At 40.1% G+C, this 57,671-nt stretch carries 51 protein-coding genes and 1 pseudogene (2 of these 52 only partly in view); 42 read left to right on the forward strand and 10 right to left on the reverse strand.

The annotated features are described in order from the left end of the window. From HXT25_RS06235 to nusB, 14 genes are all read left to right on the forward strand, one after another. Positions 1–733 carry the 3' portion of a tRNA (adenine-N1)-methyltransferase gene (locus HXT25_RS06235; RefSeq protein WP_048730251.1) on the forward strand. 368 nt of this gene lie to the left of the window's left edge, so the window shows 733 of its 1,101 coding nt (coding positions 369–1,101); the start codon falls outside the window, past its left edge; its stop codon occupies positions 731–733. A gap of 21 nt (positions 734–754) precedes the next feature. After that, positions 755–1,312 carry a SixA phosphatase family protein gene (locus HXT25_RS06240; RefSeq protein ID WP_004117220.1) on the forward strand — a complete coding sequence of 186 codons (558 nt, stop codon included), beginning with the start codon at positions 755–757 and terminating at the stop codon, positions 1,310–1,312. Between the two features lie 176 nt (positions 1,313–1,488). Next, the gene (gene metE / locus HXT25_RS06245) at positions 1,489–3,825 is read left to right on the forward strand and encodes a 5-methyltetrahydropteroyltriglutamate--homocysteine S-methyltransferase (protein ID WP_422118813.1); all 2,337 of its coding nucleotides are present in this window, start codon (positions 1,489–1,491) and stop codon (positions 3,823–3,825) included. After that, complete coding sequence (gene metF, locus HXT25_RS06250) at positions 3,822–4,676, forward strand: methylenetetrahydrofolate reductase [NAD(P)H] (RefSeq protein ID WP_101890198.1); 855 nt, start codon at positions 3,822–3,824, stop codon at positions 4,674–4,676. Before metE ends, metF begins: the two co-directional genes overlap by 4 nt. Before the next feature lie 49 nt (positions 4,677–4,725). Then, a complete protein-coding gene (locus HXT25_RS06255) occupies positions 4,726–7,998 on the forward strand; it encodes a bifunctional [glutamine synthetase] adenylyltransferase/[glutamine synthetase]-adenylyl-L-tyrosine phosphorylase (protein ID WP_004111778.1) in 3,273 nt (1,090 codons plus the stop codon). A gap of 111 nt (positions 7,999–8,109) precedes the next feature. Beyond that, positions 8,110–9,339 carry an aspartate carbamoyltransferase gene (pyrB, locus tag HXT25_RS06260; RefSeq protein WP_004117214.1) on the forward strand — a complete coding sequence of 410 codons (1,230 nt, stop codon included), beginning with the start codon at positions 8,110–8,112 and terminating at the stop codon, positions 9,337–9,339. Positions 9,340–9,426: 87 nt separating this feature from the next. Then, positions 9,427–10,839 carry a dihydroorotase gene (locus HXT25_RS06265; protein ID WP_004111776.1) on the forward strand — a complete coding sequence of 471 codons (1,413 nt, stop codon included), beginning with the start codon at positions 9,427–9,429 and terminating at the stop codon, positions 10,837–10,839. A gap of 84 nt (positions 10,840–10,923) precedes the next feature. Next, complete coding sequence (gene pyrF, locus HXT25_RS06270; protein ID WP_004138240.1) at positions 10,924–11,958, forward strand: orotidine-5'-phosphate decarboxylase; 1,035 nt, start codon at positions 10,924–10,926, stop codon at positions 11,956–11,958. A gap of 188 nt (positions 11,959–12,146) precedes the next feature. After that, a complete protein-coding gene (locus HXT25_RS06275; RefSeq protein WP_004138030.1) occupies positions 12,147–13,055 on the forward strand; it encodes a dihydroorotate dehydrogenase electron transfer subunit in 909 nt (302 codons plus the stop codon). 6 nt (positions 13,056–13,061) lie between these two features. Further along, positions 13,062–14,057, forward strand: a complete 996-nt coding sequence (locus HXT25_RS06280; protein ID WP_004111773.1) for a dihydroorotate dehydrogenase — start codon at positions 13,062–13,064, stop codon at positions 14,055–14,057. Between the two features lie 62 nt (positions 14,058–14,119). Beyond that, positions 14,120–14,812 carry an orotate phosphoribosyltransferase gene (gene pyrE / locus HXT25_RS06285; RefSeq protein ID WP_004111772.1) on the forward strand — a complete coding sequence of 231 codons (693 nt, stop codon included), beginning with the start codon at positions 14,120–14,122 and terminating at the stop codon, positions 14,810–14,812. A 127-nt stretch (positions 14,813–14,939) separates the two neighbouring features. Continuing rightward, positions 14,940–15,881 carry a hypothetical protein gene (locus tag HXT25_RS06290; RefSeq protein ID WP_422118814.1) on the forward strand — a complete coding sequence of 314 codons (942 nt, stop codon included), beginning with the start codon at positions 14,940–14,942 and terminating at the stop codon, positions 15,879–15,881. Positions 15,882–16,016: 135 nt separating this feature from the next. Continuing rightward, entirely contained in the window at positions 16,017–16,580 is a 564-nt protein-coding gene (gene efp, locus HXT25_RS06295) for an elongation factor P (protein WP_004111770.1), read from the forward strand. Between the two features lie 163 nt (positions 16,581–16,743). After that, positions 16,744–17,247 (forward strand): transcription antitermination factor NusB, encoded by a 504-nt coding sequence (nusB, locus tag HXT25_RS06300; RefSeq protein ID WP_020760286.1) that lies wholly within the window; start codon positions 16,744–16,746, stop codon positions 17,245–17,247. Positions 17,248–17,376: 129 nt separating this feature from the next. Here nusB and HXT25_RS06305 read toward each other — a convergent pair whose 3' ends face one another. Continuing rightward, entirely contained in the window at positions 17,377–18,936 is a 1,560-nt protein-coding gene (locus HXT25_RS06305; RefSeq protein ID WP_422118815.1) for an InlB B-repeat-containing protein, read from the reverse strand. A gap of 841 nt (positions 18,937–19,777) precedes the next feature. Here HXT25_RS06305 and dcm point away from each other — a divergent pair. The 16 genes from dcm to HXT25_RS06385 all read left to right on the forward strand — a co-directional run bounded on the left by dcm (position 19,778) and on the right by HXT25_RS06385 (position 39,851). Next, entirely contained in the window at positions 19,778–21,124 is a 1,347-nt protein-coding gene (gene dcm / locus HXT25_RS06310; RefSeq protein ID WP_116439847.1) for a DNA (cytosine-5-)-methyltransferase, read from the forward strand. Between the two features lie 56 nt (positions 21,125–21,180). After that, a complete protein-coding gene (locus HXT25_RS06315; protein ID WP_020760290.1) occupies positions 21,181–22,599 on the forward strand; it encodes an MvaI/BcnI family restriction endonuclease in 1,419 nt (472 codons plus the stop codon). 78 nt (positions 22,600–22,677) lie between these two features. Then, complete coding sequence (gene carA / locus HXT25_RS06320; protein ID WP_004111767.1) at positions 22,678–23,892, forward strand: glutamine-hydrolyzing carbamoyl-phosphate synthase small subunit; 1,215 nt, start codon at positions 22,678–22,680, stop codon at positions 23,890–23,892. A gap of 29 nt (positions 23,893–23,921) precedes the next feature. Beyond that, positions 23,922–27,317: a carbamoyl-phosphate synthase large subunit gene (carB, locus tag HXT25_RS06325; RefSeq protein ID WP_116437790.1), complete on the forward strand. Its 3,396-nt coding sequence runs from the start codon at positions 23,922–23,924 to the stop codon at positions 27,315–27,317. A gap of 3 nt (positions 27,318–27,320) precedes the next feature. After that, positions 27,321–28,220, forward strand: coding sequence for an orotidine-5'-phosphate decarboxylase (gene pyrF, locus HXT25_RS06330; RefSeq protein ID WP_004111765.1), 900 nt, complete (start codon positions 27,321–27,323; stop codon positions 28,218–28,220). A 22-nt stretch (positions 28,221–28,242) separates the two neighbouring features. Beyond that, the gene (gmk, locus tag HXT25_RS06335; protein WP_004111764.1) at positions 28,243–28,860 is read left to right on the forward strand and encodes a guanylate kinase; all 618 of its coding nucleotides are present in this window, start codon (positions 28,243–28,245) and stop codon (positions 28,858–28,860) included. Positions 28,861–28,969: 109 nt separating this feature from the next. Then, a complete protein-coding gene (rpoZ, locus tag HXT25_RS06340; protein ID WP_004111763.1) occupies positions 28,970–29,254 on the forward strand; it encodes a DNA-directed RNA polymerase subunit omega in 285 nt (94 codons plus the stop codon). A 113-nt stretch (positions 29,255–29,367) separates the two neighbouring features. Next, positions 29,368–30,594 (forward strand): methionine adenosyltransferase, encoded by a 1,227-nt coding sequence (gene metK, locus HXT25_RS06345; protein WP_004138151.1) that lies wholly within the window; start codon positions 29,368–29,370, stop codon positions 30,592–30,594. A 25-nt stretch (positions 30,595–30,619) separates the two neighbouring features. Beyond that, positions 30,620–33,070, forward strand: a complete 2,451-nt coding sequence (locus tag HXT25_RS06350) for a primosomal protein N' (RefSeq protein ID WP_422118816.1) — start codon at positions 30,620–30,622, stop codon at positions 33,068–33,070. A 46-nt stretch (positions 33,071–33,116) separates the two neighbouring features. After that, positions 33,117–34,241 carry a shikimate dehydrogenase gene (locus tag HXT25_RS06355; RefSeq protein WP_075038647.1) on the forward strand — a complete coding sequence of 375 codons (1,125 nt, stop codon included), beginning with the start codon at positions 33,117–33,119 and terminating at the stop codon, positions 34,239–34,241. Next, a complete protein-coding gene (gene rapZ / locus HXT25_RS06360; RefSeq protein WP_009994741.1) occupies positions 34,238–35,137 on the forward strand; it encodes an RNase adapter RapZ in 900 nt (299 codons plus the stop codon). The genes HXT25_RS06355 and rapZ overlap by 4 nt, the downstream gene beginning before the upstream one ends. A 175-nt stretch (positions 35,138–35,312) precedes the next feature. Beyond that, positions 35,313–36,251: a DNA-binding protein WhiA gene (whiA, locus tag HXT25_RS06365; protein WP_004111755.1), complete on the forward strand. Its 939-nt coding sequence runs from the start codon at positions 35,313–35,315 to the stop codon at positions 36,249–36,251. 215 nt (positions 36,252–36,466) lie between these two features. Beyond that, positions 36,467–37,672 carry a phosphoglycerate kinase gene (locus HXT25_RS06370; protein ID WP_020760293.1) on the forward strand — a complete coding sequence of 402 codons (1,206 nt, stop codon included), beginning with the start codon at positions 36,467–36,469 and terminating at the stop codon, positions 37,670–37,672. A gap of 105 nt (positions 37,673–37,777) precedes the next feature. After that, positions 37,778–38,575 carry a triose-phosphate isomerase gene (tpiA, locus tag HXT25_RS06375; RefSeq protein WP_020759502.1) on the forward strand — a complete coding sequence of 266 codons (798 nt, stop codon included), beginning with the start codon at positions 37,778–37,780 and terminating at the stop codon, positions 38,573–38,575. Between the two features lie 59 nt (positions 38,576–38,634). Beyond that, positions 38,635–38,883: a preprotein translocase subunit SecG gene (secG, locus tag HXT25_RS06380; protein WP_004115170.1), complete on the forward strand. Its 249-nt coding sequence runs from the start codon at positions 38,635–38,637 to the stop codon at positions 38,881–38,883. Positions 38,884–39,014: 131 nt separating this feature from the next. Beyond that, positions 39,015–39,851: an HAD hydrolase family protein gene (locus HXT25_RS06385; RefSeq protein WP_004138036.1), complete on the forward strand. Its 837-nt coding sequence runs from the start codon at positions 39,015–39,017 to the stop codon at positions 39,849–39,851. Between the two features lie 590 nt (positions 39,852–40,441). Here the strand turns inward: HXT25_RS06385 and HXT25_RS06390 are convergent. Continuing rightward, the gene (locus HXT25_RS06390; RefSeq protein ID WP_004111746.1) at positions 40,442–40,891 is read right to left on the reverse strand and encodes a hypothetical protein; all 450 of its coding nucleotides are present in this window, start codon (positions 40,889–40,891) and stop codon (positions 40,442–40,444) included. 1 nt (position 40,892) lies between these two features. After that, positions 40,893–41,093, reverse strand: a complete 201-nt coding sequence (locus tag HXT25_RS06395; RefSeq protein ID WP_004133084.1) for a helix-turn-helix transcriptional regulator — start codon at positions 41,091–41,093, stop codon at positions 40,893–40,895. A gap of 311 nt (positions 41,094–41,404) precedes the next feature. On the opposite strand from HXT25_RS06395, the gene HXT25_RS06400 reads away from it, so the two are divergent. From HXT25_RS06400 to HXT25_RS06410, 3 genes are all read left to right on the forward strand, one after another. Next, the gene (locus HXT25_RS06400; RefSeq protein ID WP_257994157.1) at positions 41,405–41,497 is read left to right on the forward strand and encodes a recombinase family protein; all 93 of its coding nucleotides are present in this window, start codon (positions 41,405–41,407) and stop codon (positions 41,495–41,497) included. Next, positions 41,457–42,359, forward strand: a complete 903-nt coding sequence (locus HXT25_RS06405; protein ID WP_415702028.1) for a recombinase zinc beta ribbon domain-containing protein — start codon at positions 41,457–41,459, stop codon at positions 42,357–42,359. The genes HXT25_RS06400 and HXT25_RS06405 overlap by 41 nt, the downstream gene beginning before the upstream one ends. 648 nt (positions 42,360–43,007) lie before the next feature. Next, a complete protein-coding gene (locus HXT25_RS06410; RefSeq protein WP_004111719.1) occupies positions 43,008–43,478 on the forward strand; it encodes a GNAT family N-acetyltransferase in 471 nt (156 codons plus the stop codon). 111 nt (positions 43,479–43,589) lie between these two features. On the opposite strand, the pseudogene HXT25_RS06415 reads toward HXT25_RS06410, so the two are convergent. Continuing rightward, positions 43,590–43,700, reverse strand: a pseudogene (locus HXT25_RS06415) (conjugal transfer protein TraG); the annotation flags it as partial. A gap of 128 nt (positions 43,701–43,828) precedes the next feature. On the opposite strand from HXT25_RS06415, the gene HXT25_RS06420 reads away from it, so the two are divergent. Continuing rightward, positions 43,829–44,440, forward strand: coding sequence for a CadD family cadmium resistance transporter (locus tag HXT25_RS06420; protein ID WP_422118563.1), 612 nt, complete (start codon positions 43,829–43,831; stop codon positions 44,438–44,440). A gap of 620 nt (positions 44,441–45,060) precedes the next feature. Here HXT25_RS06420 and HXT25_RS06425 read toward each other — a convergent pair. After that, positions 45,061–45,303 carry a prevent-host-death protein gene (locus tag HXT25_RS06425; protein WP_004115145.1) on the reverse strand — a complete coding sequence of 81 codons (243 nt, stop codon included), beginning with the start codon at positions 45,301–45,303 and terminating at the stop codon, positions 45,061–45,063. Between the two features lie 253 nt (positions 45,304–45,556). Here HXT25_RS06425 and HXT25_RS06430 point away from each other — a divergent pair, with 253 nt between their 5' ends. The 3 genes from HXT25_RS06430 to HXT25_RS06440 all read left to right on the forward strand — a co-directional run bounded on the left by HXT25_RS06430 (position 45,557) and on the right by HXT25_RS06440 (position 48,964). Next, positions 45,557–46,282 carry a MerR family transcriptional regulator gene (locus tag HXT25_RS06430; protein ID WP_004115140.1) on the forward strand — a complete coding sequence of 242 codons (726 nt, stop codon included), beginning with the start codon at positions 45,557–45,559 and terminating at the stop codon, positions 46,280–46,282. 502 nt (positions 46,283–46,784) lie between these two features. Then, positions 46,785–47,819, forward strand: coding sequence for an alpha/beta fold hydrolase (locus tag HXT25_RS06435; protein WP_004111708.1), 1,035 nt, complete (start codon positions 46,785–46,787; stop codon positions 47,817–47,819). A gap of 569 nt (positions 47,820–48,388) precedes the next feature. Continuing rightward, positions 48,389–48,964 (forward strand): metal ABC transporter permease, encoded by a 576-nt coding sequence (locus HXT25_RS06440; protein WP_075038747.1) that lies wholly within the window; start codon positions 48,389–48,391, stop codon positions 48,962–48,964. 114 nt (positions 48,965–49,078) lie between these two features. Here HXT25_RS06440 and HXT25_RS06445 read toward each other — a convergent pair whose 3' ends face one another. Continuing rightward, complete coding sequence (locus HXT25_RS06445; RefSeq protein ID WP_075038746.1) at positions 49,079–49,882, reverse strand: sulfite exporter TauE/SafE family protein; 804 nt, start codon at positions 49,880–49,882, stop codon at positions 49,079–49,081. A gap of 129 nt (positions 49,883–50,011) precedes the next feature. On the opposite strand from HXT25_RS06445, the gene HXT25_RS06450 reads away from it, so the two are divergent. Continuing rightward, complete coding sequence (locus HXT25_RS06450) at positions 50,012–50,350, forward strand: hypothetical protein (RefSeq protein ID WP_004111700.1); 339 nt, start codon at positions 50,012–50,014, stop codon at positions 50,348–50,350. 46 nt (positions 50,351–50,396) lie between these two features. After that, a complete protein-coding gene (locus HXT25_RS06455) occupies positions 50,397–50,888 on the forward strand; it encodes an NUDIX hydrolase (protein ID WP_004111698.1) in 492 nt (163 codons plus the stop codon). On the opposite strand, the gene HXT25_RS06460 is transcribed toward HXT25_RS06455, so the two are convergent. Next, a complete protein-coding gene (locus HXT25_RS06460; protein ID WP_307810186.1) occupies positions 50,850–51,050 on the reverse strand; it encodes a hypothetical protein in 201 nt (66 codons plus the stop codon). The two genes, HXT25_RS06455 and HXT25_RS06460, sit on opposite strands and share 39 nt — an antisense overlap. Before the next feature lie 111 nt (positions 51,051–51,161). Between HXT25_RS06460 and HXT25_RS06465 the strand changes: the two genes are divergently transcribed. Next, on the forward strand, positions 51,162–51,437 hold the full coding sequence (locus HXT25_RS06465; RefSeq protein WP_004111697.1) for a recombinase family protein: 276 nt from the start codon (positions 51,162–51,164) through the stop codon (positions 51,435–51,437). Positions 51,438–51,515: 78 nt separating this feature from the next. On the opposite strand, the gene HXT25_RS06470 is transcribed toward HXT25_RS06465, so the two are convergent. The 3 genes from HXT25_RS06470 to tkt all read right to left on the reverse strand — a co-directional run bounded on the left by HXT25_RS06470 (position 51,516) and on the right by tkt (position 55,444). Further along, positions 51,516–51,737 (reverse strand): hypothetical protein, encoded by a 222-nt coding sequence (locus HXT25_RS06470; protein ID WP_422118817.1) that lies wholly within the window; start codon positions 51,735–51,737, stop codon positions 51,516–51,518. Positions 51,738–52,028: 291 nt separating this feature from the next. Further along, complete coding sequence (gene tal / locus HXT25_RS06475) at positions 52,029–53,132, reverse strand: transaldolase (RefSeq protein ID WP_014554592.1); 1,104 nt, start codon at positions 53,130–53,132, stop codon at positions 52,029–52,031. A 212-nt stretch (positions 53,133–53,344) separates the two neighbouring features. Beyond that, positions 53,345–55,444, reverse strand: a complete 2,100-nt coding sequence (gene tkt / locus HXT25_RS06480) for a transketolase (protein WP_004111692.1) — start codon at positions 55,442–55,444, stop codon at positions 53,345–53,347. Between the two features lie 261 nt (positions 55,445–55,705). Here tkt and hrcA point away from each other — a divergent pair, with 261 nt between their 5' ends. Next, positions 55,706–56,722: a heat-inducible transcriptional repressor HrcA gene (gene hrcA, locus HXT25_RS06485; protein WP_020759703.1), complete on the forward strand. Its 1,017-nt coding sequence runs from the start codon at positions 55,706–55,708 to the stop codon at positions 56,720–56,722. A 59-nt stretch (positions 56,723–56,781) separates the two neighbouring features. After that, positions 56,782–57,671: the 5' portion of a DnaJ C-terminal domain-containing protein gene (locus tag HXT25_RS06490; RefSeq protein ID WP_004138365.1), read on the forward strand. 268 nt of this gene lie beyond the right edge of the window; only the first 890 of its 1,158 coding nucleotides appear in the window; it begins with the start codon at positions 56,782–56,784; its stop codon lies beyond the right edge, outside the window.

A 57,671-nucleotide genomic window follows, 5' to 3' on the forward strand; every position in this document is an offset into this window, starting at 1 on the left:
AGTGATTTCTTTAGGAGATATTCGCTCTGGAATGCGTGTTTTAGAGTCGGGAGCAGGATCTGGCGCGATGAGCTTAAGTCTTTTAGACGCTGTTGGTCAAATTGGTGAGCTTACAACAATAGAGCTTAGACCTGATTTTGCTAGAATCGCGCAACTAAACGCAACAATTTACTATGGCGAAAAACCAGAATGGTGGAATCTTTTAACTGGAGATTTTGACTCAGTAGCAAAGTCTCTTCCAGAAGGCTATTTTGATCGCATTATGCTAGATATGCTTGACCCTTGGAACAGGCTTGAACAGGCTTATAGAGTTATTGCTCCAGGTGGAGTATTGGTTGCGTACGTAACAACTACAACGCAAATGTCTAGAATGGCACAAAGTTTGCGAGCTTCGGGAGTTTGGACAGAACCAGAGATTCAAGAAACTTTAGAAAGAACTTGGAAAGCACAAGATTTAGCAGTTAGACCAGATCACGCAATGATAGGTCATACTGGTTTTCTGGTTATTTCGCGCGCAATGGCGCAAGGATTTAATGCGTTAAAAAAGCGCGATCGTGCTACAAAAGATACTGTTAGCGATATTGATGACTTAACTCCCGAAGAGCGCGCAGAACAGTTAGAAGACTTGTCTCTTAGAGATATATCCGATAGAAAGCTTAGAAAAGTCCTTAGAGATTTAGATTTGCAAATCGCACAATTACCTAACTCAAATCCAAAGCCTGATAAGGCTTAACTGAAGACTGAGGAGATTAAAATGGCGGCGTCAATCAAAAAAATCGTTAAAAAAGTAAAGCACGCAAAATATGTGCTGCTACTAATGCGCCACGCAAAAGCACAGCCGCCAACAATGGGAGACGATTGGGGAAGGGACCTTAGCGATAAAGGTTTAAAACAAGCAAAAATAATGGCAAAAGGTTTGCAATCTCTAAAGCTTGTTCCAGACTACATTATTTGTTCAAGTGCAAATCGCACCGAACAAACGATGCACAAAATGCTTAAAAAGTTCGGAGATTCTCCAATAGTAGCGTCAAGAAAAAGCTTATATGATGGCGGAATGCAGTCTGTAATGGATGAGCTTTGTGCGATTAGGAGCGATTCTAGAATAACAATGATTATTGGTCATGAGCCAACAATGTCGATGGCTGCGCAATGGCTTTCTTCTCCAGATTCAGATCCTGATATATTAGGAACAATGCGACTCGGGTTAGCTAATGCTTCGATTATTGTTTTAGTATCCGACGTACCTTTTGCATCTTGCGGTTTGCGAGGAGCTAAAGCGTTGGGAATTATAACCCCAAAGGATTTTGAATAGTAAAATACGCATAAATTTGCATAAAATCCTTATAAAATTTGCATAAAATCCACACGAATCATCTGCATAAATCTGCATATAAGTTTAGGTTATAACGACACCCCCAAATAGCTAATGACCTCATTAAGCCAAATGTTTGCTAGGCTGAATCAGGTTGTTAATTATTTGGAGGATATATGCATACTGTTCTTACGTCCGTACAGGGATTCCCACGAATCGGCGCAAATCGCGAGCTTAAAAAAGTTATTGAACGCTATTGGAAAAAAGACACAACTCTAGAAGAAGTAAGACAAGTTGCAAAAGATTTGCGCAAAAAGCATTGGAAAATCCAAACAGAATCTGGAATAGAACTTATACCAAGTAATGATTTTAGCTATTACGATCAAATGCTAGACACAGCAATCTTGCTTGGTGCAGTGCCAGAACGGTACAAGAATCTAGAGTTTGAAAATGCAGAAGATACGCTTTTTGCAATCGCACGCGGATATCAAGGTGAACGCGGAGACGTAACAGCGCTTCCAATGAAAAAGTGGTTCACAACCAACTACCACTACATTGTTCCCGAAGTAGAAAATCCGCAAGATTTGCATTTAGCTGGCACAAAACCATTCGACGAGTTCAATGAAGCAAAAGCACTCGGAATTGAAACAAAACCAGTGTTGATTGGACCATACACCTTCTTAAAACTAGCGCGCACCCCGCAAGCACAAGAATTAGAAGCAAACAAAGAGACGATTGAAGCATTAGCAAACGCGTATTGCGATATTGTAAAACGATTTGCAAGTCTTGGAGCAAAATGGTTGCAATTCGACGAACCATACTTGTGCTTAGATAAAGAAGATGGAGATTTAAGGATTTTTAGCGACTTATATAATCCGATTCTTCAAAGCAGATTTGAAAGCGCGGATAATGCTGAAAACGTTAAAATTTTGCTTAACACTTATTTTGGCAATATTTTAGACTCGTACAAAACACTAAACGATTTGGCATTTGATGCAATTGGCTTAGATTTTGTAGAAGGCAAAGAAGAAAACCTTGAAGCTTTGCAAAAATATGGAGTAAACGAGAAAACAACTATTTTTGCAGGAGTTGTAAACGGCAGAAACATTTGGAAAAATGATTACGCGCAAAGCCTTGGCTTGCTAGATGCTTTGCAAAAAAACGTTACTAATCGCATAGCTGTTTCCACTGCATGCTCGCTTTTGCATGTTCCATTTAGTACGGATGGAGAAGAGCTTGGCGAAGACGTATTAAAGCATTTTGCGTTTGCTGTAGAAAAGCTGAAGGAAGTAAGCGAAATCGCTAAGCTTTGCGTTTTGAATGATGATGAGCTTAAAAACAGCGAGGAATTAGCGCAAAATCAGGCATTATTCGATGGGTCTAGAGTAAAAGTAGACGAAAATGTTAAAGCGCGAATCGCAAGCCTTAAGCCAGAAGATTTTGAGCGAAAGCCATCTCGCGCGGAGCGTCAAAAATTACAAAAAGAAGCATTAGGATTGTCTGATTTGCCTACAACAACTATCGGATCCTTCCCTCAAACAAAAGAAATAAGATCGATTCGAGCGCTTTATAGAAAAGGCGAAATTAGCAAAGAAGAATACAACGCGTTTATTGCCAAGCAAATAGACGAGTGCATAGAACACCAGGAGCGCATTGGCTTAGACGTTCTTGTACATGGCGAATTTGAGCGAAACGACATGGTTGAATACTTTGGCCAGCATTTGCACGGATTTAAGTTTACAAAAAACGCTTGGGTGCAGTCTTATGGAACTCGATGCGTAAAGCCTCCAATCGTTTGGAGCGACGTTTCTAGAGCGCAGCCAATCACAGTAGAGTGGAGTGCGTATGCTCAAAGCCGCACAAACCATGTTATGAAAGGCATGCTAACGGGGCCTGTTACGATTCTTAACTGGTCTTGGCCTCGCGAAGATATTACGCACGAAGAGCAAACTCAGCAGCTTGCTCTTGCTATTCGAGATGAAGTCTTGGACTTGGAGCGTGCTGGAATTCGCGTAATTCAAATCGATGAGGCAGCGCTACGAGAAAAGCTTCCGCTTAGACGCTCGGATTGGCATAAGAAGTATTTGGACTGGGCGATTGCAGCTTTCCGTCTTGTGCACTCTGCTGTAGCTGCTACTACGCAAATCCACACTCATATGTGCTATTCGGAATTCAACGACATTATTCGAGACATTGATGCAATGGATGCGGACGTGATATCGTTTGAAGCTTCGCGCGGAGATCTAGTTGTTTTGGACGCTATTCATAACGCGAACTTTGAAACAGAAGCTGGCCCTGGTGTTTATGATATTCACTCTCCTCGCGTTCCTAGCGAAGATGAGATTGTTAACAGGATTCACGAGATTTTGCACAAAATGCCAGCAGACAAGCTGTGGATTAATCCAGATTGTGGCTTGAAAACTCGCGGAAATGCAGAAACTTGGGTTAGCTTGCAAAATCTTGTTTCGGCAGCTAAAACAGTTAGAAGCGAATTGGGCGGTAGTCTAAAATGACGTACAAACCAAAGTTTTCGCTAGAGGTGTTTCCGCCTAAAAGAACATCTCCAATAGGTACGATTTACGACACTTTAGATGGCTTAAGGGGATTGGATCCAGATTTTATATCTGTAACTTATGGAACTGGAAAATCTTCGGATCGAACTGCTACTGCTAGAATCGCCAACACTATTCGATCGGAGTATGGCATTAAAACTGTTGCTCACTTAACAGCAAGATACTTGGATCATGAGGATGTTGACGAAGCTTTAGATATGTTTGATAAGGCAGGCGTTAGTGGCGTTTTAGCTTTGCGCGGAGACGTTATTGAAAATCAGAATGCTGCTGGAGTATTTAATCACGCAAGCGATTTAGTATCATATATTCACTCAAAGCGCCCAGATTTGCCTATTTTGGGTGCATGCTACCCAGAAAAACATCCAGAAGCTGCTACTTTGCAAGAAGACATCGATAATCTAAAGCGAAAAGTTGATGCTGGAGTAACTCACTTGATTTCGCAACTTTTTTACAATAATGATGACTTTTTGCACTTTAGGGATTTAGCTAGAAAAGCTGGCATTAACGTTCCAATTGAAGCTGGAGTTATGCCTGTTGTAAATGCTAATCAAGTTAAGCGAATGACAAAAATGTGCTCTTCTAAAATAAGTGAACCAGTTTTAGCAATGATTGAGCGATGGGGAAGTAACCCAGAAGTCTTGCAAGACGCTGGAAGCATATTTGCGTCTCAACAGATTAACGATTTAGTTGCGGAAGGCGTAGATGGAATACACTTGTACACAATGAATCGTCCTGGCGTTACCAGAAGCATTTGGTCAAACGTTAAGCCACTTTTTACTAAGATAGTGTAAATTTCTAGATTTGTGGTGCAGTGCAAGGATTATGTTGTACTGCACCACAATGTACAGTGGCGTTATGAGCAGTCAAAAAAGCAGTAATAGCGATCTAGATCATAATTTAGGCACTGATTTAAAACAGCATGCGGATTTTAATTTAAGTTTTGCTAAAGAAACTGACTTATCATACAGAACTCTAGTTAAAGCTGGATTTGCTCGTCCAGAATCTGCTCGTAAAACCATAGAAGATATTTGCAAAAATTGTGAGAATAACTCAATTAATGTGCTCAAAATCTTAGAAAGCATAAATAGAGTAGAAGATCCAGATTACGCAATTTTAGCGTTTAAAGATATATATCAATCTCAGAAAAAAACTGTTGAAAATATTGCGGAGAACTCGAATAATTCATTAATAACAAGCACGCTTGCGTCTTTAATGCAAGTTCTTGGAGCATCTAAATCATTTGCGATGCTAATGAGAACGCACACCGATTTAATAAACGCTGCAGCAAATGACCCAAATCACTTACTACACATGACTTTAGAAGAACGTGTTTCGGATTTACTTCAAGCTATTCAATCTTATAGTGCAACAGTAGTAAACGAAGAAAAAGATGACGAAAAGAATTGCAATTCGTGCACTGTTCCAATAAGCTCTATGCCTTTTGCACAAGCTGTTTGTGCTCTTAGAGCGAGATATCGCCAGCATATTGCCGCAATTATGGCATATGATTTGGCGAGCGCAGACCCTGTAGAATTACAGCCAGACATAAGTCGTAAACTTTCGGATGCTGCGGATGCGGCTCTTGAAGCTGCGCTTGCGATTGCGCGCGGGCAAGTTTCTGGATCTTGTTGCTGCAGGTTTGCAATAATAGCAATGGGAAAATTGGGAGCGCAAGAAATAAACTACGTTTCAGACATTGACTTAATATATGTAGTAGAACCAACTAATGGCGTTAAACAAGATGAAGCTTTGCGAGTTGGGTCTTCTATTGCACTTGTTTTGCAAAAAGTGTGTCAATCGGTTGTTATGGGTTGTGCGGAGCCACCATTATGGCAAATTGATACAGCGCTAAGACCAGAAGGCAAAGATGGACCTCTTGTTAGGCGCTTGGAATCACATCACGAATACTACGAAAAGTGGGCAAGTAGCTGGGAGTTTCAAGCATTGCTGAAGTCGAGGCCAGCTGCAGGAGATGCGCAGCTAGGTAAAGATTATAGACAAATGGCAGATTCGCTTATTTGGAAAGCGTCTGGTAGAGAACACTTTGTTGCAGATTGCCAACATATGCGACAGCGAGTAGAGTCTTTGATCCCTGTGTCTCAGCGAGATTTAGACATGAAGCTTGGGCGCGGAGGATTGCGAGATGTTGAGTTTACAGTTCAAATGCTGCAACTTGTGCACGGAAGTGAAGATAAGTCTTTGCGAGTTAGAGATACTTTAGGCGCGCTTAATGCACTATCTGCTGGAGGATACGTTTCTAGGTCGCAAGCTGCAATTTTGGCAGAACACTACCGTTTTGAGCGTGTTCTTGAACATCGCCAGCAAATGTGGAGTATGCAACGCACTCATTTATTCCCAGATTTAGGTGCCCAAGGAAATGGTGGATTAGATCGCGCTAGAAGCATTAGTGCGGAAGAGCTTAACAATAACGAACAAATCAGGCGTCTTGCTAGATCTGTTAGACTTAAGCCAGAAGAGCTTGTTGCACGATTCGACAAAGCGCGCCGAGAAATTAGGCACTTGCATAAAGATATTTACTACCGCCCAATGCTGCCAATCAATGCGCAAACGGATGCGGATCCTATTGTGTTGTCTGCAGAAGCTGCTCGCGCTCGCTTTGCATCGATCGGTTTTGCTGATGCAAAAGCTGCACAAATGCATGTTGAAGCGCTTACTGATGGACTTTCACGCGCTGCTAAAATCCACAGAATTTTGCTCCCAGCAGTGTTGAAATGGCTTGGAGAAGGGCAAAATCCCGACATGGGTTTGCTTGCTTTTAGGCGACTTTCCGAGCGTTTTGGTGGAAAAAACACATATCTTGGATTTTTGCGTGATTCTCCTAGCGCAGCTCGCAGGCTTTGTCATGTTTTGTCTGATTCGCGTTATTTAGGCGATGCAATGATGAAGTCTATACAGTCAATAACTTGGCTTGGAGACGATTCGGCTCTTACACCTAGAGGCAGAGAAAGTCTAGATATGCAAACGCGAGCAATGGTTGCAAGATATTCAAGCAGTATTGCGGATTTTGCACAATTTTTGCGCGCTTTAAGAAGGCAAGAAATTGAGCGAGTAGCACTTGCTTGGATGTGCGGGATTATCGACGATGATACTTCTATGCAAGCGATGAGTGATGTGTTTGATGCTGTACTTGATGCTGCTCTGCAATGGTCTATGAAAGATGCGTCTTTAAAAATGGGCTTAGACGAGAGTAAAGCTTCGATTGCCATTATTGCCCTAGGACGTTATGGCGGAAGGGAAGTTAACTTCTGCTCGGATGCGGATATGATGGTTGTTTATAAGCCGACGTCTAATGGTGATGATTGCAAGATTGAATATGATTCCGTATCTGATCTTGCTCACCGTTTCGCGCAGACTACTGTAGACATATTGCGCAATATTCTGCAAGGTCCTCTTACTTTAGAACCAAAAATCATGGTCGATTTAGATTTGCGACCAGAAGGTAAAGATGGTCCGCTTGTGCGTTCTCTAGAATCGTGTGAGCATTATTACCAAAAGTGGGCTAGTACGTGGGAAAATCAAGCACTTTTGCGCGCGCGTTTTGCTGCAGGGTCGAAAGATTTGGCAGATGATCTGCTAAGCGGAGTAGTAAACGACTTGCGCTATTCACCAGATGCTCTTAGCGAATCTCAATTGGCGGAAATTCGTAAGCTTAAAGCGCGTATGGAAGCGGAACGCTTACCAAGAGGCGTTAGTAGAGACAGACATTTGAAGCTTGGCCGCGGTGGTTTAAGCGATGTTGAGTGGACTGTTCAGCTTCTGCAATTGCAATATGCTGGGAAACACGAGTCCTTGCGCGTAGTTGGCACAATGCAAGCATTGAAAGCGCTTAAAGAATTGAATTTGATTGAAGATGAAGACGCAAATGTGTTAGAAAAATGCTGGCATATGTGTTCTGCAGTGCGAAATGCGAACTTCTTGTGGTCTGGTTCCTTGGAGCGCGCGGATGTTCTTCCAACAGACTCTTATTCTTTGGGTGGAATCGCCACTTATCTTGGATACGATCCAAACCAGGGTCGCGTTTTTGAAAACGATTTAATGGCTGTTATGCGTCAATGCCGCGAAGTCATGTCTCGTATTTTCTACTGTCGCTAATATTTAGAAACATTTTTATTGTGTCGCTAAGTCTGACAAATCGTGTACAATCTACAAGGTCGCGTGTGGTCGCGGTCGTTTGCCAACTAGCGAAAGGTAAGCGGTTCTATTATGACGAATGTATTTTCTGATTCTTCTAATCAAGTTTTTTCTCGTTGCGCAATTGCTCAATCGTTAGCAAACAAAAGCGTTGTTACTTTAGACGATATTTCCACGGCGCAAATACGAATGCTTTTAGACAAAGCCAGATATATTGACGAGCACAGAAAAGAAGTGGCCCACACTTGCGATGGCAGAGTGTTGGCCACTCTTTTTTATGAGCCGAGCACGAGAACGCGACTAAGCTTTGAAACTGCAATGCTTCGCTTAGGTGGAAAGGTGATTGGTTTTGCAGGCGCTCAGCTTTCTAGTGCAAGTAAAGGCGAAACTGTTAGCGACACTTTAAAAGTGGTGTCAAATTATGTAGATGTTGTAGCTATGCGTCATCCTAAAGAAGGTGCTGCATTTGTGGCGTCGCATGCAGGAAGTGTTCCTGTTGTTAACGCAGGAGATGGTGGTCATATGCACCCTACTCAAACTCTTGCAGATTTAGCTACAATTCTTGCACGATTTGGCAGGCTGAATAATTTAACAGTTGGTTTATGTGGAGATTTAACATACGGCCGCACTGTTCACTCGCTTATTGAAACTTTATGCCGCTTTGGAAACGTTCACTTTGTGCTAATTAGCCCAGATGAGCTTAAAACTCCTCAGTACGTAATCGACCGCATTAATGATACACCTTCGTGCTCTTACGAAGAAACGCACAATTTGATGGAAGTTATTGGCAGTCTAGACGTTCTTTACATGACTCGCGTGCAAGAAGAGCGTTTTACAGATAGCGAGCAATACTTGCGACTTCGTGACACTTACATTTTGACAGAAGAAAAATTGCAAAAAGCAAAATCTTATATGCCAGTGCTTCATCCACTTCCTAGAATTAACGAAATCGCTGTTGATGTTGATGACGATCCTCGTGCAGCATATTTTGAACAGGTTAAGAATGGCATGCTTATGCGAATGGCATTAGAAAGCTCTGTTCTTGGAGATGAGCTTCCAGGATATGAACCGACTGATTTTGTCAATGTTCCTAAAGATGAGTTGGAAGCTTACGATGCTCATGGAATTTCGTTGGCTAATCCTCGCGTTCACATATCTGACGAGAATGCTCCAGAAAATCTTATATGTCCTAACTCTCGTTGCATAACAAATAGTGAGTTGACTCTTAAGCGTAGATTCTATAAAGCTGAGTCAGATAAACATGAGTATCATTGCTTGTATTGTGATGAAGAATTGCAGTGAATCCAAGTAGAATATACGTGAATAATATAATTCAAAATTAAAAATAAAACTGAATAAAAAATAGAAATAAGCAAAACTAGGAGCAATATGAACGACTCACGCATGTTAACCTTGCGAAATATTGCCGTTTGGGATACTGGCGAGCGAATCGATTTGGTTGTAGATGGCGTTAGACAAGACGCTTTAATTGAGCAAAATGCCCGAATTTACGGGGAAATTGATGCAAGCGATTGGATTGTTGCTCCTGGTTTTGCAGATCCGCACGTGCATTTTAGGGATCCTGGTCAAACTGATAAAGAGACAATGATGACTGGGGGCAATGCTGCGGCTGCTGGAGGATATACGAATGTGTTGATTATGCCAAACACAATTCCAGCTGTTGACGGTGAGCCTTGGAATGATGCTCCTTTTGATGTAGAAAACGTTATAGATTTTTTGCAAAGATACGGGTGTATTTATGGCGTAAAATTGCCAGTCCACTACGATTTAAGTGTTTGTGCTTCAATAAGTAGGCAAGGTTTAAAACCAAGCAATATTGAACTTTGGAAAAAATATGTTCATGGTGTTGATGATAATCAAAAAACTTCGCCTATGAAAAAGCATCCAATTACTGCCATAAGTGATGATGGTTCTGCTGTTACAAATTCGATTTTGCTAGACGTTCTTAAAATGGCGAAAGAAACAGGATTACCGCTTCTTGAGCATTGTGAGCACCATGATTATGGCTCGGTAAACGAAGGACCAGTTGCTAAAATTCTAGGTGTTGGCGGAATTCCTGCGTCTACGGAGCTTGCGATTGTTAATAGGGATATAGAAGCAGTTCGCAAAACAGGTGTTCACGTGCACTTCCAGCATGTTAGTACGGCTGCTGCTTTTGAAGCTATTCGCAAAGCCAAGAAGGAAGGTTTGCCGATTACTTGCGAAACAGCCCCACATTACGTTGCTCTTTGCGATGAGGATGTGCTTAAGTATGGGTCAATGGCAAAGATGAATCCACCACTAAGATCTAAAGCGGATCGACAGGCAACTCTTGCTGCTATTGCAGATGGCACTATAGATATGATTGCCACAGATCATGCTCCTCACACAGCAGGTGATAAAGCTGGCGATTTTGCTAATACTCCAAATGGGATTATTGGTTTGGAATGTGCTTATGGTGTATGCCGTAAAGTTCTTGTTGATGCAGGATATACGGATGATAAGCACTTAATTGAACTTATGTCGATTAATCCTATGCAATTTATGAGTAGAAGGCCTACAGATGTTGCAGCTTTGCTTAACGTGTCTTCGCGTTGTGCCGTGAGACGAACATTAAAATTAAGTGAAACTGAACATCCAGAAAATATTGATTTAGTGCTTATTAATATGCGTGAAAAATGGAGCGTTGATGCGAATTCATTCCATTCAAAGGCTCGTAATACTCCATTTGAAGGATGGCAGTTACAGGGAAGACCAGTGGCTACTATTGTTGGCTCAGAGATCGCCTTTTCTCGTATGTAATTTGTGTATTTTATAAGTCGTGTTTTATAAGTAAAGACAAAGACTAAAAACTAAAAAATAGTTTGCGGCTAGTAGAGGAACAATATGGACGAACTGATAGAAGAAATAGCAGCGAAGCAAAACCCTACTGTTGTTGGATTAGATCCAAAGCCTGGGATTTTGCCTGCGCAAATTTTAAGTGGATTATCTGATGAAGTTTTGCAAGAAGTCGAAGATGAAGAGGCTTTGCCAACCTTGCTTGCTGCATCGTACTTTGAGTTTAATCGTGCGATTATTGATGCGATTTATGACATTGTTCCAGCTGTTAAGCCGCAAATTGCAATGTATGAGGCGCTTGGTTCAGCTGGAATAGACACTTATGCTATGACTTGTGATTATGCAAAATCACGTGGGTTATTTGTTATTGGTGACGCAAAACGAGGCGATATTGGTTCCACTGCAGCTCAGTATGCAGCACATTTGCGAGGATTCGCTAATCTTGATTCGTATTTCAAAGATGATTCTTACGATTTTAACGAATCTTTAGTTAATCTTCTTAAAAGCGCTAGTACAAAAGATGTGTGGCACGAGGATTCGTTTACTGTAAACCCGTATATGGGTTCAGATGGTGTTAAGCCATTTATAGATGAGGCAGTAGCGCGTAATAAAAATATTTTTGTTCTTCTACGCACATCTAATCCTTCTAGCAAAGAGCTTCAAGAACTTGTTGTTGAAGATGGCAAACCAGTTTATGAGCATATGGCAGGTTTGATAGAAAAATGGGGTGAATCAAATATTGGGACTAGAGGGTATTCGCGAGTAGGAGCAGTAGTGGGAGCAACTCATCCAGAAGAAGGTAAGCGTTTGCGCGAGATTATGCCGCACACTTTCTTCCTTGTTCCAGGTTATGGTGCACAAGGTGGAACGGCACAAGATGTTGCTGGAATGTTTGATGAAAATGGTCGAGGTGCAATAGTGAATTCTTCTCGCGGAATTATTGGTTCTTGGCGAAAATCGCAAGATTATGTTAAAAACAAGTCTTCTCTTTCTCTTAATAATATTCTTGAGATTGTATCTGATTCTGCTCGCAAATCTGCTTTAAACATGAGGGATGATTTAAGACAAGCAGTATATAAATAAATCGTGTGTTAGTGTTAATGCAAAGCGAATCACAATTCGGAAATGTTTCAAGGTCATTGTGTCAAAATTGTGAATATGCGCGTGTAAAAACAATTATGCATGTATAACTAAATATAACTAAAACTAAAAATAGCTAAAGATAGCTAAATTACGCAACGATACGACTACATAAGGTAGGGTAAAACTAGATGAGTGATGGCATGTTTATTCAAACTCGAAAATCTTTGAGAAACGCCATATTTACGTTACGTGAAGACGCTTATGATTCTTCGGGCGCAGATTCTTTTAGTGCAAAAAGTTTGCACGCTGATGATTTAAAATACACTCGTCTTTTAGGTCGCCGTGCTATAGAAGTTCTTGATAATCAAAAGCTTGATGAAGGTGTGTATCGCTTAGTTTTGCGCGATGATGCTATTGCTAAAACTGCCACTCCTGCGCAATTTGTTAACTTATATTCTCCAGATTCTACGACTATGCTTCCTCGACCATTTGGTGTTGCAAGCGTTGATGGAGATACTTTTACTCTTATTTTTGCTGTGATTGGTAAGGGCACTGCCGAGTTTGCGCAGCTTAAAGCAGGAGACACTGTAGACGCTTTAGGACCATTAGGATTGGGCTTTGATATTTCTAAGCCAGCGCACTATGTTCTTGTAAGCGGGGGATTGGGTGTTCCTCCTTTGATTTGTGCTGCACAGGCGATTGCAAAAAACAAGAATTGCAAAGTGACTGCGGTTCTTGGATATCGCGATAATCATTTTGCTGACTCATTTATGAAGGAATACGTTGATAATGTTTATAGCATTAGCAACGCGCAAGGAACTGTTATTACTTTGCTTAATGAACTAGAGCAAGAAAATCATTTTGATTTTAATGGCGATTTGCCTATTGTTGTTCTTTCTTGCGGTCCTATGCCAATGATGAAGGCTGTAGCTCATTGGACGCATGAGCGTAATGTTAAATGTCAATTAAGCCTAGAAGCAAGAATGGGATGCGGATATGGAACTTGTGTTGCTTGCGTTGTAGATACTTTAGAAGGCAGACTTAAAGTTTGTAACGAAGGACCAGTGTTTGACTCTGAAAGATTAGGCTGGGAGTAAAAAGATATGAGTAACGAAATGAATAATACTTTAGAGAATGTGCAAAATAGCGCGCAAAATAATGCATCAACTCTGGGATTTGACACAAGCCACGTTTGGAAGCACTCAACTAAAGTTGCTGGAGTTGAATGGAAAAACATGGTTGGAACAGCGTCTGGCACGTTTCAGCTTGCGGCTTGCGCTCACTTTTACGACGTGAGTCAGCTTGGTGCAATTTGCACAAAAGGTGTTTCACCTGTTCCTTGGCAAGGAAATCCTGCTCCGCGCACTGCAGAATCGCCTTCTGGAATGGTGAATGCTGTTGGTTTGCAAAATCCTGGAGTTGACCACTATTTAGTAGACGAGCTTCCAAAGTTAAAAAAGCTTGGAGCGCTTGTAATCACAAATGTTGCTGGCCACAGTGATGACGATTATGCTCAAGTTGTTGAAAAGCTTGCAGATTCTTCTGCAGACATGCTTGAAATTAACGTAAGTTGCCCAAACGTGACTCACGGCGGAATGAGCGTTGGCACGGATCCAGTGGCATTGCACCGCTTAATTAAGCGACTTCGCGCAATGACAGATAAACCAATGATTGTAAAAATGACTCCAAACGTTACTGATATAGTCTCGATTTGCAAAGCTGCTGTTGATGCTGGAGCGGATGCGTTAAGCATGATTAATACGCTTGTTGGTTTGCGAATTGATATTCGAACAGGCGAGCCGATTATTGCAAACCGTACTGGCGGTGTTTCAGGTCCTGCTATTTTCCCGATTGGACTTGGGTTTGTGTGGCGAGTGCGTCAAGCTATGCCAGATATTCCAATTATTGGCATTGGTGGCATTGATTCTGGCGAAAAAGCTTTGGAATACTTGTATGCTGGCGCGAATGCTGTAGAAGTTGGTGCTGCCGCTTTGGTAGATCCTACTGCTCCTATTCGCATTGCACGCGAGCTTGACGATTTGCTTGATTCGCGTCCAAAGCTTGCGTCTTTACTTGCCGAAGGAAAGACTTGGCGCTGAAATTAAGTATTTAGAAAGTATTTAGAAAGTATTCAAAATTATTTTAAGAAAGAGAGCTAATTATGGCAGAATTAGACGAACGTTTTACAAAGTTTTTGCTTGATTCAGGCGCACTTAAATTTGGTGACTTTACGCTAAAATCTGGTCGTCAATCACCTTATTTTATTAACGCTGGAGCTTTTGACGACGGAATGAAAATCGCGAGCTTAGGGGCATATTACGCTCAGCGCGTTGTTGCAGCAATTGAAGATGGCAAACTTCCGAAAGATATTGATACTGTTTTTGGTCCTGCTTATAAGGGTATTCCGCTTGCAGTTTCTACGGCAATGGCTTTGACGAATAATCACAATATGCCTGTTGGTTTTACTTTCGATCGCAAAGAGCGAAAGGACCATGGCGACGGTGGAATTATGGTTGGAAAACCGTTAAAAGACGGCATGAAAGTTCTGTTAGTTGACGACGTGATGACAGCTGGAACCGCAGTTCGCGAAACTTTGCCAAAGCTTAAAGCGGAAGCAAATGTGCAAGTTGTAGGCTTGATTTTGGCAGTAGACAGAATGGAACGCACGAAAGATAGTGAGCTTTCTGCAGTAAAAGCAGTAGAGCAGGAGTTTGGATTCCCAGTTTTGCCAATTGCTAACGTGCGTGAAATTTTTGCTGCAGCACAAAAACTTACTAATAATGACGGAAGTGCTGTTATGGATGAGAATTTAGCTGCTCGAGCTGAAAATTATTTGCGAGAATATGGTGCGTAAATTGTCTGTGCAATATAGACTTATACAATTATAGACTTATATAATTAAGCAATTATATAAGTCATGTATGAGTTGTGTTCTTGCTATTTTATTCATACATAGGTTTGTTAAACAGGAATGGCGGATTATGAAAGAGGACAATAACGAATATCAGGATTTGAATGATATAGATTCATTTAATAATCCGCCTGAGTATGAGCAAGATGCCATTTTTGATCGGTCTAGTAATGATTCAAACAGATCATTATTAAGCGATAAGAAAGCTATTGCAGTGATTATATCTATTTCACTTACTGCAGTGGCAATTGTTATCGGAATATGGTTATCTTTGTTTGCGCATAGTTCTAGTAATATAAACGCTGGCGAGCCATCTAAAAAGTGCGTGCAGTTGCGTACACAAGTTCTTTCAGCTAAAGCTAATCTTAAAAAAATCATTTCAAGCCAAAACGTGCATGATGCTTCTGAAATAAAATCTTCCGATTTTGATGCTTATTTTGATTCAGTTAAGGATGCTGTTGACGATTTTCAATCTTCCTTAAATTATGCCAAGGATGATTTGAAAAATGATATTTTAGATTGCCCAGTTGGAGCTAGTTCTTACGATTCCCCATCAGTTGAAAATAAGTTTTCCAACCAGTTGGATACTTTGAGTAAAGATGCGGATTTGCTTAAAAAATCTTCTGATAATCTTTTAAAAACACGCAGAACTGCTTTTGGTGATCAATTGTTAAATCTTGTTAAAAAAGCTAGAGAGCTTGTAGAAAAAGCGAAAGATTTGCCTATTTTAGCTGTTGCTTCTAAAAGTCTAGAAAATGCTATTAATGATGCTGGTAATGCTCTTGCTAAAAGCAGCAATAATTATCAAGAGTTAAGACAGTCTTATCAAAAAATAAAAGCTGTTATAAGCCAGTATGAAGATAGAATTAAAAAAATGAGCGATAGATTTTTAAGTAGAGATGGCAATGGGTATCCTTTTGATGCTCCACATCCTCAGGATGATCAAGGTGGCTATATTCCAATGGGTCGTAGTCAAAACTCAGAGTCGTCGGAACAAAACGATCAAGAGTGACGAATAATCGCGTTAAATGCGTGTTGTTATTTCAGTTGTTATTTTAATTAGTTGACGCTTTGTGGCATAATAAGCAAGGTTTATTTCTTAGCTGCGTAAATTGCAGCTTTAATTAACGAAAGAAACGGATAACTCGTGGCACAGACTACCAATGATATTAAGAATGGATCGGTTTTGAACCTTGACGGTCAGCTTTGGACCGTCGTTAAGTTCCAGCACGTGAAGCCAGGCAAGGGTCCTGCTTTTGTGCGTACCACCATTAAGAACGTGCTCTCGGGCAAGATTGTCGACAAGACTTTTAATGCCGGCATGAAGATGGAGTTCGAGACCGTTGATAACCGCACGTTGCAATATTCATACGAAGATGGCGACAACTTCGTCTTTATGGATATGACCACTTACGACCAGGTTTATATTCCTAAGGTTTTGGTTGGCGAGCAGAGCAAGTATTTGCTTGAAGGCACCGACTGCATCGTAAGCTTCCATGACGGCACTCCTTTGAGCGTTGAGCTTCCAGCTTCCGTGATTTTGACTATTACTCACACTGAGCCAGGCTTGCAAGGCAATCGTTCTAACGCTGGTACTAAGCCTGCAACCGTGGAAACCGGTGCTGAAATCCAGGTTCCACTCTTCGTGGGTGAAGGCGAAAAGGTGAAGGTCGACACTCGTGACGGCTCTTACCTTGGTCGTGAAAACTAATTAAATTTTTTGTATAAAGCGACTCGGCGGCGATTCTTGTTGCTGAGTCGTTTTATTTTGCAATAGCTATTTTGTGCAATATTTGATATATATTGATGTAAGTTTAATTCTTGTAGACTTTAATGATCTATAAGACTATGTAGTTTGATAGAAAGACGATACTATGGCACGTTCCACCGCTCGCAAAAGGGCTTTGAATACGCTGTATGAAGCAGATGAAAAGAATCAAAATATTCTTTCTTTGCTTGAAGAACGTTTGAAGGAGCCAGGTGCGCAAACTCCTCTTCCAGATTATGCTGTTGATATTATTCGAGGAGTTGGTGAACGTAGAAATAGGATTGATAAGACATTGAATCGTTATTCTACTGGCTGGAAAGTCGGAAGAATGGCTGTGATTGATCGTAATATTTTGCGAATAGCCGTATGGGAGATTCTCTTAAACGACGAAGTTCCAGATAAGGTAGCTATCGATGAGGCTATTTCTCTCGCAAAAATGTATAGTGATGATGATGCTATTGCGTTTATTCATGGCTTGTTAAGCGCGATTATGGCAGACAAAGAAGCTTGCTTAGCAAAGTTTAATGGTGAATCTTCTTCTGAAGATGCTGCTGCGGAATCTAGCGAAACTGTTATGGACGCTGTTGCTGACGCTGGTGCAGTGTGCTGACTGCGTGAGTAACGAAAAAGCGGCATTGAGCGTTACGCAGTCGTATCTGCAGTATTAACGAATAAACATTGAAATAGACATCTGCCTGCGTTTCGATTGACGCAGGCAGAGTTATTTTTTAGCAGTGTTTTAGTGTTTTCTCTTAGATGTGCTTTTTAGTGCGACTGTTTTAATAGTTGTAGCGATTACTCCAGCAATAGTTAGCAGTGCTGCGTACCATGCTGTGCGTAAGTCGAATCCTGTGTTTGCTAAGCCAGACTTTCTGTTACATGCTTGTACATGTTTGAATTCATTATGTTTTTGCTGAACGCCAGTGCTTATAGTTGTTCGATTCGACATTTGTGCTGTAATCTTACCCTTATCATTGCTGAATCTTTCTATGTTCTCATTTAGCTTATGCGTTACCTGAGGTATTACTGATAGATAAGATATTCCGGCATTATTGTCATTAGTGTCAAAAGGCACATATTGAAGTGGAGAATCGTCCTGATCTTGTTGTTTTGAAGGATTTGGCTTATTAATGTAGTCATTAGGTGAAGTTGGATTAGGGTTGTTCTTTGGTGGGTTGTCTTTTGGTGGAACTGGAGTGTAAATAGCATATACTGTCAAATCGCTGTTAAGTTTTAGATTTGCGGCGGCAGTGGCGTTGATTGAGTTTCCTGTGCCATCCGCTTTAGTGTTCCACTCTTTAAAGGTGTAGTTCGCTTTAGTCGGGTTTGTTGGTAGAGCGAATAAGTTCGATCCTTCAAGGAAGTATTTTTCCTCTGGATTGCCGCCATTTTGCTTGTAAAATGCCACCTTTGCAACCCATTGCGCTCTCAATAAGAATTTTTGATCGCCCGGTTCGTCTATTTTTGAATCGTTGTAAAGAATCCAACGGTTGTCGTTACTGTAATCGGAGAACTTGTTTTCATTGCTCCAATACCAGATTTTCCCACTCAGATTGTTAGGAAATGCTTTTCCGTTAAGCGTAGTCGGGAATTGTGTATACCAGCCGTTAAAGTGAAGCCCATTTTTTGTTGGATTTTTAGGAAACTCGACAGTGTTATCGCCTTTTACTGGATTAGATACGTTTGTAGTGCTACCATTTATACTTCCGCCTTCGGGATTAAATGTCACATTCAATTTTCCTAGTGGAATACGTACAATCATGGCCTTCGGTTTACCATCTTTATCTTTTATATCATATGTTATCTTGAAAACGTTGTAGCCTTTGCCGTTAATGTATGTTTTTTCGTCTGTGTCGCCTTTTTCGTAAACATCTTCTGACAAATGGTAACCGGCATTAGTTAGCGCAGATGGGTCAACTGTAACGGTTAGAACATCGCCATCTTTCCAGTAACCGCCAAAATGGTAAACTGAATCACTCTTTTTTATAACATTACCGTTTGAATATACATATTGTGATACTTCACTGTTATTAACAGTGTACGTTTTGCTAGTAGGTTTGTTTTTGTCTTTGTTGCCGTTTTTGCCTTTATCTTTAGCAGTATCTTCAGACTTACTTACGGTAATTTGAAGACTATTCCACAAGTTCTTAATAGTATTATTTACATTGCTCATTGCGCTCTGGTATGTATGGCCATAACTAGGATCTTCTGCATAATCAAAATCGAATACTAATGCGGATGTGCCTTGTTCATGTGTAGGAAAGCCATTGTTATTTTGTGTTGGTGTTGTTGTAAGCACGTTCTGTGCTGCAAAAATAGCTGACGCTATTGAGCTAGAATTTTATTGTTTAGGCTTCTGTTCTGGTTTAGTTTGCTGAATTGCTTTAGTTTGTTGTGCTCGTTGAGATAATTGTGTGTTTGTATTGGTGTTTGCATTGGTTCCTGTATTGTTTATTGTTGCATTATTGCTGACAGCTACGTTTGCTTCAGCTGTAGTCGCGCATAAAATCACGCTGCTGCTTAGCAGTATTGAAGAAGTCAAAATTGCTATTTTTTTGGCATGATTTTCTCATGATATGTACGTCCTCGAAATAAATAGTAATAAATACAAAATTGCTGCAAAATATTCGCTAATTTGAGCAAATTGCAGAAAACCCACATGTATATGCTAGATACTATTTGGACATAACAAAAATTTTTTACCGGGGGGGGGGGAATTGTGTTTCCTACTGCGAATAGCGTGTCGCGCGTGTCGCAAAAGTGACTTTTGCATTCATGTGATTTCACATTTTCACTGTGAATTCTCGGCGTTTGCGCGACGATCTTCCTGAACGCTTAGAGCGCGAGTGTCAGTCATTTTGTGGAATATTACAGGAGATTGTTTCGACATTTCTTTTACACGTTTGTAAAGGAAATGTCGTTTTTGCAGATTTGGGAAACGTTTGCACGGGTAGTGAATGTGTAGAAAACAGATTCGATTATCGCAAAACTCTTGTATTACAAAGTCTAATACATGATTTCTAACATAGCTTTTGGTATATAGCTCCCGTTTTTCCGGTACTAACTGTACGATGCATCGGATTCTTATTTATATTAATAATCTGGGAATTTTTGTCATCATAATGAGGTATATTTTTCCCATGTGCTTTAAAGCTTTTACAGGAAATTTGTTAGATGACTCATATGATAATGCTTATAATTTGATTTCTTTATTGAGGGAATCTATTACGCGTAGACAGCTTGCTGAGTCTTTACATGTTTCAACATCGACTGTTGAAAGATGGGAATCTGGAAAAGTTGATTGTAAACAAGCTTATATTCCGGCTTTACGTGATTTGTATTTTGGTACTACACGTGAAGATGGAGTTGATTTTCGCACAATAGATTTATTCGCGGGGATAGGTGGTATTAGAAGAGGTTTTGCCGCTAATGGTGGTCATGCGGTTTTTTCGTCGGAATGGAACGAGTTTTCTGCTAGAACTTATAGAACGAATTATGGTTTTGCAGAGAATATGTCTGGCGATATTACAAAAATTGATGCAAAAGATATTCCAGACTGTGATGTTGTTTTGGCAGGTTTCCCATGTCAACCTTTTAGTGTAGCTGGAGTTTCTAAAAAGCGTAGTCTTGGAAGAGAAACTGGATTTAGGGATAAAACACAGGGTACATTATTTTTTGATGTTGCACGTATTATTGCTGCAAAACAGCCAGCTGCATTCCTTCTTGAAAATGTGAAGAATCTTACATCGCATGATAATGGAAGAACTTTTAAAGTTATAATTGATACTCTAAAGAATGATTTAGGATATGAAGTTCACTGGAAAGTCATAGATGGTCAGAATTTTGTTCCTCAACATAGAGAACGAATTTATATTGTTGGTTTTCGCTCTAAAACAGATTTTAATTGGGAAGATTTAAGATTTCCTGAGCATAAACCGATACTTGCTGATATATTGCATAAAAGCGATGGAACGGAACCTTATTTGCCTTGGGATGGAGATAGGTTCTTTAATTTTGATAATAATTCTGTTCAAGCTAAATACACTCTTACAGAGAGACTTTGGAAGTATTTGCAGGATTATAAGTTAAAACATGAATCAATGGGGCATGGTTTTGGCTACGGCCTAGTTACACCAGATATGGTGTCTCGTACAATTTCTGCTAGATACTATAAAGATGGATCTGAAATACTTGTTGAACAAAAAGGTAATCGCCCACGTAGATTGACTCCAAGAGAATGTGCTAGGTTGATGGGTTATCCAGATGATTTTCGTATTCCTGTTTCAGATACTCAAGCTTATAGACAATTTGGTAATTCTGTTGTTGTTCCGGCCGTTGCAGAGGTTGCTCGTATAATGCGTCCGCACATAGTTAATATTATGAAAAGTAGTGAATATTGTAAAAAAACCAATAATGTAGAAGAAGCTGATAAGGCTATTAAAGAGGCAAAATTATTTGCTATATCTGGTGCTAGTAGAAATAGTTAATATAACTATTACAAAAGTTATTTTTAAATTATTATCATGTTTGATATTATTCAAACATGGAAAGTATTGATATCAAAGATGATGCCAATTGGTATGACAAGTTGGATATACGCCAAGTTTGTGCTTTACTTAATGAAGCTGGTGCGGATAGTATTTGGGTGAAAAGGCTCGTTGCTAATAATAATTCTAAGCAGCAGGTTTGGCTTGCTGGAGATCCTTCTGATTTGTCATTTCTTCCTTTAGGTGTTCCAAAATATGAAAAATCTAATTCAAAAAAGAAAAGCTCTAGTGATTATGTAATACAAATACCTATTCCTTGGAAATGGGTAACTCCAAATGGAATATTTGATGCGCCTAATTCTAAAATGTGCTACTATCCTCAATATCCAGAAGTAAGATTTTCTGGATTTTTACAAGGTTGTGAATCTGGTCCTTCTGATCTTATGAACGAAACTAAGCGTGGTCATGAAGAAGGAAGATGTTTATTTTTTGGAGCATTCAAGAAACACAATTCTCACGAATCCTATGTTTTAGGTTTAGTTGTTGGAGCATCTTCTCCAGCGGCTCAATACGTTCCTAGAATGGATACTTTTTCAAATGGTCATATATGCAAGGTTGTAATTAATGATGAAAATAATAACGAATTTTCAATTTTAGAATCTGCGCTTGTGAATGTTATAAATAAAAAGATTGTTCCTTGGAGATTAACAAATGATGGGAAGATTGTAAAACCTTATATTGCTCAAAATGCGCCTGGATTAACTTTGGAGGCGGAACTTGGAATAGGGGAAAATGCTATTCCAAGTCCTGATTTTGATGTTTGGGAATTAAAAGCAATAAAACAGTCTTCTTTAGAAAAAAGAAATAACCATAAGATCACCTTATTTACTCCTCAACCCGATATTGGTTGGATTACATCTACAAGCCAAGCTGACTTTATATTACGTTATGGGCATGTTAGTAAAGAAGATAGTGATGGTAATCCTATTGAGTATTATCTTACTTCCAGTGATATTAAATATGATTCAGAAGAAAAAGATAGCGCTAAGCTGATAATAAAAATTATTGGTTTTACTAATGCAAAGAACTTTGATCCCAATGGGAAAATTGCATTAATTGATAGCAAAACTGGAGAACTTGCTGCAGGATGGTCATTCTTAAAAATTCTTGAACATTGGCAGAGAAAGCACAACAGGGTTGCATATGTTCCATATGTTTATGAGAGTGTTGAAGGACAAAAGCTGGTTGAATTTGGTCCGCTTATAACTCTAGGAATATCAACAAGTTTTGGATTATTTTTACAAGCATTTAATGACCGTAAGATAATTTTCGATCCGGGAGACAAACTTTCATTCATTGATAACAAATGGAAACCTAAATCGAGGAGTCAGTTCAGAATTAATCTTAATGACGTATGTGCAATTTACAAAGAAATTCATGAGATTGATTTAAGAGATAGTAGTAAAAATTTCTGATATTAAATATCGGCGCGTCGCCGTCCGCCAATCTGAGTAGACTTGCCACGAATAACCTAAAGCCATAAGGGGGTTAAGGTGGGCTATAACGACACCTTCGCCGGATTCGGCACTGATGATGCAGTATTAGTATTGGAAGACGGACAAGTTTACGTTGGTAAACCATTTGGCGCAAAAGGTTCTACGCGCGCTGAAATCGTGTTCTCTACAGGAATGACTGGTTACCAAGAAACGCTTACTGATCCAAGTTATGATCAACAAATAGTTGTTCAAACGTTCCCACACATAGGAAATACGGGAATTAACAATGAAGACCCAGAATCTTCAAAAATATGGGTTGCAGGATACGTGGTAAAAGCTCCAAGCCCTATTGTTAGCAATTGGAGATCCACTGGTTCCTTGGAAGATGATTTAGAAAAACAAGGGATAGTAGGAATCAGTGGTATTGATACGAGAATGCTGGTACGACATTTACGCTCAGTTGGCGTTATGCGTGCCGGCATTTTTTCTAATGAAGCACTGATAGACAAATCTACTGGAGCAATTCGCACAGTTGCGTCTTTTGTGAATGAGATTAAACAAACTCCTCAAATGCAAGGCTTGCGACTAACTGACGAAGTTAGCACGCAAGAAGCTTATACAATTGAGCCTTGTGGAGATTACGAAGGCAAGGAGCCTCTTTACACTGTTGTAGCTGTGGACTTTGGTATAAAAGCCATGACTCCGCATCGTTTGGCACAGCGTGGATGCCGTGTGCACGTTGTAAGCTCCTCAATAAGTTTTGAGTCACTTCAAGCACTTAATGCAGATGGCGTGTTCTTCTCGAATGGACCAGGTGATCCTGCTCAAGCAAATCGAGAAGTGGAATTATTGCGTAACGTGTTAGACGCAGGATACCCATTCTTTGGAATATGCTTTGGAAACCAGCTTTTAGGTCGCGCGCTTGGGTTTGGAACGTACAAGCTTAAGTTTGGTCATCGTGGCATAAATCAGCCTGTAAAAGACGTGACTACTGGAAAAGTGGAAGTTACGGCTCATAATCACGGATTTGCTGTAGATGCACCTATTGGTAAGACTGTTCAGTCTCCTTACGAAAATGGACATTTTGGTCGCGTAATAGTATCTCATGTAGATCTTAACGACAATGTTGTAGAAGGCTTGCAATGCCTTGATATTCCAGCTTTTTCTGTGCAATATCATCCAGAAGCAGCCGCAGGACCTCATGATGCATCGTACTTGTTTAACCGCTTTGTAGAACTTATGCAAAATCACAAGAATAAAAGCGAAAAATAGTAGGTATAAAGGGATAAAAGGAATTTATAATGCCAAAACGTGCTGATATTAAATCCGTAATGGTTATTGGTTCTGGTCCAATCGTAATTGGTCAGGCTGCAGAATTCGACTACTCTGGAACGCAAGCTTGCCGAGTCCTTCACGAAGAAGGAATCCGCGTAATTCTTGTAAACTCTAATCCTGCTACTATTATGACGGACCCAGAGCTTGCAGACGCAACATATATTGAGCCAATAGACACGGCAATTTTGGAGCGCATTATTGCTAAAGAGAAGCCAGATGCGCTTCTTCCAACATTAGGTGGTCAAACTGCTCTTAATGCCGCAATGGACTTGGGTCGTGCAGGAATCTTAGAAAAGTATAATGTAGAGCTTATTGGTGCATCTCTTGAGGCAATCGACCGCGGAGAGGACCGTGAGCTTTTCAAAAAAGTTGTTGAAAAAGCTGGGGCAGAAAGTGCAAAATCCTTTATTGCTCACTCAATTGAAGAAGTAGACAAAATTGTTGAAACACTAGGGTACCCAGTTGTTGTGCGTCCAAGCTTCACAATGGGAGGTTTAGGCTCTGGAATTGCTCACAATCAGGAAGAATTACACCGCATTGCAGGAGCAGGCATTCACTATTCTCCAACAAACGAAGTGCTTATTGAAGAAGGCATTGAAGGTTGGAAGGAATTTGAGCTTGAGCTTATGCGAGATTCCAAAGACAATGTTGTTGTTGTGTGCCCAATCGAAAATGTTGATCCTGTAGGCGTTCACACAGGCGACTCGATTACAGTTGCTCCATGCTTTACGCTAACAGATCGCGAGTATCAAAAGATGCGCGATATTGGCATCGCGATTATTCGAGGTGTTGGCGTTGACACTGGCGGATGCAATATTCAGTTTGCAATCAATCCTCGAACTGGTCGCATTATCGTAATCGAAATGAATCCGCGAGTTTCGCGTTCTTCTGCGCTAGCATCTAAAGCAACTGGTTTCCCGATTGCAAAAATCGCTACAAAACTTGCCCTCGGATACACTTTGGACGAAATTCAAAACGATATTACGCGTTCAACTCCTGCAAGCTTTGAGCCAACGATTGACTATGTTGTAACTAAGATTCCGCGCTTTGCTTTTGAAAAGTTCCCTGGAGCAGACACTACGCTTACAACTTCTATGAAGTCAGTCGGCGAAGCAATGGCTTTGGCTGGAAATTTCCAGGAATCTCTTGGAAAAGCAATGCGATCAATTGATAAACGTCACGCTTGCTTTAATTGGGACGGCGAGCGCCCAAGTAAAGAAGAAGTTGCTAAGCTTCTTGAAGAAATTCATACTCCAACCGAGCACCGCTACTTGCAAATTCAGCGCGCGCTCTGGGGTGGGGCTACGCCTGAGCAGATTTTTGACGCAACAAAGATAGACCCATGGTTTGTTGAGCAGCTTTCGTTAATCAATAAAACAGCTTTAGAGGTTCGTGAAGCAGAAAATTTGACGCCAAAAGTGTTAAAGAATGCTAAGCTTGCTGGTCTTTCGGATGTTCAAATTGCGCATTTGCGTAATCTTGGCGACGAAGGCGAAAACATGGTTCGAGAGCTTCGCTGGGCGTATGGATTGCATCCTGTTTACAAAACGGTTGACACGTGTGCTGCCGAGTTCGACGCTGTAACACCTTACTACTATTCTTGCTACGCTGACGAAAGCGAGCTTAAGCCACGCGATCGTGAAGCTGTAATCATTCTTGGCTCTGGTCCAAACAGAATAGGTCAGGGTATTGAGTTTGACTACACTTGCGTTCATGCTGTGCAAGAGCTGGGTAAGGATTACGACACAATTATGGTCAATTGCAATCCTGAAACAGTTTCTACAGACTACGATATGTCGGATCGCCTTTACTTTGAGCCGCTTACTTTTGAAGACGTGCTCGAAATTTACCAAGCAGAAAAGAAGCTTGGTCCAGTAAAAGGTGTTATTGTGCAACTTGGCGGCCAAACTCCACTTTCGCTTGCAGCGCGCCTTAAAGCTGCAGGAGTTCCAATTTTGGGCACTACGCCTGAGGCTATTGATTTGGCGGAAAATCGTGAGCTTTTCGGTGAGGTTCTTCGTCAAGAAGGCATGAATGCTCCGCGCTACGGAACTGCATTAAGCCTTGAAGAGGCTAAAGATGCTGCTCACGCAATTGGTTACCCTGTTCTTGTGCGACCAAGTTATGTGCTTGGCGGTCGAGGAATGGAAATCGTGTACGATGATGCTCAGCTTGCAAAATATGTGGATCGTGCTTTACAGGAAGCTCAAGCAGACACTGTTGTTTCTGGTCGTTTGCCTTCGCCGCTTTTGATTGATAAGTTCCTTCAGGACGCTATTGAGATTGATGTTGACGCACTTTACGACGGCAATGAGCTTTATATTGGCGGAATTATGGAGCATGTTGAGGAAGCTGGCGTACACTCTGGTGACGCTGCTTGTACTCTTCCTCCAAGCACGCTTTCCGACGATCAAATTCGTAGACTTCGCGAGGGCACGCTTTCGATTGCTCGCGGATGCTCAGTTCGTGGTCTTATTAATGTGCAATATGCTTTTATGGCAAACACTTTGTACGTAATTGAGGCGAATCCTCGAGCATCTCGTACTGTTCCGTTTGCGTCTAAAGCTACGGGAGTTGCTCTTGCTAAAGCTGCTGCTCGAATTATGGCTGGGGAAACAATCGCACAGCAGCGAAAGCGCGGTCTTCTTCTTCCTAAGGGAGATGGTGGAGATATTCACCCAGGCCAGCAAGTTGCTATTAAAGCTTCCGTCTTGCCTTTCAAACGTTTCCGCACGCCTGTTGGTCGCACAGTCGATATTTTGCTCGGACCAGAGATGCGCTCTACTGGAGAAGTTATGGGCTTTGACCGCGACTTCCCACATGCTTTTGCTAAGAGTCAGCTTGCAGCGTACAAGGGCGGTTTGCCTACAAGCGGCAACGTGTTTGTGTCTGTAAGTGATGCAGATAAAAGACAATTGCCGCTACTTGCAGTGCGCCTAGTAGAGCTTGGATTTACGATTTGGGCTACAGAAGGTACGGCATCTGTTCTTAGACGTTACGGCATTGATTCCGTTATTGTTGATAAGCTTTCTAGCCTTGGCGACACGGCGAAGGATGTGCGAAATGACGTGCCTTCGCATGAAAGAATCGGCAAAAACGTGGTTGAGCTGATTGAGAATGGTAAGATTGATATGGTGTTGAACACGCCGAATTCCAGAGGGTCGCGTACAGATGGTTATGCTATTCGTGCAGCTGCTGTTGCAGCAGACCTTCCGCAATTCACTACAATTACGGAGTTTGCACCAGTTCTTATGGCTATAGAAGCCGTTAAGAACAACGATTACCAAGTGATGAGCATTCAGGAGCATGCAAAGCAACTGTTTGCAATCGAGAAGGCAGAAAACGAAGAAAGTCGGGCTTAATACATGACCGAAAGCATACGAGAGCAGGAATTGCAGGCGCAAAGATCCGATTTTGGATTGCGTCTAAAAAACGCTATGGCAAAATATGGGCCATTATGCGTTGGCATAGATCCGCACCGCAAGATGCTGCTTAATTGGGGATACAAGATGGATGCTCAAGGAGCAGAATTGTTCTCCATGCGTATGCTTCAGGCCATGAACGGCAGAGCTGCTGCCGTAAAATTCCAGTCGAGCATGTTCGAGCGTTACGGGTCTAAGGGGTTCGCGGCGCTCGAACGAGTGCTGTATGCTGCAAGACAAATGGATGTAATTACTATTGTTGATTGTGGTCATGGTGGTTTGTCTACAACAATCTCTGCGCTTGCCGACGCATACTTTAAGCCAGATGCGCCTCTTCTTACTGATGCTATTACACTTCTTCCGTATTACGGAGCTAGGTCAATGGGTGGGTTGATTAATGAGGCTCTTAATAATGGCAGGGGCGTGTTCATTGCTTCTCTAACGTCTAATCGCGAAGGCGCTAGCTTGCAAACTGCTATTCGTCAGACTGGTTCCTACCGCGGCACAACTGTTGCTCATGGTATTGCTCAAACTGCGCAAATTTTTAACAATAATACAAAGGGCATGGGTTCCGTTGGCTTAATTGTTGGAGCCACTATTGGAGATTGGATGAATGGCGGTGGAATCGATTTAACGAGTTTTACTGGTCCTATTCTTTCTCCAGGTTACGGTTGGCAGGGAGCGGAAGCTAACGATTTGAAAACGGTTTTTGCTGGTACGCATGGAAATGTTTTAGTAACAGTTTCTAGGTCTATTGCTTCTCATGGTCCAGATATTGGTGCATTATCTACTGCAACTGAACGAATAGCTTGGGATATTCGTCAAGCTTTAATGGATTCATGAAAATTATTTAAGAGAGTCAAATATGGTTAGTTTAAACGATACACAGAGTATGCCAGTCGCTACTAAAAGGCGTTTGATTGTTCTTACTGGTCCTACTGCAGCTGGTAAGGGCACTGTTGAGGGAGTATTGCGCGAAAAACATCCTAATATTTGGCTTTCTGTTTCTGCGACTACCAGAAAACCTCGTTATGATGAGTTTAATGGAATTCATTATTGGTTCATTGATGAAGAAGAGTTTGAGCGCAGGAAGAGGAACGGAGAGTTTCTGGAGACTGCTCTTGTTCATGGAATGGCACATTATGGCACTTTAATTCAGCCTGTTTTAGATCATCTTGCTCAAAACGTTCCAACGCTTCTAGAGATTGATCTTCAGGGAGCTAGGAGAGTTAAGCAGGAAGCTTCTAGATTAGGTTTAGAAGTCGTATACGTATTTATTGCCCCTCCTAGCTTTGAGGAGCTTAAGCGTCGACTTATTGGTAGAGGCACTGAAACTCCTGAGCAGCAGGCTAAGCGTTTGCAAACCGCTAAAGTAGAAATGGCTGCGTCTAGCGAGTTTGATTTTGTGATTGTTAATGACGATGCTCAGCGCGCTGCAGATGAACTTTGGAAGATAATAGCTAAAGAATACGATTTAGATTAATTTAAATTAATTTAGATTAATCTAAATGAGTAATTCCTAAATATCCTTGCAATAGCTTACAATAGTCTACTTGGAAACTATTGTGGCACCATAGAATATGGAGAACATTATGGCATTGGGCACTAAGCCAACACCTACGGGACTTGCAAATCCGCCTATTGATGATTTGATGCAGCATGCGGATTCCAAGTATGCGCTTGCCTTGTTTGCCGCAAAACGAGCACGGCAGATTAATTCTTATTTCACTCAGCTTAACGAAGGATTGTTGCAGAACGTCGGTCCTCTTGTTGATTATAGAAACCAGGAGAAGCCTCTTTCTATAGCATTCCGAGAAATTAATAAAGGTTTGCTGGTGGAGAATCTTGGTGAAGATGATATGAATGAGGGAAATTAAGTTTTCTTTACATTTTTAATTGCAGCCGTATTATCCTATGCTTGTTGGTATTGGATATGCGGCTGTTATTGGTTTTAGCGCATAAGTTTTAATTTTTTAATTAAAGGGGAGTTATGTCGGAAGCTAAACTTATTTCTGCAGAATCTGTTACAGAAGGTCATCCTGATAAGCTTTGTGATCAGATTGCAGATGCGATTCTAGATGATATGCTTCGTCAAGATTCTCATGCGCATGTTGCTGTTGAAGTTTGTGCATGCGTAGGACAATTTGTAGTCTTCGGGGAAGTTAGGGGAGAAGTATACACCGACATACCAGGCATTGTTAGAAAAGTTGTACGCGAAGTAGGATACAACAGTTCAACTGTTGGATTGGATGCTGATTCATGTGGAGTAATGGTTTCGCTAACTGAGCAAAGCGCGGAGATAAATCAAGGTGTTTCTAGATTAGATTTAGAATCCGAAAGTATTGCGTCTAAAGAAGATCGTTATAAAAGCCAAGGCGCAGGCGATCAAGGCGTTATGTTTGGATATGCTAGCGATGAGACAGACGCTTATATGCCACTTCCAATATATCTAGCTCATCAGCTTGCCCAGCGCCTATCCTACGTGCGAAAATCTGGAATTGTATCTAAACTTAGACCAGACGGTAAAACACAGGTTACAATCGAATATGATGAATTTGGGAACCCTGTTCGTTTAGATACTGTTCTTATTTCAACACAGCACGACCCAGATGTGAGTCATGATTGGCTTAGAAATCAACTTGTCCAAAACGTTGTAGAGCCTGTTCTTAACAAAGTGTTAGGGAAAAACGTAAATCATAATGATTACAGAATGCTTGTAAATCCAACTGGATCTTTTGTTTTGGGTGGTCCTGCAGCAGATTCTGGTTTAACAGGCAGAAAAATTATTGTAGACACTTATGGAGGGGCTGCACATCATGGTGGTGGAGCTTTTTCTGGCAAAGACCCTAGTAAAGTGGATCGTTCTGCAGCCTATGCTGCGCGTTGGGTTGCTAAGAATCTTGTTGCCGCAGGTTTAGCCCATAAAATAGAGGTACAAGTTGCATATGCGATTGGAATTGCAGAGCCTGTTAGCGTGAATGTAGAAACTTTTGGAACCGAAGCTAATGGAATTACTCGTTCAGATATTTCTAAGATTGTTCGAAAAGTCTTTGATTTACGCCCAGCAGCAATTATCGACGAGCTTGATTTGCTTCGACCAATCTACTCGAAAACTTCTGCTTATGGACATTTTGGAAGAACAGATGTTGATTTTCCTTGGGAAAGACTTAATCGTGTTGATCAGATTAAGAATGAGGTAAAATCTTTAAAAAATTGATTTGAGGATTTAAAAGGATGTGCTAATGCTTGAGCAGCCTTCACTTGATGGTTTAGCGCGCAAACCACGTAGGCGTAAGAAGAGTGATTCAACCCAGAGTCAAGCTGATAATTGCCCTATTGCTCATATTGTCCTGGATGTTCAAGCATCTCATCTCGGTAAAACTTTTGATTACATTGTTAGCAAAGATCAGGATGATTACGCTAAGCCAGGGTGTATGGTCCGCGTCAAATTTGGTACTAGACGCGTAAATGGAATTATTTGGAGTAGGAGTGAATCAAGCACAACACCAATATCTTCATTAAAGTTTATTGAAAAAATTATTCCAATAGGGGAAGTAGTTTCTAAATCTTTTATGGAAGATATTTCTTCAATAGCTGATGCTTATGGTGGAACAAGAGCTAATATTATTAGACTTGCTTTACCTAGAAGAATTGCTGGTGTAGATAAAGAAAATTTGCTGGACGATATTCATTTATCTAAAAGAGTAAAATGGATTAATGAATTACAAAAAAATTTTAGGTCTAATGATACTTGCGCGATATCTCAATACGATGGAAGTGAGAATCTTAGAAAAACAACATATGCTCGTATGATTGCATCCTACAATAATGCGAATCTTCTTAAACAATCCTTAGAAGATGTTCATAAACCGTATTATTTGCATCATGAAAATAGTTCGCTTTCGAATAATTATAAGAATAATTGCAAAGCTTTTCTTATAGATGCCTTACCAGGAGCAATGAGATGGGCTCAGGATTTAGCGTGGATTATTGTAACTGCAATAAGAGCTGGTCGTCAAGTTGCTGTTGTTCTTCCTACAATTCGCGAAGTAAACGATGTTATGCGTGCCCTTATGGTTTATGGTCTTAAACCTTATAAAAAATCGCAGAATCCAAGTGGAACTTTAAGTGGAGATGTTGCTCGTCTTTGCGCATATGATTCTCCAGCAGACAGGTATAGAGCGTGGAGAGCTATAGAAAAAGGAATTGTTCCATGTGTTTTAGGAACAAGATCTGCAATGTATGCACCAGTTGAGTCGCAAGCGCTTTTTGTGATTGTAGAAGATGGCGCATATCAGTACGCAGATGGTATGATGCCTTACGCTCAAGCTAGAGGCGTTATGCGATTGCGCACACAAAATCATAATGGCGTTTTCATAACAATGTCTTTTGCTAGAAGCGTAATAAGCCAAAACGAATTAAAAGGAAAAAATCTTGCTGCAAAAGTAAGTGGACCTTTAATTGAAATTAAACCATTTAATACTATTGTTAGTAATGCTTGCCCATGGGTTCGTCTACTTAATTCTGATAACCTTAATAAGATAAATGACCCGAGTGCAGGATCTAGAATACCGTATACTGCACTAGCGTCGATTAGACAAACTTTAGACGCAAATCTGCCTGTTTTACTTGTTACAGCACAAGACGATACTGTTCAGCGTGCTGCATGCAAAAAATGCCATAGTATGGCTCGTTGTAAACGCTGTACAGGTCCTCTTGACTTACCAATAGATGGTTCTGCTCCTAAATGCGCATGGTGTGGAAGTGCTGCGATTGGCTGGAAGTGCTCGAATTGTTCTAGTGGATCTAACTTTATCGAGGCTATTCGTGTTGGCGTCAATTTTACCGCCAAAGAAATATTTAAGATTTTCAATGATGTTCCAATTATTATATCTTCCGCGAAGCAGAAAAGTGGTGTTATAGAGTGGATTGACCAGAAGCCGATGATTGTCATTTGTACTTTAGGAGCAGAACCTCGAGTTTTAAGCTCATCTAAAAATTCTTGCGGAGAATATGGTCTTGTTGCGATTTTAGACGCGTGGACGAGTCTTTACAACACTGGTTTAGATTCTCGAATAGACACTTTGAATGCTTGGATGAAAGCAGCTTCAATGTGTGCGTCAAAAAACAGAGGTGGAAGCGTTCTTATTTTGGGTGAAACTTACGATATTCTCGCTAAATCTTTGGAAGAATGGGATTCATCAATTCTTTCTAAACAAGAGTTGCAAGAAAGAAGTGAAGCACTTCTTCCGCCAACTGTATGTGTCGCAAGAATATGGGGTTTTAGGCAGGCTGTAGTAGATACGCTTAATGCGATTGGCGCAATGAGTGTAGATGTAAGCGAAGATATTACAAAAGTTGTAAGCAAAAATGGTGATTTAGATAGTTCTAGTAATCTTCCAATGTTAAAAGTCGAAACTAAAGATAGTGAATCTGTGGTTTCAGGCGATTCGAGTGAATCCGAATATCTTCCACCTTTACTTGGAATTGTTCCAATGAAGCCTCCTTCAACATTGCACGAGCAAAATTCTCAACGCTTTGAAGAGTTAAACGACAGAGTTAAAGCAGTTGTAAGAGTGCCATTAGAGTATAGAGATGAATTAGTTAATCGTTTGAAAAAAGAATGTGCAAAGCATTTTGCAATGCGAAAAAATGGTGAATTAAAATTTAGTGTGGATCCTAAGGATTTGTAAAATCGCATAAACTTATTAATAAAGACTTATAAATAAAGAGGTTAAAATGGTTGAAAAATGCTACAATTGCGCGGTTTTGGGCAATCCTATATCGCACTCTTTATCTCCAGTTCTACACAATGCTGCATATAAGGCATTGGGCTTAAATAATTGGCATTATGGTAAAGAAAAAGTTAGCGAGGAAGACTTAAAAGATTTTATTGCGCATCTTGACGATTCTTGGAAAGGCTTAAGCCTTACAATGCCACTTAAAAAAACAATTATGAGCCTAGGTGTAGCTTGCGATTATTGGTCTAAAACGCTTGGTGTTGCAAATACTGCTGTGTTTAGTAAAAAGCCATGCTTAGAAAATCCTGAGACGATTGAGCTTTGTAACACAGATGTAAATGGTATTGTAATGGCGTTAATACACTCTTTAAAGTCTCAAATATTAAACGCTAAAAGTGCGGTTATTATTGGCAGCGGAAACACTGCGTCTTCTGCAATGGCAGCTTTAATAGAAATTGCTCAAGGTTCAAAATTGAGTAAAGTTAGTGTTGTTGCAAGATTGCAAAGCGATGGTAAAACTGTTAAAGGCGTTAGTAGATTTAACGATTTAGTAGATAAATATAAATTGGATTTTCCAAATAGCAGAAGAATAGAGCCGTCTAACTTGAATCTTAAAAACAAACGTGGCTACAAGCCTGTTTGCGGTATAGAATTCCCTACTATTGATCCTGAGTTTATAAAAATATCGCAAGATATAGAAAAATGTGATAAATCTCACATTCTAGAATCTATTTCTTCGTTGGATGCAATTGAAGCAATTGTAAACGCAGATATTGTTATAAGCACTGTTCCTGCTCATATAGCAGACGGATTAGCGCTCGCTTTGTGTGAATATTGCAAGGAAAAGTCAATAAAACATTTAGGAGCTTTGCTAGACGTTGTATATGATCCTCGACCAAGCCAGATGCTTAAAGTTTGGAGAAAATATGGCATGGGTATTGGTGGAGAAGAAATGCTTTTATATCAAGCACTAGATCAAGTAAAACTCATGACTTTTGATTATAGGCATTCAAGTGATGATTCGTGTGATGATTCTTGCATAATCAAACACCAATCTGACAAGGCTACAGATTACGATTACATAAGAAGTTGCATGGAAAAAGCATTGAAGGAGGCGTTATGATCACTGAAAATAGTGAATTCTCGCAGGTGGCAAGCGATTTTGAAGTAATGCTCATTACTGGCATGAGCGGCGCTGGCAGATCTCATGCAGCAAATGCTTTGGAAGACATGGGCTGGTATGTTATTGATAATCTTCCTCCAAAGTTACTCATCCCTCTTGTAGACATGATGACATCTTCTGGATCTAAAGTTCATAAGCTTGCAGCAGTTATTGACGTAAGATCACGCGGATATTTTGATGATTTATTTGTTGTTTTGGGTCATATAGATGATTTAGGCGTAAAAACTCGAATACTATTTTTAGATGCATCTGATTCTGTGCTCATTAAAAGATATGAGTCAGTGCGCAGACCACATCCTTTGCAGCGCGGAGGAAGACTTATAGATGGTATTTTGGAAGAGCGTGAGCTTTTATGTCATCTTAAAGATTGCGCAGATATTATTATCGATACTTCAAATCTTAGTATTCATCAGCTTTCCACTAAACTTTATGAGGGGTTGCTTGGAAAAGGATCTTCTACAGTATCTGTTCACATTTTTAGTTTTGGGTTCAAGTACGGAATGCCTATGGACGCCGATTTTGTGGCAGATATGCGATTTTTGCCCAATCCATTTTGGATTCCAGAGCTTAGGGATTTAACTGGAAAAGATAAAGCAGTTAGCGATTATGTTCTTAAAAATCCAGCGGCAATAGAATTCTTAGACTATTACGAAAAAGCTCTTCTTACGGCAATTGATGGTTTTGCAAAAGAAGATAAGCATTATGTAACAATTGCTGTTGGATGCACTGGGGGTCAGCATAGGTCTGTAGCTATTAGCATAGAGCTTGCAAGAAGACTAAAATTAAGAGGATTGCAGGTTACAGTATCTGCTAGAGAGATGAGATCTAGAACATGATTTAATTTCTCCTATAGGATTATGTAATATAAAAAGTAGAACTATAAAAAGGTAAAATGTCCAAGTCATTGGGTATCACAGAAAGCCGAGCATGTAGGTGTTTTGCACATCGTGCAACGGCATCTTGTATGAATCCCAACGCATACTCTAAGAAGAACAAAATAGGAGGTTTCCCTTGGCTCTTCTTGACGACGTAAAGAACGAACTCGTCGCAAATAATAGTGAGCTACCAGCGGTTGTTATGGCTCAGGCAGCAGCAATGATGCGTTTTGGTGGCGGCTTAAGGCCGGTTAATAATCAGGCTGTGATTCGTGCACAGTTTGATTCTCTAAGCGCAGCGCAATGGCTTGTAGATACGCTTGTGACATGTTTCCAAAGAGAAGCAACGATTTCTCAAACTACTCGTCAGACTCCTACAGGTGTTGTTACTCGTTACGATGTTCTTGTGGAGCGAGGTGCTGCAGCTTTGGCTCTGCAATCAGGTTTGTTGGACCGTCGTATGCATATCGTTGCTGGTCTTGCCCCTGAAATTGTTGGTGGAAGTATTGCGCAGGTTAAAGCTGCGTGGAGAGGTGCTTTCTTAGCTCATGGGGCTATATCCGATCCTGGAAAGGCAAGCTATTTAGAGATTGTTTGCCCAACTCATGAGGCTGCTACAGCGTTGCAAGCAATGGCAGCACGACTCGGAGTTGGTGCAAAGGCGCGCAAAGTTAAAAGCTCTGAGCGTGTTACTTTGAGAGATTCTGACGCTATTGAGCGTATGTTGATTTTGATTGGAGCTCCTCGTTCTGCTCGAGAATGGACTGGTAAGCGTTCTGATGGTGAAGCAAGAGGCAAAGCTAATCGACTGGCAAACTTTGATGATGCTAATATGCGCAGAAGTGCTAAAGCTGCTGCAGAAGCTTGCGAAAAGGTTCGTCACGCTTTCGATGTTCTTGGGGACGATATTCCAGAAAATCTTTTGATGGCAGGAAAGTTGCGACTGCAGCATAGTGATGCAAGTCTAGAAGAACTTGGTCATTTAGCGGATCCTCCGATTACAAAGGATGCTGTTGCTGGTCGTATTCGTAGGCTTTTGCAGCTTTGCGCTAAAGTAGAAAAGTCGCGAATGTAATTGCTTTTTTGACTGAGTATTTATTCGTATTGGCCGCATACTTTGAGTATGCGGCATTTTTTGTAGTTTTTTATTATCTAATTTTGGGCGTGCTTGTTGCGCACATGCGATATAATTGCTCATGGAATTTATAGACGTTTTAGCTTTGCTTTCGTCTTTTTTCTTGTTAAATTCGCCATCATGATTGGTTGAATCATGTTTTGGAAAGGATACCAATGAAGACACTTAAAGATTTGGGAGATTTGAGCGGCAAGCGCGTACTCGTTCGTGCTGATTTTAATGTTCCTCTCAAGGGCACGACTATCACAGACGATGGTCGAATCAAGGCTGCTTTACCAACGATTAAAGCTTTGCGTGAGCAGGGTGCCAAGGTTATTTTAATGGCCCATCTTGGACGTCCAAAGGGTCAGGTTGTTCCAGAGCTCTCTTTGGCTCCAGTAGCGGCTCGCTTAGGTGAACTTCTTGGTGTTAATGTTGTTTTGGCTGCAGATACTTATGGTGAAGATGCTCAGGCTAAGGTAGCTGCCATGAATAATGGCGACGTTGTGTTGCTTGAAAACGTTCGTTTCAACGCTGAAGAAACCAGTAAGAATGCGTCCGAACGCGCTGAATACGCTAAGAAGATTGCTGCTCTTGGAGAAGTTTTTGTTTCCGACGGTTTCGGTGTTGTTCACCGCGCTCAGGGTTCAAATTACGATGTTGCTGCCGATCTTCCAGCTGCTGCTGGCTTGCTTGTTGAGAAGGAAGTTAAGGCACTTTCTCGCGCAACCGAAAATCCAGAGCGTCCTTTGACTGTTGTGCTTGGTGGTTCTAAGGTTTCCGACAAGCTTGGCGTTATTGAAAACTTGCTTTCTAAGGCTGACCGTCTTGTTATTGGCGGCGGAATGGTGTTCACATTCCTTAAGGCTTTGGGTCATGAAGTTGGTACTTCTTTGCTTGAAGAGGATCAGCTAGAGAAAGTTAAGGGATATATCGAAACTGCTAAGAAGAATGGCGTTGAGCTTGTTCTTCCAACCGATATTGTTGTGAACGCTGGCTTCCCAGCAGGCGATACTCCTGTTGCTCCAGAAGTTGTTCCAGCGGATGCTATTCCAGCAGACAAGATGGGCTTGGATATTGGCCCTGATTCTCAAAAGCTTTTCCACGACAAGATTGTTGATTCCAAGACTGTTGTTTGGAATGGACCAATGGGCGTGTTCGAAGTTGCAGAGTTTGCTGCTGGTACTCGCGCTGTAGCTCAGGGTTTGGTTGATGCAACGAAGAACGGCACTTTCACTATTGTCGGTGGTGGAGATTCCGCTTCTGCAGTTCGTAATCTTGGATTCCCAGAAGATGGCTTCTCTCACATATCCACTGGTGGTGGCGCTTCACTTGAGTTCTTGGAAGGTAAGACGCTTCCAGGTTTGAGCGTGCTTGAGTAAGTGATTTTAAAATATTGTGCCGACTTCGATTTTATAAATTCTTTTTGTAGATCGTGGTCGGCATAATGTTAATTTTATCTTTATAACTAATTCTTAAGGGTGATTATGGTTGTCAATAGGAAACCGCTAGTTGCAGGCAATTGGAAGATGAATTTTAATCACCTCGAAGCCACTCATTTTATTCAAAAATTCTGGTGGCGTCTATGTGATTCTCGCTTCGATTGTAAAAAATGCGATATTGCTCTTATGCCATCGTTTACGTCCTTGAGAAGTGTGCAAGTATTAGTTGAGTCTGATAATCTTCCTATTCTTTATGGCGCGCAAGCAGTTTCCGTTACAGCTCAAGGCGCGTTTACTGGAGATGTTTCTGCAGATATGCTTGCAAGCTTGGGCTGCTCAATGGTGATTGTAGGTCATTCTGAGCGACGCAAGTATCATCCAGAAGATGATGCGAATATTGTTGACCAAGTGCGAGCTGTGCTTGCTGCTGGAATGCAACCTATTCTTTGCGTTGGTGAAAGTTTTGAAGAGCGCAAGCAGGGTATAGAGCTTGATTTTGCAGTTGGACAGGTTCATGACGTTACTCGCGATTTGGATTCTAAGCAGGCAGAGCGTTTGATTATTGCATACGAACCAGTTTGGGCTATTGGAACTGGAATGGTAGCTACAGCACAGTCTGCTCAAGATGCTGCTAAGGCTATTAGGGATGATCTGCAGGAAACTTTCGGGGATACTGTATCACAAAAAGTTAGAATACTTTATGGCGGCTCTGTAACGTCTTCTAATGCAGCAAGTCTTATTTGTGAGCCAGACGTTGATGGATTTCTTATTGGTGGAGCTTCTTTAGACATTGAGGAATTGGCTACTATTGTTCAATTGTCGTCTTACAAAAATCGAATTTAATACATAGGTCAATGGCTTTTACTATGCTTTACAAAGTACTCTAAAACAGGAGGTTACTTGTGTCCGCTGTGAAAATTGTTTTGCAAGTGTTGCTTGTGCTGACCAGCATTTTGTTGACATTGTTGATTTTGATGCACAAGGGCAAGGGCGGCGGTCTTTCCGACATGTTCGGCGGCGGTTTAACGAAGAACGCTGGTAGCTCTGGTGTTGCAGAAAAGAACTTGAATCGTTGGACTGTTATTATAGCGTTGATTTGGGTGGCTGTTATTGTTGCCTTGAATCTTATGACTAAGTTCTCACTTATCTAAGTATTCTTTTAAGCGCGTAATCGATTAGGTTATGCGCTTTTTATTTTATAAGCAGAGCAGGTGTACATTTTGCTATGCTTTTTAAGATGTTAGAAGATGTTAGACTAATTAAAATACATTAGGTTATTGTTATGCTTCATTTTTCTCCTTCTCTTGTGGTAGCAGATCTTGATGGCACTATGCTTCATGATGCTAATGCTTTTGAAAGCAGATATTTAAGCCAAGAAACTGTTAGCGTTTCTAAGCGTTTGAGTGAATGTGGAATTCCGCTTGCGATTATTACTGCTCGACCTGTTGGAAGTGCTTTTGATTTTATTCACGATTTGAATGCTCAAGTTTGCGCGTACCTTAATGGTGCTCTTATTGATTTTGACTGTGCTCACAGCACGATAGGTGAGCTTACTTCGCAAAGAAGCCTTGATACTCTTACGCGTTTTGGATTTGATTCTCAACATGCTTGTAGTGTGTGTTTGCGCTTGCTTAATGAGATTCCTACGCTTCGCATTGGCATTGTTATGAACGATGTTCGTTACACTAATTTTGATGTTCGTATGCTTTGGAGCGAGCAGGATTTTGTTATTACCGATTTTTCTAATGTTCCAAGTGGCATTGCAGACAAGATTATTATTGTTCCTCGAGAGAGTGAGAAGGAAAAACTTCAGAGCATTCTTCCAACCGATTTTTCGCTACACATTAGCGAAGATGTTTTGTGGATGCTTACGAATCCCCTTGCAAACAAAGGTCATGCTTTGAACGTTATTTGCGATCGTTTGGGTGTAAAGCCTAGTCGCACAGTCGTTTTCGGAGACGATATTATAGATATAGACATGTTCCGCGCAGGGGGATACGGTGTAGCGGTATCGAATAGTAATCCTCGGTTGCTTGCGATTGCGGACGAGGTTTGTGATTCCAACAACAATAATGGCGTTGCTACCTGGCTTAATTCAAATCTTTTTACTAGATTGTGAATAACCCACCTTTCGTTACCGGCGAAGTTGTGTGACGAATTCTTTCGTAGAGAGTCAAACGGAAAGCTTGGTGACATTATCAGTGAAGAGAAGAAATCTACCATTAAAGTCGGAGCAGCTAAAGATCTCAATGGAGAATACCCATTTTTCATTAGTGGTGATGCTGTACTTTCTTGTGATAAACCACTAGTTAATAATCGACCCATTTATATTCCAAATGAGATTGAACTTAAGGTGTTTAATAGCATTGGATATGCCTGCTTATACGACTATATCGTATAATCAACGTGAAAATAGAGCTTTGATAGCTCTCCGTGATTGGCTTTTACCTATGCTCATGAACGGGCAAGCGACAATCGAAGATTAGGCAGCTAAATTATCATTTCTCTATCCATTAATTTCTTCTCCTTAATCTATAAATTTCAATTAAAAAAGCGACTGAACTTATATTTCAATCGCTAAATGTCTTATATATTAAATTGTTTTAAGTGTGGCTTCTTATCCTTACCATTTTTACATCCTAATTTTGAGTATAAAAAAGACGATAGAGTTTTAACTGTCTATCGTCTAATACCTTTACTATGATATTTTTAAATCTTTTTTGACCAATATACTTTTAATAATTTAGAAAATATTATTTGCACAAATGCAACTATTATTAACGCTAAAAAGGCTTCATAACTTACATATGCTACAAATAAAGAAACAGTTACAATAGCCATTGAAAATATAGGTATTATATTTGATCCTGACTTCATCTTTATTAATATCATTCTTTCATCTGTTTCTTTAGTATGCATCTTCTCCAATATATCTCTATTTCTATATGCTCTACCAAGCATTGACATGTAGAATACAGATACAAGTTCAAGTCCAATAAAAAATACTGCTACATAATATGTCACATCTTCTTTTAATGGGAATTTATATTTTAAGTAAAAATTTCCAATAATAACTGCGAGTAAGGCAACCATACATAATAAGACTAAAATACTAATTCTAAATCCTATTTCTTTTTTATATTTTTCTAATTTGTTCATATTAATCATCCTCTTCTATACTAAATATTTCTTCAATACTCATATCAAAAAACTTAGCAATTTTAAAAGCCAACGGCAGTGACGCTATATATTTTCCAGTTTCAATGGAAGTTATGGTCTGCCTTGTAACTCCAACTTTATTTGCCAATTCTTCTTGAGTTATTTTATGCTGTTTTCTTAATCGAAAAATTGTATTTTTCATTTTCCTCCTTCAACAGCAAGCTAACTTTACATATAAAGTATAGCTCGCTTTGCTTTTTTTGTCAAGCGTACTTTGCTTTTTTATAATTTCTTAAACTAAAAAGACGATAGATTTTTTATTATCTATCGTTTATTGCTATATTCAATCCTATAATTAGTTTTTTATATTTTTATTTTTAATACCTTAGATTTTGAAGTTAATTTAGTTTTATCCCTATTTTTCAAAAAATCTTCACAATCAAACAAATTCTTTTTATCATAATCTTCAAGTAACTTGTAATTCTTGAACAGGAAGCAAAAGTCGTAAGAAGGATTTATAGAGAATATTTAGAAGGAGCAAGTCTTAGAGATATAGCGGAGGGCCTTGAAAAAGACGGCATTAAAAAAACGGCGCCGGGCATTTAAATGGCACTTGTCTAATATTAAAACCATCTTGCAAAACGAAAAATATATTGGTGATGCTCTTTTACAAAAAACCATCACGACAGATTTTATTAACCATGTTCGTATAAAAAATGATGGAACAGAACCACAGTATTATGTAAAAGATAGTCACGCTTCGATTATTCCAAGAGATATTTTCTTTAAAGTTCAAGAAGAAATGGTAAGACGAGCCAACATGTTTAGTGGTGAGGAGAATAAAAAAAGGAGAGTTTATTCCAGTAAGTACGCTTTATCCAGCTTATGTGTTTGTTCTAAATGTGGGGATGTTTACAGAAGAATTGCTTGGAACAATCGAGGAGTACGTTCTGTTGTTTGGCGTTGTTGTACCAGATGGGAAAATGGTCCTAGTGCTTGTGATGCTCCGACAGTAAAAGAGAACGAACTGCAATCTGCCACAGTGAAAGCCATAAACAAGGTGTTTAGTGTACCGGATGAAGTATTGGATACGTTGAATAACAATATTAGAGAAATTATCGCGGGCAACAACTTAAACGAGATTGAAACGGTTGATAAAAAAATTGCAGACAAACAAGCGATACTACTAACCTTGCTTAAAGCTAAAAAAGACTACACGAAAATAGCTGATGAGATTGATGAGCTTAAAGGTAAGAAACAGCAGCTTCTTATAGAAAAAGCAGGTCAAGAAGATGCTAAAAGACGAATCAGAGAAATGGAAGATTTTCTGAAAAGTGAGTGTCATGATATTAGTGAGTATGACGAGAAGCTGGTAAGAAAGTACATCAAGAAAATAAAAGTTTACGAGGACAGGTTCAGTATAACTTTTAAATCAGAGATTAGTGTGGATGTTCAAAGAGCATCATAAAAGCCAAAGTACTTTTAGCATTTGAAATGTTACAAAACTCAGCCTAGGGGGAATCATCTCTAGGCTGTTTTTTGTTTTTTATGCTCAAAATCAAGCTATTAAGCAGGTCTTAAACCTTTTAATGATAGCTTTTCCTATCGTTAAAAAGTGCACCCACTATCCATCCTGTGCACTCAAAAAAGTGTAGCTATACTAGGAGTTCTCTCAATCCACGTCGAGACTGTCGTATTGATGTCAAAGGCTGATTAGGTGGGTGCAAATTTGCCTTTGTGTAGCAAGGCTTAGCGAGGTCTATCGTTAAAAGGTTTAATGCGTGGCGGCTTTAAGCTGGGTTCTTGTGGTTTTTGAGTGTGATTTTGCTGTTTGAGGGAAGATATCGACGCTATGGGGTCGAGTGCACAGGATGTTAACGTTAAAAAGTGCACACACTTTGCACCCACCCTGTGAAGTGGGGAATGTCAATCAACGTTGAAACTCTAACCCTGCTATCGCGCGATTAGCAAAGCTAATCGATGCGAAGCAGAGGTAGGTCTCATGTCAAGAATCTCCAAGAGAAGCGACCGAATAGGAAGCTTCGATTGGAAAGATTCGACGGCGGAGGCTCTAGTATTGATGACAAGAATAAATTAGAGTTTGTGGAGGACTGGATTGAATATAAAAGTAAAAGAAATTGAGAATAAACTAGAAAAGGAATCTGTATCTAGAGAAGTATTGTATGATCTTCAAGAATGGTTTGGAATGCCAGAAAGTACAGAAGAATATATTCAAGATTCACAGGAAAAGCCTTTTCTTGCTTGTTATATTAATGATAAACTTGTTGGGTTTATTGTGTTAAACGCAACCAGCAAGGATTGTGCAGAGATTTTTGTGATGGGTATAAAAAAGAAATTCCATAGAATGGGAGTTGGCTCGGTACTTAACAAAGCATACGAAGCTATGGCAAGGAAGATGGGTTACACATACTCACAGGTAAAAACTGTTCAGATGGGACACTACAAAGAATATGATATTACAAATCATTTTTATATCGCGATGGGATATAAAGAATTGGAATGTTTTCCAACTTTATGGGATGAGTGGAATCCGTGTCAAATATATATTAAATATCTAGGAGTGTGAGAACTCTAAGTTTATTTGCTTGAGACCTTTTAACGATAGGCAGAGATAATTGTTAAAAGGTTCATGGATATGTTTCTGCATACGAACATGTCGATAAGACATACCTAGTGTTTACTCGTTTAATCTTGTAATTACAGTATTTCTATTAAGCTTAACTTTGCCTTTTCTCTTTATATATTCTTCAATATCAAACACATTCTTCTTGTCATAATCTTCTAAGAGCGCAGTTTGGCTGTATGAGGGAAGATGTCAACGCTCTAGGGTCGGGTGCACAGGATGTTAACGTTAAAAAGTGCACCCACTTTGTACCCCCCTTGTCTAAAAAATTTAACATTTTGAAAGGAGAAATAATGGAAACAATAGTATCCGCTTTATTAGTTTTTGTTTCTACATCCATTGACTACTTAGTTGTTTTGACTATTTTATTCGCTAGTCAAGGAAAGAAAGGTTTGAAATCAATTTATGTAGGGCAGTATTTAGGTACAGGACTGCTTGTACTGGCTAGTCTTATTGCCGCTTACTTTTTAAATTTTATTCCACAAGATTGGATTATCGGACTCCTTGGTCTAATTCCGCTAGGTCTTGGTATAAGAGCAATTTTTGTGGATGAAGATATTGATGAAGAAGATATCGAGGGGAAAATTACCGGAGATGGATCAAAAATCTTAGCATTTACAAGTTTAACAGTGGCAATGGGTGGAGATAATTTAGGAATTTATATCCCCTATTTTACAGGAAAGAGTTTGATTGAGATTAGTATAAGTTTAGTAATATTTGCCTTAGGGATTTTGATTCTATGCAAATTATCTCAAAATCTCGCCTCAATTTCTGCTATCGGAGAGACTGTGGAAAAGTGCGAAAAAGTAATTGTACCTGTCGTGTTTATTGGACTCGGTCTCTATATATTGATTGAAAATGGAACTATTAATTATTTCATAGGTCAAGTCCTAAAAGTTGTGTAAATTCATTTCCTTCCCTTTATCTGCTATTTTTATGTTCAAACTCAAACGAGAAAATAAGCGGGGCTTCCCACCATCACGGCGCTTGATCGTACTATCTGATGCAGGAGGCTGATTAGGTGGGTGCATTTTAGTCCTTGTGTAGCAGGGGTTTGTGAGGGCTATCGTTAAAAGGTTTAGCGTGTGGCGGCTTTAGGCTGGCTTGGTGTGGTTTTTTGAGCGCAGTTTGGCTGTATGAGGGAACATGTCTACGCTCTGGGGTTGAGTGCACAGGATGTTAACGTACTTCGCTTGCGTTGAAAGCACACTGTGCTTTCAACTTTGAGCAAGCTCAGCGAATCGAAGTGCATTCGCGAATTATGTTTTAATCGATCATGCAAGTCGATTCGCCACTTTGCACCCAGCTGGTGAAGTGGGAAAATACAGCTCGAAAGATAAAATAAAAGGTAGGCTTTGCAGGTCAGGTAGACTTTGACAAGTTCTAAAAATGCTCTCAAATGTAAGTCTGTAGTGGAGTTTTAGCGCAGAGTTGAGCATTCCCTCATCACGAATACCTAACGAACCACCGCTTGTTTCAATCAGAGCCTGGTGAAATTTAATCACCTGTTCTCGTGTTAAATACTTCATTTAGCAAGTTCCTCATAGACTTTTTTGTTCTTTTTGATGAACATATCCGATAAAGCCATGACCTTATCATCAGCTGGAGCAGAAACCTCATCGGCTTTAGGAAACTCTAAAATCACATAGCGCGGAGAGTTGTTTTTTAGTATTACAGCTGAACCGTATTTATCGACAAGACGAGCAACCTTTGAGAAGTTTTGATTGGCTTCAGAAATTGAAATCAGCGTATCTGTATTTACATTCATAACGATAGCCTCCTTTTAAGGGGATTGTGCCCTATATTTTAGGATGAATCAATCCTAAGTATTTCAAATCCACATCATAACTATTAACTCAGAAAAGATGTGATAGGTGTCAATCGGAACTCATGGTTTGCTGATTGAAGCTGTATAAATACAACAGTCCTAGGTTGAGCATTAGACGGTAACGCTAGCAAAAAATACTTGACTATGACGTTGCGTAATACTTTATTCTAGTGATAAGGAAGGAGGTGAGATAGTGAAAACAGTGAATGAAGTCAGCAAGATGGCAGGAATTAGTATTCGTACTCTTCAGTATTACGACAAAATCGGTTTGTTAAAACCGTCCGCTTATTCGGAGTCAGGATATAGGTTGTATGGTGATGAGGATCTAAAGGTACTACAATCCATTTTGCTGTTTAAAGCTCTGGAATTTCCGCTCAAAGAAATTAAAGAAATAATAACCAGTGAGCATTTCGACAAAGATTTAGCGCTGGAACAACAAATCAAATTATTAATCCTGAAAAAAGAGCATTTGGAAAATTTAATTCTTTTTGCAAAGGGATTAAAAGCATTAGGAGGTAACTATATGAACTTTACAGCATTTGACACAAGCAAAATTGATGAGTATGCCAAACAGGCAAAAGAGTATTGGGGAGATACACCGGAATTCAAGGAATTTGAAGCTAAAGAAAAAAGGAGAAACAGCGAGGAAACAAAAATGCTCCATCAACAACTCATGCTGATTTTTGCAGAATTTGGCAAGGTAAAATCACAACCCAGCGATTCAGTTGAAGTTCAGGCTTTGGTAAAGAAACTGCAGGAATTTATTACAGCTAATTTCTATAAGTGCTCGAATGAGATTTTATCCGGACTTGGCAAGATGTATGCTTCCGGTGGTGATTTTACGAAAAATATAGATGCGTTTGCAGGCGAAGGGACATCAGTATTTGTCAACAAGGCAATCGAATATTATTGCAAGTAAGTTTTATAATCGACTTATTGATTAAAAACACCTAATTAACTAATGTAGTGCTCCCAAAAGTTGGACCAAAAATCTAACTTTTGGGGATCATTACAAAAAGGTGCTTTAATTTTCTACCAGAATAAAAAATTGTTTTGTAGAAAATAGATTCTCAAACTTTTTAACTATAGCCCTTCCTATCGTTAAAAGGTGCACCCAGTATCCATAGTGTGCACTCAAAAAAGTGTAGCTATACTTGTAGTTCTCTCAATCTCACGTCGAAGCTATAGCGTTGATACAAAAGATGTAAATTTAGAAATCCTGCATTTTAAGCAGTTTTATAAGCATTTTGTATTTGAAAAAGATGAAGAAGGATACGTCAAAACAGGCCGGCAATTCTATTGCGGTGGATGTTTTAATGTAGATTAGTGTAATGAATACTCTAAAGATTATATAATAACAACAAACAGATTTTTTTATATAGTATTAGACTCTGTATACTATTTTAAAGGAAGCTAATAAAATGAAGAAAATGAAGAAAATATTTTTTGGAATCTTTTCAGTTATTATTATTTTAGTAGTTTTAGTTTTTAGTCTTAGGATATATAACGACCATAAGTATAAAGATATCAATGCTTTAAATTTTCCTGAATATTATAAGGATGTTACTAATATAAGTCTATACCCTACAGATATTAATGGAGTTGATGTAACTTATGTAGATGAGGGTAGAATGCAAGGATTTAGATTTGTACCTAAAGAAAAATCACATAAGGGTCTTGTAATTTGTTTTGGAGGTTCTGAAGGAAGTCCAAATTTTGAAAATGCTAAGATATTAGCAAAAGAAGGCTATGAAACCTTTGCTCTATTTATGTTTGGTATGAAAAATCAAGAATCGACTTTGACAAAAATTCCCTTAGAACAATTTGATGATGTTATCAATTATATAAATAAAAATATAAAAGACAATAAACCGATAAGTGTTTTGGGAGCGTCAAAAGGGGCAGAATATGCACTTAATTTGGCTTGCAAATATCCTGAAATAGATAATCTGATTTTAATATCGCCTTCGTCTTATAATTTTGCTGGTCTAGATTTTAAAGATTATGGTTCATCATGGACATATAAAGGAAAGCAACTTCCATATATAGATATAAAAAAATCATCATTTAACTCATTTCTAAAAAATATTATTGTTCCAACTATAATTAAAAGTCCTATTAGTTATAAAGAATCTTATAAAAGCGCAATAGAACAAGACTCCTCAAGCCAAGAAAAACTAATACCAGTCAAAAATGTTAAGGCAAATATATTAATGATGGCTGGCGAAGATGATTTGATGTGGGATAGCTTTGCCATGGCAAAAAAAATAAAAGAGCTAAACCCTAATGCAAAGATTTATTCTTATAAAGGAGCAGGACATATATTTGCAGGCAATGGTGTTTTAAATCTAGGAAGAATTAGAATTGCAACAGGTGGAACAATTGAAAGCAATGATAAAGCAAGAAGTGAATCAAGAAAAACTATTGATGCTTTCTTAAAAGAAAATCATAAATAGATAATTACTTGTGTGTTCAAAGTAAAGGTCAAGAGCTCTTATGGCAAGGATATTATGAACAAGGTCGGCAGGCAGGATTTAAGGACATGCAAACGAGTTAATTCTTTTTGAGACATAGATAATCTTTCCATCCTTGTATTTTAATCTAACTAACTAATTTGTTTCTAATCCTTCCCGGCAATTGTTTGTTACACGGGGGGTGAAATTTTAATTGGTTAGCTACAGGGATGAAATTATCATAGATTAATAGCATCAAGGGCTTAATAGGTGGGTGCATTTTTGCCCTTGTGTAGCAGGGGTTTGCGAGGGTTATCGTTAAAAGGTTTAGCGTGTGGCGGCTTTGGCTGTGGTCTCGTGGTTTTTGAGCGCAGTTTGGCTGTATGAGGGAACATGTCTACGCTCTAGGGTCGAGTGCACAGGATGTTAACGTTAAAAAGTGCACCCACTTTGCACTCACTTTGCACCCAGCTAGAAGTTAGGAAATAGGAGTTTATAAACTTTCCTGTACCGTATGAGGGAGATGTAATCTCTATAAAGTAAAAGGACAAGGTCCAAATACAGCGGCTGGAGTGCTTTTAACTGTAGGATTCGCACTAGGCTTTTTACTATTGAAACTTTTCCAACCAATACCTTTAAAAGTAAATAGTTTTATTTCTGGCAATATATTAACAGCTAACTCATTGGATATACAAGTAACTTCAATAGCATTAATAGCATGCATAATCACATTACTTGCATATAGTAAACAAATTATTTTTGCATGCCTCAATGAAACGTGTATGCAAGCAAGCGGATATAATTTGCGTAAAACTGACTTTATCATACTAATAATGATTACAGTTACAGTCGTTATAGTGATGCCTGCTGTCGGTTCAGTATTATCTATCTCTCTGATAGTAGGACCTGCAAGCGCAGCTATAAAACTTAGCTCATCAATATGGCAAACGGTAATTTTTGCTCCAATACTTGGAATTATAGCTGGAACTTTAGGTCTCTATTCAAGTATTTATTTAGGTCTATCTTCCGGAGGAATGATAACTGTATTTTCTGCAATTGTTTATATAGTTTGCGTAATTATTTATCACGCAAAAAACATGATAATAAAATTTATACAAGCAAAAAGAGATGTTACTCAAATGGCATAATTGTAAAAAGTTACTTTATAACATTCTCCTATATCGTGGGGCTTAAATCTAAGCCCCACTTTTTATATTCAAAACTATTTTTTCAAATAAATAAAAGTCAAAGACTTTACATATTTAACGCTTATTCTTAGCTAAAATACCTGTTTTTAATATCATTTGTAAGCATACACTGAACAAAAAAATACAAAACAATATATTGCATATAAAAGGTGAAATACTGCGCGCAATTATTGCGCCTAAGTTTACAGTAAATGTTGCAAAAATACCGATAATAATTCCTTCAGTAAAATGAGTATAATGGTAACGAGCATTAGCAATACTGCCACTTATAGCTGTAGGAAGCGTGACAAGCAAAGCAGTTCCTCTTGCCATAAGGTCTCCCATGCCGAGCAAAAGTTGCACGCATGGCACTATAATTCCTCCGCCACCAACGCCTAAAATACCTGAAAAAATACCAGAAACAACGCCTATAAATATAAGACATATAGCTTTTAAAAAACTAACATTAAAATCTACATTTCTTAACGGAATCCAAACTTGACTAGAACATATAACTAGTAATACAAAAAGTGTAAAACACCAAGGAAATATTTTTTTAGGCAAAATATGTGAAAAATATACCCCAATTTGTGATCCGAAAACTGAACCTATTATTAGAAAAAATGCTGATAAAAATGACACTTTGCCGTCTAAACCGTAAACAATGCTTCCACAAAGCGACGTTATAATTATGGCAACAAGAGAAGTAGCAGTAGCATGACGCTGATCAAATTTCATAAAAACAGTTAATGCAGGAACTATCACCATTCCTCCACCTACACCGAACAATCCTGATAAAAAACCTGCTAATAGTCCAATGAAAACGATTAAAACAATATTATGGAAGTTATATTTAATTTTAAAAATATTTCTCAACATATATCTTTTCTTCACAAATTACCTCCTCGTACTTTATTCACTACTTTTACTATGTTATATGAAAAATAGAATATTTCTATACTAGTTCAATTGTAATTTATGTATTTATTTATCTAATTAACGTAAGTAATGGATAATAAGAAGTTTATCGCAGAGACGAAAGATGTTCGTTTAACGGTGAAACGTGCTGATACCTTTGGTGTGAGCTTTGTTAACTGTGAACAAGATATATTGAGGGTTGAGGAAGCGCAAAATGTTATAAGGCTTATTCAAACTAAAAAAATTTCAGCTTCGAATTGGCTGAGATGGTTTACTCAGGGTATGCCTGAAATTGTTGTGAGTTTGCCACATGATGTGGAAGTTTGTGAGGTTGAATCTGATTCTAATCAAGTGCTCATCACGGATATTGAGATTGGTAAGCTTTATGTAGAAGTGAACAATGGCTTTGTATCCACTGGAGAAAGATAAAATTCATATTTAATGAAATTGACAATCAGGCCTTATGGAGGGTTTTATGGCTGAGATTTGGGATGCGTATGATAAAGAATTTAATAAATTAAAGAATATTACATTAGTGAGAGGAGAACCAATTCCTGACGGCATGTATCATTTGGTGGGCGAAGTAATTGTTAAACATATAGATGGGACTTACCTTATTATGCAAAGAGATTTTGAAAAGAAATTCGGTGGAATGTGGGAGTTGACAGCAGGTGGTTCTGCATTGCAATATGAAACACCATTAGAATGTGTAGTAAGAGAATTAAAAGAAGAAACAGGTATTGAAGCTTCAAAAATTATGGAGATCGGAAGATTTGTGCAGGATGTTTACCGCTCTCTTTATGTTGAATATCTATGCATAACCGATTGTAAGAAAAATGCAATTGCTCTTCAAAAAGGAGAAACGGTTAATTATAAGTGGGTAGATAAAAAGAGCCTTTTGGAAATGAGTCAAGACGAGTTAGTATCATCAAGGGCAATCAAACTTATTAAAACAGTAGATATATAAATTCAAGTTTGGCTGTTTGAGGGAAGATATCAACGCTCTAGGGTTGAGTGCACAGGATGTTAACGTACTTCGCTTGCGTTGAAAGCACACTGTGCTTTCAACTTTGAGCAAGCTCAGCGAATCGAAGTGCATTCGCGAATTATGTTTTAATCGCTCATGCAAGTCGATTCGCCACTTTGCACCCAGGTTGTGAAGTGGGAAAATAAGGTTTAGGCTAATTATCATGGAGGAGAAATCTAAGTTTCGTTAGTCTAATAATAAGGAGAGATGGCTATGGATAAGATAGATGAGCTAAATAAAGATGTGATAGTCATCCATCCTCAGCGTGTGATTAAGGATTATGCGGTTGGGGTTTATGCTCGTGTGAGCACAAATCGTAAAGAACAGCTGGATAGTCTTGCTGTTCAGGTGTCTGGTCTTACTCGTCTTGCTGCTGCTCACATGACTTGGTTTGTTGCTGATATTTTTCTTGATGTTGCTTCCGCTAAGGTTGGTTCATCAAGATCTGAATTTAACCGAATGATTGATGAGTGTGAGAAAGGCAGCTGAAATAAAGATTGACAAAGCAAATTGGCACATTTGGTTTATTAATCATCTATCCCACCCTCATATAAAAGTAACTCTCATTTAAATCTCATCATATTTCTTTTTTAATTTATCCATATTATCAAGGTCAATCCACTCCTCGCTAAAACCACAAGCAGTGCAAATATACCTATCAACAGGTACTGCCGACATAATTGTATGGCCAGTCATAACATTATTTCCAGTCCCATAAGCCCCAGAAGATCCAGGCACAAATATAATTTCACTTCCCCCACACTTTGGGCATTTTTTCGTATTTTTCATAAATCCTCCTTATCAATCTAATAATGTTCTTTTTATTGTTTTGAAAAATTGCATAAAAATAGGCAGGAACACATACCTATCCATCAGGTATATATTTCTGCCAATTAAAAAATTCTAAGTGAGACGAGCCAGAACTACACTGTCTGTCTTTCTCAATTACTTAGCTTAGAAAAAATAACACTGGGTAGCTTTTTTATTGCGATTGATAAAAACGCAAAACAAAACCGCACATGTGTGGAAATTAATCCACGAACATGTGCGGTATCTGTTATTTATTACTGATTAGCAAAATCAGGCGTTTACGCGATCGATGCCAGACTGTACGTCTGCAATCACGGAATCCCAAGACTTGATGAAGGCGGCAACACCGTCGGCCTCAAGCTTGTCGGTAACGTCCTTGATGTTGATGCCAAGCTCAGCAAGCTTGTTCATAACAGCGTGGCTCTCTTCGTAAGTGCCCTTAATGGAAGCAGCACCGTTGCCGTGATCAGCAAGAGCGTTCAAAGTCTTTTCTGGCATGGTGTTAACAACATGCTCAGCAACCAACTCGTCAACGTACTTGCAATCGGAGTAAGCTGCGTTCTTGGTGCCGGTAGAAGCCCAAAGTGGACGCTGCTTCTTTGCGCCCTTGGCCTCAAGTTCAGCCCAACGTGGATCGGCAGCGAACTTCTTCTCGAAGAGTTCGTAAGCCAAGCGAGCGTTAGCAACAGCAGCCTTGCCTTCAAGAGACTTAGCTTCTTCGGAACCGTTAGCTTCGAGGAGCTTGTCAACAGCGCTATCAACGCGGGAGACGAAGAAGGAAGCTACGGAACCAATGTGCTTCAAGTCGTGGCCGTTAGCAGCAGCTTGAGCAATACCTTCGATGAAGGCATCGATAACCTGCTCGTAGCGCTCGAGGGAGAAGATCAAGGTCACGTTCACGGAGATACCCTTAGCAAGGGTAGCGGTGATAGCTGGAAGACCTTCCAAAGTTGCAGGAATCTTGATCATAACGTTTGGACGATCAACCTTTGCCCAAAGCTCTTCAGCCTGCTTTTCGGTGTTAGCAGTATCGTGAGCCAAGCGTGGGTCAACTTCGATGGAGACGCGGCCGTCAACAAAGTCGGTCTTTTCTGCAATCTCGCGGAAGATATCAGTTGCGTTACGAACGTCGGTGGTTGTCAACTCGCGAATAGCGGTCTCAACGTCAACCTTGCCGAGTTCCTTAAGCTGTGCGTCGTATGGGCCAACCTGGCTCAAAGCCTTCTGGAAGATAGATGGGTTGGTAGTAACACCAACAACATTCTTGTTAGCGATCAAATCCTGCAAAGAACCAGACTCAATGCGGGTACGGGACAAATCGTCCAACCAAATAGAAACGCCGGAATCGCTAGTGCGCTGCGTTGCTTCAGTCATGTTATCTCCTTAACACTGTGCTCCACCAGTTGGAACACGTTGGTAGTGTTGGCGTTTTACAGGAAACAGCGGTTGATGCTAAACCAACTGTAGCTTAACATCAACACGCCTTTGCTGTTTCCAGTGAAGTTGCTAAATTAGCACTTCGAGTTTTGTGATGAATCAATTTTATTTTGACACATCAAGTTTTTGTATTTTGCTTAATTTCTATCTTAAGCGCGTGCTTCTTCGATAGAAGCCTTAGCAGCTTCTACTACGTGCTCAGCAGTAATGCCCAAGTCGATCATGTTCTGACCGCCGTCACCCTGCAAGCCGTACTGTTCGATAGAAACAGCCTTGCCGCAATCGCCAAGATACTTGTACCAAGGCAATGCCAAGCCAGCTTCGATGGAAACGCGAGCCTTGACGGACTTTGGAAGGATTGCTTCCTTGTACTCTTCGTCTTGCTCTTCGAACCACTCGAGAGATGGCATAGAAAGAACGCGAGCCTTAATGCCTTCTGCTGCCAAAGTCTTGGCGCCAGCAACAGCCCACTGAACTTCAGAACCAGTAGCCATGATGATTACGTCTGGAGTGCCTTCGCAGTCAACCAACACATAACCGCCGTGCTTTACGCCTTCGCGAGCCTTCTCAGCAGTTTCTGCGAGAGTTGGAACGCCTTGGCGTGTCAAAATCATAGCGGTTGGGTAGTTGTTCTTCTTCTCGAAGAAGTAGCGGTAAGCTTCAGCAGTCTCATACTCATCTGCAGGGCGCACAACCTCAAGCTGAGGAATAGCACGGAAAGCAGCCAAGTGTTCGATTGGCTGGTGAGTTGGACCATCTTCGCCCAAAGCTACGGAGTCGTGAGTCCAAACGTATAGGTTTGGAATCTCCATCAAAGCAGCCAAGCGAACTGCTGGGCGCTCGTAGTCAGAGAACTGGAAGAATGTGCCGTTGAATGGGCGAGTGTCAGAACCAAGCAAAATACCGTTGGTAATAGCACCCATTGCGAACTCGCGCACACCGAAGTGAAGCTGGCGGCCGTACTCGGAAACGTTTGGCCAAGTACGAGTTGCATCCTCGGATGGACCGAAGGAGTCAGCGCCCTTAATGTTGGTGTTGTTGGAGCCGCCCAAATCAGCGGAGCCGCCCCAAAGTTCTGGCATAACAGCAGCAATTGCGTTAAGAACTGCGCCAGAAGCCTTACGGGTAGCCACCTTGGAACCGACTTCGAAACCGGCAATCAAGTCGTCGATAGCCTTGTCGAAGCCTTCAGGAAGCTTGCCAGCCTTAAGGCGCTCGTATAGAGCAGCCTTATCTGGGTTTTGAGCAGCCCACTTTGCAAGAGCTTCATCCCAAGCCTTGTGAGCAGCCAAACCGCGTTCAGCAACCTTACGAGCATGAGCCAAAGCTTCTTCGTCGATTGGGAACGAAACTTCTGGGTCGAAACCGCAAAGTTCCTTCAAGCCCTTAACAGCTTCTTCACCAAGCTTAGAGCCGTGAGAAGCTTCATTGTTGGTCTTGCCTGGGGTTGGCCAAGCAATCAAAGTATTAACCTTAATGAAGTGAGGCTTATCGGTAACTTCCTGAGCCTTTTCGATAGCTGCAGCCAAAGCCTGAACGTCTTCCTTGTAGGAGCCGTCTGGCTGAATGAAGCTAACTTCGTCGGTGTACCAACCGTATGCACGGTAACGAGCAAGAATATCCTCGGAGAAGGTGAGCTTAGTGTCGCCTTCGATCTGAATGTGGTTTGCATCGAAGATTACAGTCAAATTGCCAAGCTTTTGGTTTCCAGCCAAGGAAGCAGCCTCGGAAGAAACGCCTTCCTCAACGTCGCCTTCGCCGCAGATAACCCAAACCTTGTGATCGAATGGGGAAGTGCCAGCTGGAGCTTCTGGATCAAGAAGACCACGCTCAAAACGCTGACCATAAGCGAAACCAACAGCAGAAGCAAGACCCTGTCCAAGAGGACCAGTGGTCATTTCAATGCCTGGAGTTAAGCCATATTCTGGGTGACCTGGAGTACGCGTGTCTGCGCCGCCACGGAAATACTTGAGATCATCAAGAGTCAAGCCGTATCCAGAGAAGAACAGCTGCACATATTGCGTAAGCGAAGCGTGGCCGCCAGAAAGAATAAAACGATCGCGACCGGCCCACTTTGGGTCAGCTGGATCGTGCTTAATGAAGTGCTGGTACAAGGTGTACGCAATCGGTGCCAATGAAACAGGGGAGCCAGGATGTCCGTGTCCTGCTCGCTCAACAGCATCAGCCGAGAGAACCTTCGCCATCTTTACGGCGCGCTCGTCTAATGCAGACCAGTTGAATTCGGTCATGTGATCTACTTTCCTTCCAATAATTCGGGTTTTTTGCGCACAGCTTACGCTGGCCATCACCCTCACATTGCCATTTAATCCTATCTTTTATATCAGACGAATTTCTAACAAAGTGTGTCAAAACTTAACAAAAGTTTATATTTATAGTTAGTTGTTAAGATAACAAAAAATAGTTAATCACATATTATTCTGGAATATATAATAGTTGACAGTAAAAGTTACATTACCTAAATAAAAGGAGGATCAATGCAATCACGTCGCATGATGATACTCCGTGCGGTTGTTGAAGATTATATTCGTTCACACGAGCCAGTTGGATCAGCGTCTTTGGCTAAAAATCACAAATTAGGTGTTAGCTCTGCAACAATTCGCAACGATATGTCAATACTAGAAGAAGAAGGTTATTTAATTCAGCCACACACATCTGCTGGTCGAATTCCTACGGAAAAAGGATACAGATATTTCGTTGATGGATTGGCGGCGCTAATACCACTTTCTAATGCACAAAGAAGAGGAATACGCAGTTTTTTAAGTGGATCTGTAAGTTTGCAAGACACACTTCAACGTTCAGCTCGTCTTCTTGCAAGTATCACTGGGCAGGTTGCTCTTGTTGCGTCACCTGCATTATCTAGATCAAAAGTAAAAAGAATTGAGATTGTTCAAGTATCGTCATCAACTCTTCTTGTCGTAGTAATTACAGACGCTGGAGGGGTAGCGCAACATATGATTCAGGCTTCTAATGTGAATTCAGATGATTTGTTGCATTTAACAAATATGATTAATGAAGATTGCATTGGATTGTCACTTTTGAATGCATCTAAAAAAGTGTGTGCATTGTCGGAACGTAAAGATTTAGTTTCTTCGTTACAAATAATTAAACAATTGTCTAATGCTATTGAAGATATGTACGATGGCGATCGAGCACACGAATTATACATGGCTGGAACCTCCCAGCTTGCTCATAGACAGAATATTGGTGATTTTGCTGCTCTTTTTGATGCTTTAGAAGAGCAAGCTGTTATTATGCGTTTGATGACTTCGCTAAGTGAGGAGGCAAGTGATTGTGCAAGTGGAGTCAGTGTTGCAATAGGTTCGGAAACTCACACGCCTGGTCTTTTGAATGCTTCTGTTGTGACGAGTGCTTACGGATATAATTCCGATCCTGATTCCGCATTCATTGGTTCAATCGGACCTACGCATATGGATTATGCTGCAACAATGACTGCGGTTAAAGCAGTGGCTAAGTATCTTAATGCGTTTATATCCGAAAATTCATAAAAATATAACTGGCTGTGCCTTATGCAAGAATTATTTTATTAAGGTAAAAGGGGAGTTAAGTGACTGACTATTACAAGATTTTAGGTGTTGATTCTAACGCTAGCGATGATGAGATTCGAAAAGCATATAGAAAATTAAGTCGAAAGTACCATCCAGATATCGCAGGTCCTGAGTTTGAAGACAAATTCAAGGAAGTTAATGCTGCATACGACGTTTTGTCTAATCCAGAAAAACGCAAAATGGTAGATATGGGTGTTGACCCAAACAATCTATCGGCATCTGGTGCTGGAGCTGGCGCTGGCGGATATGCCAATATGAATATGGATATGGGAGATATTTTAAATCAGTTCTTCTCTGGATCCTTTGGAACAAGTACGGGTTCTCCTATTCCGCGCGTGAATCGTGGTGAAGATTCACTCACAGAAGTTAAAGTTGATCTTAAAACAGTAGTATTTGGTGGAAATGCTAAGGTTCATGTAGTGACTTTTGGCTTGTGTCAAGATTGTGCTGGAAAAGGCTCTGCAGATAAATCAGACCCTATAACTTGCCCGCAATGCAAGGGCGCTGGTTTTGTACAAAGGGTTACTAGAACAATGTTTGGTCAAATGATGTCATCTGAGCCATGTAGAGAATGCGAAGGTCACGGAACAATCATTAAGAATGTTTGCCCAAATTGTCATGGACATGGTCGAATTCGTACATCAAGAGAAATTGGGATTACTATTCCTGCTGGTATAAAAGATAATTCTCGATTGCGACTTGCTTCGCAAGGAGCAGTAGGTGAATGTGGCGGTCCTGCTGGCGACTTGTATGTTGATGTACATATTCGAGAAGATAAACAGTTTACTAGGAATCTAAACGATTTACATTGTTGGATTGACATTCCAATGACTTGGGCTGTTTTGGGACATAAAGTTGATATAGATACTTTTGACGGCAAAAAGAGCGT

The organism is Gardnerella sp. DNF00476, assembly GCF_049262735.1.
Lineage (GTDB): Bacteria > Actinomycetota > Actinomycetes > Actinomycetales > Bifidobacteriaceae > Bifidobacterium > Bifidobacterium vaginale.

Coding starts and splice junctions, on each gene's coding strand:
- HXT25_RS06240 (WP_004117220.1), top strand. CDS start 755: ATGGCGGCGTCAATCAAAAAAATCGTTAAAAAAGTAAAGCACGCAAAA.
- metE (WP_422118813.1), top strand. CDS start 1,489: ATGCATACTGTTCTTACGTCCGTACAGGGATTCCCACGAATCGGCGCA.
- metF (WP_101890198.1), top strand. CDS start 3,822: ATGACGTACAAACCAAAGTTTTCGCTAGAGGTGTTTCCGCCTAAAAGA.
- HXT25_RS06255 (WP_004111778.1), top strand. CDS start 4,726: ATGTACAGTGGCGTTATGAGCAGTCAAAAAAGCAGTAATAGCGATCTA.
- pyrB (WP_004117214.1), top strand. CDS start 8,110: ATGACGAATGTATTTTCTGATTCTTCTAATCAAGTTTTTTCTCGTTGC.
- HXT25_RS06265 (WP_004111776.1), top strand. CDS start 9,427: ATGAACGACTCACGCATGTTAACCTTGCGAAATATTGCCGTTTGGGAT.
- pyrF (WP_004138240.1), top strand. CDS start 10,924: ATGGACGAACTGATAGAAGAAATAGCAGCGAAGCAAAACCCTACTGTT.
- HXT25_RS06275 (WP_004138030.1), top strand. CDS start 12,147: ATGAGTGATGGCATGTTTATTCAAACTCGAAAATCTTTGAGAAACGCC.
- HXT25_RS06280 (WP_004111773.1), top strand. CDS start 13,062: ATGAGTAACGAAATGAATAATACTTTAGAGAATGTGCAAAATAGCGCG.
- pyrE (WP_004111772.1), top strand. CDS start 14,120: ATGGCAGAATTAGACGAACGTTTTACAAAGTTTTTGCTTGATTCAGGC.
- HXT25_RS06290 (WP_422118814.1), top strand. CDS start 14,940: ATGAAAGAGGACAATAACGAATATCAGGATTTGAATGATATAGATTCA.
- nusB (WP_020760286.1), top strand. CDS start 16,744: ATGGCACGTTCCACCGCTCGCAAAAGGGCTTTGAATACGCTGTATGAA.
- dcm (WP_116439847.1), top strand. CDS start 19,778: ATGTGCTTTAAAGCTTTTACAGGAAATTTGTTAGATGACTCATATGAT.
- HXT25_RS06315 (WP_020760290.1), top strand. CDS start 21,181: ATGGAAAGTATTGATATCAAAGATGATGCCAATTGGTATGACAAGTTG.
- carB (WP_116437790.1), top strand. CDS start 23,922: ATGCCAAAACGTGCTGATATTAAATCCGTAATGGTTATTGGTTCTGGT.
- pyrF (WP_004111765.1), top strand. CDS start 27,321: ATGACCGAAAGCATACGAGAGCAGGAATTGCAGGCGCAAAGATCCGAT.
- gmk (WP_004111764.1), top strand. CDS start 28,243: ATGGTTAGTTTAAACGATACACAGAGTATGCCAGTCGCTACTAAAAGG.
- rpoZ (WP_004111763.1), top strand. CDS start 28,970: ATGGCATTGGGCACTAAGCCAACACCTACGGGACTTGCAAATCCGCCT.
- metK (WP_004138151.1), top strand. CDS start 29,368: ATGTCGGAAGCTAAACTTATTTCTGCAGAATCTGTTACAGAAGGTCAT.
- HXT25_RS06350 (WP_422118816.1), top strand. CDS start 30,620: ATGCTTGAGCAGCCTTCACTTGATGGTTTAGCGCGCAAACCACGTAGG.
- HXT25_RS06355 (WP_075038647.1), top strand. CDS start 33,117: ATGGTTGAAAAATGCTACAATTGCGCGGTTTTGGGCAATCCTATATCG.
- rapZ (WP_009994741.1), top strand. CDS start 34,238: ATGATCACTGAAAATAGTGAATTCTCGCAGGTGGCAAGCGATTTTGAA.
- HXT25_RS06370 (WP_020760293.1), top strand. CDS start 36,467: ATGAAGACACTTAAAGATTTGGGAGATTTGAGCGGCAAGCGCGTACTC.
- tpiA (WP_020759502.1), top strand. CDS start 37,778: ATGGTTGTCAATAGGAAACCGCTAGTTGCAGGCAATTGGAAGATGAAT.
- HXT25_RS06385 (WP_004138036.1), top strand. CDS start 39,015: ATGCTTCATTTTTCTCCTTCTCTTGTGGTAGCAGATCTTGATGGCACT.
- HXT25_RS06390 (WP_004111746.1), bottom strand. CDS start 40,891: ATGAACAAATTAGAAAAATATAAAAAAGAAATAGGATTTAGAATTAGT.
- HXT25_RS06395 (WP_004133084.1), bottom strand. CDS start 41,093: ATGAAAAATACAATTTTTCGATTAAGAAAACAGCATAAAATAACTCAA.
- HXT25_RS06420 (WP_422118563.1), top strand. CDS start 43,829: ATGGAAACAATAGTATCCGCTTTATTAGTTTTTGTTTCTACATCCATT.
- HXT25_RS06425 (WP_004115145.1), bottom strand. CDS start 45,303: ATGAATGTAAATACAGATACGCTGATTTCAATTTCTGAAGCCAATCAA.
- HXT25_RS06435 (WP_004111708.1), top strand. CDS start 46,785: ATGAAGAAAATGAAGAAAATATTTTTTGGAATCTTTTCAGTTATTATT.
- HXT25_RS06445 (WP_075038746.1), bottom strand. CDS start 49,882: ATGTTGAGAAATATTTTTAAAATTAAATATAACTTCCATAATATTGTT.
- HXT25_RS06450 (WP_004111700.1), top strand. CDS start 50,012: ATGGATAATAAGAAGTTTATCGCAGAGACGAAAGATGTTCGTTTAACG.
- HXT25_RS06455 (WP_004111698.1), top strand. CDS start 50,397: ATGGCTGAGATTTGGGATGCGTATGATAAAGAATTTAATAAATTAAAG.
- HXT25_RS06465 (WP_004111697.1), top strand. CDS start 51,162: ATGGATAAGATAGATGAGCTAAATAAAGATGTGATAGTCATCCATCCT.
- HXT25_RS06470 (WP_422118817.1), bottom strand. CDS start 51,737: ATGAAAAATACGAAAAAATGCCCAAAGTGTGGGGGAAGTGAAATTATA.
- tal (WP_014554592.1), bottom strand. CDS start 53,132: ATGACTGAAGCAACGCAGCGCACTAGCGATTCCGGCGTTTCTATTTGG.
- tkt (WP_004111692.1), bottom strand. CDS start 55,444: ATGACCGAATTCAACTGGTCTGCATTAGACGAGCGCGCCGTAAAGATG.
- hrcA (WP_020759703.1), top strand. CDS start 55,706: ATGATGATACTCCGTGCGGTTGTTGAAGATTATATTCGTTCACACGAG.